This window comes from Paenibacillus sp. TCA20, from assembly GCF_000732325.1.
In the GTDB taxonomy this organism is placed as follows: Bacteria; Bacillota; Bacilli; order Paenibacillales; family Paenibacillaceae; genus Paenibacillus; species Paenibacillus urinalis.
This window is the reverse complement of sequence record NZ_BBIW01000004.1, coordinates 346,029-403,699: the sequence shown is the minus strand read 5'-3', so window position 1 is coordinate 403,699 and position 57,671 is coordinate 346,029. Positions and strand designations below refer to the sequence as shown.

The 57,671-nt window shown below is 47.9% G+C and carries 50 protein-coding genes (2 of these 50 cut by a window edge); 20 read left to right on the top strand and 30 right to left on the bottom strand.

The genetic code is table 11. The features are described 5' to 3' along the window. Window positions 1-240, bottom strand: partial view of an aldehyde dehydrogenase family protein gene (locus TCA2_RS10655; protein WP_047911569.1) — the 5' end (the start) only. The gene continues 1,191 nt to the left of window position 1, outside the view; the window shows 240 of its 1,431 coding nt (coding positions 1-240); it begins with the start codon at window positions 238-240; the stop codon falls past the left edge of the window. Window positions 241-390: 150 nt separating this feature from the next. On the opposite strand from TCA2_RS10655, the gene TCA2_RS10650 reads away from it, so the two are divergent. Then, a complete protein-coding gene (locus TCA2_RS10650; protein ID WP_047911568.1) occupies window positions 391-699 on the top strand; it encodes a hypothetical protein in 309 nt (102 codons plus the stop codon). 123 nt (window positions 700-822) lie between these two features. On the opposite strand, the gene TCA2_RS10645 is transcribed toward TCA2_RS10650, so the two are convergent. After that, window positions 823-3,030 (bottom strand): heavy metal translocating P-type ATPase, encoded by a 2,208-nt coding sequence (locus TCA2_RS10645; RefSeq protein WP_047911567.1) that lies wholly within the window; start codon window positions 3,028-3,030, stop codon window positions 823-825. A 177-nt stretch (window positions 3,031-3,207) separates the two neighbouring features. Between TCA2_RS10645 and TCA2_RS10640 the strand changes: the two genes are divergently transcribed. Beyond that, window positions 3,208-3,585, top strand: coding sequence for a metalloregulator ArsR/SmtB family transcription factor (locus tag TCA2_RS10640; protein WP_047911566.1), 378 nt, complete (start codon window positions 3,208-3,210; stop codon window positions 3,583-3,585). Between the two features lie 184 nt (window positions 3,586-3,769). Here TCA2_RS10640 and TCA2_RS10635 read toward each other — a convergent pair whose 3' ends face one another. Continuing rightward, a complete protein-coding gene (locus TCA2_RS10635; protein WP_047911565.1) occupies window positions 3,770-4,930 on the bottom strand; it encodes an AI-2E family transporter in 1,161 nt (386 codons plus the stop codon). A gap of 716 nt (window positions 4,931-5,646) precedes the next feature. Here TCA2_RS10635 and TCA2_RS10630 point away from each other — a divergent pair. Both TCA2_RS10630 and TCA2_RS10625 read left to right on the top strand, forming a co-directional pair. Continuing rightward, window positions 5,647-6,927, top strand: coding sequence for an ammonium transporter (locus TCA2_RS10630; RefSeq protein ID WP_081872379.1), 1,281 nt, complete (start codon window positions 5,647-5,649; stop codon window positions 6,925-6,927). A gap of 229 nt (window positions 6,928-7,156) precedes the next feature. Continuing rightward, entirely contained in the window at window positions 7,157-7,642 is a 486-nt protein-coding gene (locus TCA2_RS10625; RefSeq protein WP_047911564.1) for a CarD family transcriptional regulator, read from the top strand. 61 nt (window positions 7,643-7,703) lie between these two features. Here TCA2_RS10625 and TCA2_RS10620 read toward each other — a convergent pair whose 3' ends face one another. The 13 genes from TCA2_RS10620 to chrA form a co-directional block, all read right to left on the bottom strand. Beyond that, window positions 7,704-8,687 (bottom strand): Gfo/Idh/MocA family protein, encoded by a 984-nt coding sequence (locus tag TCA2_RS10620; RefSeq protein WP_047911563.1) that lies wholly within the window; start codon window positions 8,685-8,687, stop codon window positions 7,704-7,706. A gap of 142 nt (window positions 8,688-8,829) precedes the next feature. After that, window positions 8,830-9,141, bottom strand: a complete 312-nt coding sequence (locus TCA2_RS10615; protein WP_047911562.1) for a helix-turn-helix transcriptional regulator — start codon at window positions 9,139-9,141, stop codon at window positions 8,830-8,832. A 131-nt stretch (window positions 9,142-9,272) separates the two neighbouring features. Then, on the bottom strand, window positions 9,273-10,289 hold the full coding sequence (locus tag TCA2_RS10610) for a copper resistance D family protein (RefSeq protein WP_238546344.1): 1,017 nt from the start codon (window positions 10,287-10,289) through the stop codon (window positions 9,273-9,275). 65 nt (window positions 10,290-10,354) lie between these two features. Further along, complete coding sequence (locus tag TCA2_RS26145; RefSeq protein ID WP_052511887.1) at window positions 10,355-10,969, bottom strand: copper resistance protein CopC; 615 nt, start codon at window positions 10,967-10,969, stop codon at window positions 10,355-10,357. 284 nt (window positions 10,970-11,253) lie between these two features. Further along, entirely contained in the window at window positions 11,254-12,867 is a 1,614-nt protein-coding gene (locus TCA2_RS10600; RefSeq protein ID WP_047911560.1) for a gamma-glutamyltransferase family protein, read from the bottom strand. Between the two features lie 27 nt (window positions 12,868-12,894). Then, window positions 12,895-13,908, bottom strand: a complete 1,014-nt coding sequence (locus tag TCA2_RS10595; protein ID WP_047911559.1) for an ABC transporter ATP-binding protein — start codon at window positions 13,906-13,908, stop codon at window positions 12,895-12,897. Window position 13,909: 1 nt separating this feature from the next. Next, the gene (locus tag TCA2_RS10590; RefSeq protein WP_047911558.1) at window positions 13,910-14,878 is read right to left on the bottom strand and encodes an ABC transporter ATP-binding protein; all 969 of its coding nucleotides are present in this window, start codon (window positions 14,876-14,878) and stop codon (window positions 13,910-13,912) included. Window positions 14,879-14,897: 19 nt separating this feature from the next. Further along, window positions 14,898-15,728: an ABC transporter permease gene (locus tag TCA2_RS10585; RefSeq protein WP_047911557.1), complete on the bottom strand. Its 831-nt coding sequence runs from the start codon at window positions 15,726-15,728 to the stop codon at window positions 14,898-14,900. 4 nt (window positions 15,729-15,732) lie between these two features. Then, complete coding sequence (locus tag TCA2_RS10580) at window positions 15,733-16,683, bottom strand: ABC transporter permease (RefSeq protein WP_047911556.1); 951 nt, start codon at window positions 16,681-16,683, stop codon at window positions 15,733-15,735. 199 nt (window positions 16,684-16,882) lie between these two features. Continuing rightward, a complete protein-coding gene (locus tag TCA2_RS10575) occupies window positions 16,883-18,439 on the bottom strand; it encodes an ABC transporter substrate-binding protein (RefSeq protein WP_047911555.1) in 1,557 nt (518 codons plus the stop codon). Between the two features lie 111 nt (window positions 18,440-18,550). Beyond that, a complete protein-coding gene (locus TCA2_RS10570; protein WP_238546343.1) occupies window positions 18,551-19,030 on the bottom strand; it encodes an Lrp/AsnC family transcriptional regulator in 480 nt (159 codons plus the stop codon). Between the two features lie 430 nt (window positions 19,031-19,460). Beyond that, entirely contained in the window at window positions 19,461-20,594 is a 1,134-nt protein-coding gene (locus TCA2_RS10565) for a metallophosphoesterase (protein ID WP_081872409.1), read from the bottom strand. 77 nt (window positions 20,595-20,671) lie between these two features. Next, window positions 20,672-21,877, bottom strand: a complete 1,206-nt coding sequence (gene chrA, locus TCA2_RS10560; protein WP_047911553.1) for a chromate efflux transporter — start codon at window positions 21,875-21,877, stop codon at window positions 20,672-20,674. 231 nt (window positions 21,878-22,108) lie between these two features. On the opposite strand from chrA, the gene TCA2_RS10555 reads away from it, so the two are divergent. Further along, window positions 22,109-22,741 carry an NAD(P)-dependent oxidoreductase gene (locus TCA2_RS10555; protein WP_047911552.1) on the top strand — a complete coding sequence of 211 codons (633 nt, stop codon included), beginning with the start codon at window positions 22,109-22,111 and terminating at the stop codon, window positions 22,739-22,741. A 179-nt stretch (window positions 22,742-22,920) separates the two neighbouring features. Further along, the gene (locus TCA2_RS10550; RefSeq protein WP_047911551.1) at window positions 22,921-23,349 is read left to right on the top strand and encodes an Rrf2 family transcriptional regulator; all 429 of its coding nucleotides are present in this window, start codon (window positions 22,921-22,923) and stop codon (window positions 23,347-23,349) included. Window positions 23,350-23,402: 53 nt separating this feature from the next. Here TCA2_RS10550 and TCA2_RS10545 read toward each other — a convergent pair whose 3' ends face one another. Continuing rightward, the gene (locus tag TCA2_RS10545; RefSeq protein ID WP_047911550.1) at window positions 23,403-23,864 is read right to left on the bottom strand and encodes an Lrp/AsnC family transcriptional regulator; all 462 of its coding nucleotides are present in this window, start codon (window positions 23,862-23,864) and stop codon (window positions 23,403-23,405) included. 317 nt (window positions 23,865-24,181) lie between these two features. Next, a complete protein-coding gene (locus TCA2_RS10540; protein WP_047911549.1) occupies window positions 24,182-25,081 on the bottom strand; it encodes an SDR family oxidoreductase in 900 nt (299 codons plus the stop codon). A gap of 268 nt (window positions 25,082-25,349) precedes the next feature. Here TCA2_RS10540 and TCA2_RS10535 point away from each other — a divergent pair, with 268 nt between their 5' ends. The 3 genes from TCA2_RS10535 (at window position 25,350) to TCA2_RS26140 (ending at window position 28,995) form a co-directional block, all read left to right on the top strand. Then, window positions 25,350-25,700, top strand: a complete 351-nt coding sequence (locus TCA2_RS10535) for a DUF485 domain-containing protein (protein ID WP_047911548.1) — start codon at window positions 25,350-25,352, stop codon at window positions 25,698-25,700. Then, window positions 25,697-27,247, top strand: a complete 1,551-nt coding sequence (locus TCA2_RS10530; RefSeq protein WP_047911547.1) for a cation acetate symporter — start codon at window positions 25,697-25,699, stop codon at window positions 27,245-27,247. The genes TCA2_RS10535 and TCA2_RS10530 overlap by 4 nt, the downstream gene beginning before the upstream one ends. 251 nt (window positions 27,248-27,498) lie before the next feature. After that, window positions 27,499-28,995 carry a copper amine oxidase N-terminal domain-containing protein gene (locus tag TCA2_RS26140; protein WP_052511885.1) on the top strand — a complete coding sequence of 499 codons (1,497 nt, stop codon included), beginning with the start codon at window positions 27,499-27,501 and terminating at the stop codon, window positions 28,993-28,995. 103 nt (window positions 28,996-29,098) lie between these two features. On the opposite strand, the gene TCA2_RS10520 is transcribed toward TCA2_RS26140, so the two are convergent. The 4 genes from TCA2_RS10520 to TCA2_RS10505 all read right to left on the bottom strand — a co-directional run bounded on the left by TCA2_RS10520 (window position 29,099) and on the right by TCA2_RS10505 (window position 34,067). Then, a complete protein-coding gene (locus TCA2_RS10520) occupies window positions 29,099-30,403 on the bottom strand; it encodes an arsenical efflux pump membrane protein ArsB (RefSeq protein WP_047911546.1) in 1,305 nt (434 codons plus the stop codon). Window positions 30,404-30,584: 181 nt separating this feature from the next. Further along, the gene (locus TCA2_RS10515) at window positions 30,585-32,204 is read right to left on the bottom strand and encodes an extracellular solute-binding protein (protein WP_047911656.1); all 1,620 of its coding nucleotides are present in this window, start codon (window positions 32,202-32,204) and stop codon (window positions 30,585-30,587) included. Window positions 32,205-32,267: 63 nt separating this feature from the next. Continuing rightward, window positions 32,268-33,107 (bottom strand): carbohydrate ABC transporter permease, encoded by an 840-nt coding sequence (locus TCA2_RS10510; RefSeq protein ID WP_152557703.1) that lies wholly within the window; start codon window positions 33,105-33,107, stop codon window positions 32,268-32,270. A gap of 105 nt (window positions 33,108-33,212) precedes the next feature. Further along, window positions 33,213-34,067: an ABC transporter permease subunit gene (locus TCA2_RS10505; RefSeq protein ID WP_152557702.1), complete on the bottom strand. Its 855-nt coding sequence runs from the start codon at window positions 34,065-34,067 to the stop codon at window positions 33,213-33,215. A gap of 410 nt (window positions 34,068-34,477) precedes the next feature. Between TCA2_RS10505 and TCA2_RS10500 the strand changes: the two genes are divergently transcribed. The 5 genes from TCA2_RS10500 to TCA2_RS10480 all read left to right on the top strand — a co-directional run bounded on the left by TCA2_RS10500 (window position 34,478) and on the right by TCA2_RS10480 (window position 42,130). Continuing rightward, on the top strand, window positions 34,478-36,205 hold the full coding sequence (locus TCA2_RS10500; protein ID WP_047911543.1) for a sensor histidine kinase: 1,728 nt from the start codon (window positions 34,478-34,480) through the stop codon (window positions 36,203-36,205). Window positions 36,206-36,228: 23 nt separating this feature from the next. Continuing rightward, entirely contained in the window at window positions 36,229-37,857 is a 1,629-nt protein-coding gene (locus TCA2_RS10495) for a response regulator (protein WP_047911542.1), read from the top strand. A 303-nt stretch (window positions 37,858-38,160) separates the two neighbouring features. Continuing rightward, complete coding sequence (locus TCA2_RS10490; protein ID WP_047911541.1) at window positions 38,161-39,207, top strand: NAD(P)/FAD-dependent oxidoreductase; 1,047 nt, start codon at window positions 38,161-38,163, stop codon at window positions 39,205-39,207. 252 nt (window positions 39,208-39,459) lie between these two features. Then, window positions 39,460-39,786, top strand: coding sequence for a hypothetical protein (locus tag TCA2_RS10485; RefSeq protein ID WP_047911540.1), 327 nt, complete (start codon window positions 39,460-39,462; stop codon window positions 39,784-39,786). A 328-nt stretch (window positions 39,787-40,114) separates the two neighbouring features. Then, window positions 40,115-42,130: a beta-galactosidase gene (locus tag TCA2_RS10480; protein WP_047911539.1), complete on the top strand. Its 2,016-nt coding sequence runs from the start codon at window positions 40,115-40,117 to the stop codon at window positions 42,128-42,130. 136 nt (window positions 42,131-42,266) lie between these two features. Here the strand turns inward: TCA2_RS10480 and TCA2_RS10475 are convergent, their stop codons facing one another. Together TCA2_RS10475 and TCA2_RS10470 are read right to left on the bottom strand one after the other, a co-directional pair. After that, window positions 42,267-43,382, bottom strand: a complete 1,116-nt coding sequence (locus TCA2_RS10475) for an MFS transporter (RefSeq protein ID WP_047911538.1) — start codon at window positions 43,380-43,382, stop codon at window positions 42,267-42,269. A 182-nt stretch (window positions 43,383-43,564) separates the two neighbouring features. Then, window positions 43,565-45,538 (bottom strand): glycoside hydrolase family 127 protein, encoded by a 1,974-nt coding sequence (locus TCA2_RS10470; protein ID WP_047911537.1) that lies wholly within the window; start codon window positions 45,536-45,538, stop codon window positions 43,565-43,567. Window positions 45,539-45,682: 144 nt separating this feature from the next. Here TCA2_RS10470 and TCA2_RS10465 point away from each other — a divergent pair, with 144 nt between their 5' ends. From TCA2_RS10465 to TCA2_RS10455, 3 genes are all read left to right on the top strand, one after another. Beyond that, window positions 45,683-46,552 carry an AraC family transcriptional regulator gene (locus TCA2_RS10465; RefSeq protein ID WP_047911536.1) on the top strand — a complete coding sequence of 290 codons (870 nt, stop codon included), beginning with the start codon at window positions 45,683-45,685 and terminating at the stop codon, window positions 46,550-46,552. Between the two features lie 77 nt (window positions 46,553-46,629). Then, window positions 46,630-47,163, top strand: a complete 534-nt coding sequence (locus TCA2_RS10460; protein WP_047911535.1) for a sigma-70 family RNA polymerase sigma factor — start codon at window positions 46,630-46,632, stop codon at window positions 47,161-47,163. Then, a complete protein-coding gene (locus TCA2_RS10455) occupies window positions 47,150-48,274 on the top strand; it encodes a DUF4179 domain-containing protein (RefSeq protein ID WP_047911534.1) in 1,125 nt (374 codons plus the stop codon). The genes TCA2_RS10460 and TCA2_RS10455 overlap by 14 nt, the downstream gene beginning before the upstream one ends. A 149-nt stretch (window positions 48,275-48,423) precedes the next feature. On the opposite strand, the gene TCA2_RS10450 is transcribed toward TCA2_RS10455, so the two are convergent. Continuing rightward, on the bottom strand, window positions 48,424-48,660 hold the full coding sequence (locus tag TCA2_RS10450) for a hypothetical protein (RefSeq protein ID WP_047911533.1): 237 nt from the start codon (window positions 48,658-48,660) through the stop codon (window positions 48,424-48,426). A 306-nt stretch (window positions 48,661-48,966) separates the two neighbouring features. Here TCA2_RS10450 and TCA2_RS10445 point away from each other — a divergent pair, with 306 nt between their 5' ends. Continuing rightward, entirely contained in the window at window positions 48,967-49,827 is an 861-nt protein-coding gene (locus tag TCA2_RS10445; protein ID WP_047911532.1) for a YitT family protein, read from the top strand. Between the two features lie 57 nt (window positions 49,828-49,884). Here the strand turns inward: TCA2_RS10445 and TCA2_RS10440 are convergent, their stop codons facing one another. The 3 genes from TCA2_RS10440 to TCA2_RS10430 form a co-directional block, all read right to left on the bottom strand. Further along, entirely contained in the window at window positions 49,885-51,231 is a 1,347-nt protein-coding gene (locus TCA2_RS10440) for an amino acid permease (RefSeq protein ID WP_047911531.1), read from the bottom strand. Window positions 51,232-51,471: 240 nt separating this feature from the next. Beyond that, window positions 51,472-51,954, bottom strand: a complete 483-nt coding sequence (locus TCA2_RS10435; RefSeq protein ID WP_047911530.1) for a DUF456 domain-containing protein — start codon at window positions 51,952-51,954, stop codon at window positions 51,472-51,474. 122 nt (window positions 51,955-52,076) lie between these two features. Next, entirely contained in the window at window positions 52,077-52,544 is a 468-nt protein-coding gene (locus tag TCA2_RS10430; protein ID WP_047911529.1) for a macro domain-containing protein, read from the bottom strand. Window positions 52,545-52,730: 186 nt separating this feature from the next. On the opposite strand from TCA2_RS10430, the gene TCA2_RS10425 reads away from it, so the two are divergent. Then, window positions 52,731-53,495: an ATP-binding cassette domain-containing protein gene (locus tag TCA2_RS10425; protein ID WP_047911528.1), complete on the top strand. Its 765-nt coding sequence runs from the start codon at window positions 52,731-52,733 to the stop codon at window positions 53,493-53,495. Continuing rightward, the gene (gene fetB / locus TCA2_RS10420; protein ID WP_047911527.1) at window positions 53,477-54,226 is read left to right on the top strand and encodes an iron export ABC transporter permease subunit FetB; all 750 of its coding nucleotides are present in this window, start codon (window positions 53,477-53,479) and stop codon (window positions 54,224-54,226) included. The genes TCA2_RS10425 and fetB overlap by 19 nt, the downstream gene beginning before the upstream one ends. A gap of 148 nt (window positions 54,227-54,374) precedes the next feature. Here fetB and TCA2_RS10415 read toward each other — a convergent pair whose 3' ends face one another. Together TCA2_RS10415 and TCA2_RS10410 are read right to left on the bottom strand one after the other, a co-directional pair. Next, window positions 54,375-55,418 (bottom strand): LCP family protein, encoded by a 1,044-nt coding sequence (locus TCA2_RS10415; RefSeq protein ID WP_047911526.1) that lies wholly within the window; start codon window positions 55,416-55,418, stop codon window positions 54,375-54,377. Between the two features lie 283 nt (window positions 55,419-55,701). After that, window positions 55,702-57,671, bottom strand: partial view of a carbohydrate-binding domain-containing protein gene (locus TCA2_RS10410; RefSeq protein WP_052511883.1) — the 3' portion only. The gene runs 433 nt beyond the window's last position; only the last 1,970 of its 2,403 coding nucleotides appear in the window; the start codon falls outside the window, past its right edge; it ends in the stop codon at window positions 55,702-55,704.

Genomic DNA, 57,671 nt, shown 5'->3' with positions numbered 1-57,671 from the left:
TTCCTCCTGCCGATGGTGGAGCAGGTCCACCACCTTGCTCAATATAGCTGAACGCTCATGCGCCGGCATACGCCGGGTCAATGCGTAGGCTTTTTCGGCACTGGCGATGGCTGCTTCGACATGCTTCTCCTCAGCCACAGCGATCTCTGCAAGTGGTTCCCCGGAATAGGGAGAATACAGCGTCTTCCACGACGCTCCTTCTATCCATTCTCCTCCGATATATAACTGTTGTTTGCGCATGCTGCTTCCTCCTCTATATCAATCATTTATCGATATTCTTACAGTTCTTCACAATCTCTATTACCCAATACATAGGTCCAAGCCAGAGGGACATACAATATACAAACTAACGCGCGGACGATTCGTCCTAAGTACGAAAGGGGCAGCACCATGAAATACCGTGTTATCGGTGTATATGGCTCAGGTACGATCTCCCATGCTTCCCGGCCAAAATCCACCGTTATTGTTGTGAGCAGCTCAGATATCGTCTACTTTGTATTTACCGATATACTGCTCAATTCATGCTTGTATGCAGCACTCCGTTATATTCATGCCCCATCCCCGATGCTGACTAGCATCGCCGGTACGGAGGCCTTCAAACGCTGGGTTATGCGCTCTCCGAAGCACCGCCAGCTGACGATCAGCAGCAGCCGGAGAAAAGCAAACAAGCTGAAAGCCTTGCGAAATGCAGAAGCATAGCGCGTAAAATTGTATTCTTAGGATGTATAAACTGAACTGCCATCGGAATCCCGCGGCTAAACCAAAGAAGCTTATTCTCTCACAGTGAAGAGAATAAGCTTTTTGCGGCCTTCTTGCAAAGGGTCAGCCTTTATATTTCAGGATCCGCATGGAATTGAGTACAGCCAGCACCGTTACACCTACGTCCGAGAATACTGCCTCCCACATCTCTGCAATTCCAAAGGCTCCGAGGATGAGAAACAGCCCCTTCACCACAAGAGCAAAGATGATGTTCTGCCAGATGATCACTCTCGTCCGTTTCGCGATACGAATGGCCGTGGCGATCTTCGACGGTTCATCTGTCATAATGACGATATCAGCGGCCTCAATCGCAGCATCCGAGCCTAGACCTCCCATGGCTGCGCCAACATCAGCGCGTGCAAGCACAGGTGTATCATTAATACCGTCTCCGACAAACATGACCTTCTCCTTGGCCGGCTTGTTCTCCACCAGCCGCTCCAATTGCTCCACCTTGTCGGCAGGCAGCAGCTCTGCATGAATCTCATCGATCCCAAGCTCCTCTCCCACCGCTCGTGCGACGGATCGTGCATCCCCGGTCAGCATGACCGTCTTCGTTATATTGAGTGCCTTCAATTCCTCAATTGCTCTTGCCGCATCCTGCTTCACCTTATCCGAGATAACGATATGTCCTGCGTAGCTTCCGCCTACCGCGATATGAACCACGGTACCGTGCTGCATAGGCTCAGCGTAAGAGATTCCTTGCTGCTCCATCAGCTTCTTATTCCCTGCAAGTACCTCCGTGCCGTCAAGTAGAGCTCTGATCCCATATCCGCTTATTTCTTCATAGCTTCCGACCCGATCCTGATTCAGCTCCTGACCATATGTGCTTCGGATGGATTCAGCAATCGGATGATTGGAATGATATTCTGCATAGGCCGCATATTTGAGCAGCTCTTCTGCTTGCACGGTTTCTGCAGGATATATGCCCGTCACCTGGAATACACCTTCTGTCAGCGTTCCCGTCTTATCGAAAACGATCGTTGTGACATCACCCAGCGCCTCCAGGTAATTGCCGCCTTTGACAAGCACACCCGCCCTTGAGGCTGACCCGATCCCTCCGAAGAAGCCCAGCGGAATGGAGACGACAAGCGCACATGGACATGAGATCACCAGAAAGACCAGCGCACGGTAGAGCCAATCGGAAAATTCCGCACCACTGATTACGAATGGCGGGACAACAGCCAGCAAGGCTGCAACAATGACCACAATTGGCGTGTAGACACGCGCAAATTTATTAATGAACGTCTCTGTCGGTGCTTTTTTGCTCGTTGCATTTTGAACAAGCTCCAAAATTTTAGACACCGTTGATTCACTATAATCCTTAATTACTTCCATGGTAAGCACACCATTCAGATTCACGAAGCCACTCAGCACTTCGCTGTCTGGCTGTGCTTCTCTTGGAACAGATTCTCCTGTAAGTGCGGAAGTATCCATCATGGAGGAACCGCTGATGACCTTCCCGTCGAGTGGTACACGCTCGCCCGGCTTTACAACGATGCGGTCGCCAATGCTCACCTGCTCTGGTGAGACTCTGACCACACCCTCTGCTGTTTCGAGATTAGCATAATCGGGGCGTATATCCATCAGTGACTGGATTGACTTACGCGAACGGTTTACTGCAAGACTCTGGAACATTTCACCAACCTGGTAGAACAGCATGACAGCGACGGCTTCAGGATATTCCTGAATGGCAAAGGCACCAATCGTCGCAATGGTCATCAAGAAGTATTCATCAAACACCTGTCCCCTTGTCATATTGCGAACCGCCTGCCATACCACATCACCGCCGACCAAGAGATACGCAAGGATGAACAATCCAATCTCAGCATAGCCTGACATGGGCAGGAGAGCAGCTAATGCTGCAACCGCTGTGCCGACGGCAAGACGTGCGCCGCGTTTCCACAGCTGAGCTGCTCCAGCGTCATGCTGATGTCCTGCATGTGAGTGTCCGCCCGCATGCTCTTCAGCGTGTGAAGCTGCATGGTCATGGTGATCTTTATGACGATGAGCTGCAGCATCTGCCGGCTCGATTACGGATACACGAATATGCGGCTCAATTCTCTTCACTCTCTTGGCTGCTTCAGCGAGCACTTCCGCTGATCTGTCTGCATCGGCCGTTATGCTCATTCTGGTCGTTGCAAAATTGACAGCAACGGAGGACACCCCATCAAGCTTGCCTACCCCTTCTTCAATCTTGCGGGCACAATTCGCACAATGCAGTCCTTCCAGAAGCAGCTCTTTTTTGATTTGACTTGTATTTGTACTCACCATGTGTCATCTCCTCTTCCCACCGAACAACATCAATATATGAGCAATCATTCATATGTTATGAATCCATTATATGCACCGGGTCAAAAAGAAGTCAATCTTTTGTGTTCTTCAAATTTATCTTTATGCAGACCACCTTATTTTGGCTATAATAGAGCTATTAAAGAGGCGGTGATATACATGAAAGAACAAAAGACAATCCCTGTCGTTGAGGAATGTGAGCCTACCTGCTTCGGAACCGAAGCACAGCTTGACCAGACGAAGATGTCCCTAATGGATAAACCAACTTCGGTACAAATGGCGGATTGGTTCAAGGCATTCAGCGACCCAACACGTCTCCGGATTATAGATGCACTTCTGCAGCGCGAATTATGCGTTCACGACCTGACTGTACTGCTTGAAATGGGCCAGTCAGCTATCTCTCATCAGCTGCGATCCCTGCGTAACATGCGTATCGTCAAGCGTCGCAAGGAGGGTAAGACGGTCTATTATTCCCTGGATGACGGACATATTGAGCAAATTTTTATCCAGACGCTTCAGCATATTAAACATGAATAGGATTAATTTCATACCTTTAGCTGCTTAAATCAAGGGTCTAAATGGTTTCTAATTCACCCTGTTAATGAGTTATGAAATGGATTCTATAGAGCAAAAAAACGCGCTCAGTGGAATCAGGCTGCATAGCCCTGATTACCTGAGCGCTTTTTGTATAAGAAAAAGAAATTTCCGCTGCCTGATACACTTATCGTTTGTAGCTGCCTTCTCCGTTCTCCGGTCCATACAGGCCTGACTGGTTCTTAAACCAGTTAAAGAGATGGGTGAATACCACCTTCAGCACAGCATAACCTGGTACAGCAAGCAGAATTCCGACGACTCCAAACAGATTGCCTGCTGTCAGAATAACAAAGATAATCGTAATCGGATGCACCTTGAGCGATTTGCCCATAATCTGAGGTGAGATAAATTTACCTTCAACGAGCTGTACAATCGTCCATACCGCAATCATCTTGAGCAGCATGATCGGCGAAGTCACCGCTGCGACGATGAGAGCAGGCGTGATGGCAATAGCCGGACCGAGATAAGGTACAATCGCGGTACAAGCAGCAATGACCGCCAGGATCAATGCATAATCAAGTCCGATGATGATGTAGCCGATGTATAGCAGAACACCGATACAGAAGCTGACGATAATCTGGCCGCGAATATAAGAGCTGATCTGATGATTGGCCTCCGAGAGTACTCTCGAAGTGCCGCCGCGGATATTCGTAGGAAAGAACGACAGCAAATAACCAGGAAGCTTCTTCCCGTCCTTCAGCAGGTAGAACAGAATGAAAGGCACCGTAATGATAGCCAGAACAGTTTCAGTCAATACTCCCAGGAAGCCACCGATTCCCGTAACGGTCGAATTCACAATAGTACTCACCCGCTCGGACAGACTTCCCACAATATCATTGAAGTTAATGCGGAGCGTGTTCTCGATCTGCGTTAAGTAGCCTGTGCCAATGAATTGTTCAAATTGTTGAATTACATTCTCGTAATAGACAGGGAAGTTTTTAACCAGATCCGTAACTTGCTGACGAACAACCGGTATAACCGCCAGCACAACAATAGTAATAATTGCTGCGATCAGCAGATATAAAATAAGTATAGAGTATACGCGCTTCACTCTTCGTCTCTCGAGCATATCCACAATCGGATTAAGCAGATAATATACAACCCCCGTCAATATGATGGGCAGTATAATCGTCTTGAGCAATACTTCAATCGGGAGAAAAATAAAAGATATTTTGCTGAACACCATTACATTCAGCCCAACTAATAAAACGACCAGCAGGAACAACACAAATTTATTGTTAAGAAAAAATCTCTTGAACCTGTCTGGCCACACCTTCTCTTGTTCCATGCAGCCGCATCCCTCTCTAACCGAATAAAAGCTCTAACTATTCCTACATACATTCTACTGAAAATAGCGTAACAATAATACGTATAACTCCAATTTTCGTTTCAATAATTGTATAAATGTTGATTCATGTTAACTATTCTATCAAGGAAGCTTGCTAATTTCCATTCTGCAAATTCAAATATAGGGCTAACTGCCATTCTAAGAACTGAAACAAAAGTTGGAGTTTCCCGGTCTACTCGCGTGTCATTTTCACTAATTAGGTGTTAAAGTGCAAATGAATATGCAAATTTTATGAAAAAACAAGAAAATATAAAAGTTCTTATGTTAGATATATTGACAACAAGTGCTTTTGCACCTAAAATACGGTCAGAGCCTTTAAATAAGGAACCTTAAATCTTCTGAGATTCATTGGTAACTAACTCGCTGGGAATCCATCAGGATACATACTCTGCTTCAGCTTCTCGCAGAATACGTGAAACGTTCAGATCCAGGCGGGGAAGGTTGTCTATGTTTCAACGGCCAAGTCATTACCTTTGCAGCTGAATAGATTGATCTCTTGAAACAAGGCTAGTTCGACACCACCTTGTGTCATAATCATTCTATTTATAAGCGACTCGGCTATCTTGAAGGTTGTGATTTACAGATTAAGGTTGAAGTAGCGGATGTTAAGAAGTCAGAAGGGGCGCATCACACATCATACACAAGGAGTGGATCAGATGGAAATCGGAATTAACAGCGTATGGGTCATGCTCGGAGCTATTCTTGTACTGTTCATGCAAGCCGGATTTATCCTGCTCGAAGCAGGGTCAACTCGGATGAAGAATGCCGGGCACGTCGCAGGTAAAACGATCTTTACAGTAGGTATTGTCTCTGTAGTATTCTGGGCAGTAGGTTATGCACTTATTTTTGGTGGTCAAGGTAATTCTATCATCGGTTGGGGAGATTACTTCTTCTTTAATGAACCGGAGGTTCCGGCTGACAGCACCGTAGCACCAACCGTTATGTTCATCTTCCAGCTGGCATTTGCTGCAGTCTCGATGTCCATCGCATGGGGCGGCTTCGCAGAGAGAGCTAAGCTGTCCGCTTACTTGATCTTTGCAGCACTGTTCTCTATCCTTGTATATCCGGTTATCGCACACTGGATCTGGGGCGGCGGCTGGCTGGCAGATCACGGAGATCAAGACTTCGCCGGATCTACTGTTGTCCATTTGACAGGTGCTTGTGCAGCACTTGCAGCAACACTCCTGCTTAAACCACGTATCGGTAAATATAATAAAGACCGCAAGCCTCTTAATATGCCTGGTCATAACCAAGTCTTCACTACACTCGGTGTAATGATTCTCTGGGTAGGCTGGTTTGGATTTAACGCCGGCAGTACGATTACGGTTGAAGATGGTAACTTCTTTGGATATGTCGCTATCAATACGCAGCTCGGCGCAGCAGCCGGTGCCGTAGCCGCTCTTCTGATCGCTTGGGCTGTTATGGGTAAAGCAGATGTTTCCATGATGCTTAACGGTGCGCTTGCAGGTCTCGTTGCGATTACAGCATCTTGTGCTTATGTAGATTCCTGGGCAGCTATTGTGATCGGTCTTATCGCTGGTATTCTCGTATTCTTCAGTATCCGTATGTTTGAGAATCTCGGTATCGACGATCCGATTGCAGCACTTTCCGCTCACGGTACAGCAGGGATCTGGGGGACACTCTCCACTGGTTTCTTCGCAACTCCAGAGCTCGTTGAGAAACTGGGTGTAGGTAATGCAGGTCTCTTCTACGGCGGCGGCTTCGGTCAGCTGGGCGTTCAGGCTATGGGTGTCATCGCTTGTGGACTATACGCCTTCATCGTATCCTATGCGATTCTATGGGTAATGAAGAAGACGATCGGAATTCGCGTATCGGAAGAGGAAGAATTGATCGGTCTGGATATGAGTGAGCACGGAACTTACGGTTATCCAGAGCAGTTGTCCGTAGAGAACAACAAAACAAACGCCACTCTATAAATCAAATAAGATATGGCATTAGCCATCCGGGCCCAGGTCGATATGACCTGGGCCCGGATTTTTATTCGCTTAAGCATTCATCCCCTAATCTTCCGATATTTACCTCACCCATCATAAAAACAAGGGTATGATATAATAGAAGAAGAGATGCCTCGGTAATCTTTATATTAAGCTCCAAGTCTCAAGCAAAGTTGCATCTTTAGATCTTAGAGAAAAGGAGCCTTTATTCATGTATCAAGTAGGAGATTGTGTATTTTATCCCATGTACGGCGCAGGCTTTATTCATTCTTTAGAAGAGAAAGAAATTCTTGGGGAGAAACAATGGTACTTTGAGGTCCGCATTGATCATCCTCTTATTAATGTATCTATCCCTGTAGCGAAAGTAGACTCTCTCGGAATTCGCTGCATCAGTGATGAAGCAACATTGATGCTGGCCAAAGCCATGTTTCAAGAAGAATGCGGGGATATCCCCACAAATGCGAACACAAGACAACAAATGATGCTCGGCAAGCTGAAAACTGGAGACATTTGTATGGAAATTCAAGTTATCCGCGATCTGAGTAAGTTGATGACTCGTAAAACTTTAGGGTGGTCGGACAAAAACATGCTGAACAATGCCCGAAAGCTTGTGATCAGTGAGCTCATCTATGCTCGGAATGTTTCACCAGAGCAAGCAACGAAGCTGCTTAACGATTCTCTAGTTGCTCTTAATTAAGATTAACCCGGTAACGCTGGCTTTCTCGCGTTCCGGGTTGTTTTTAATTAACTGACCAGCATTAGCGATCAGCAGGATATACGAGTCCGATCTGCTTGCGAACGGTGTCCATAATTTCCATCGTTATGCTGGAATGCTGGTGTGAATTGTTAGCCGATTGAAGCTCACCGCTCTGAATGAGCCCGATAAACTCTGCCGCTTCATACTTCATGGCCGGAGCTTCGCTCCGTTCAGATATTTGCAAGGAATCACCGTTTCGATATCGCAAGGTTACCGCTCCGGGTGCGTTAATATGATCAATGATCATACTGCCCTCTTCACCTTGGATCTCTGAAGGCAGATAGGAATTGGTGATCTTGGAATAACTGATCACACCCTCCATATCTTTATATTGAAGCACGATGCTGCCCTCACCATCGACTCCCGATTCCAGCATGACACTTGTCGCTTTGACATTCTCCGGCTGGCCGAACAATACCACCATCGGATAGATGCAGTAGATTCCAATATCCATGAGTGAGCCATTTGAGAACTCAGGCTTGAATGCATTCTGAATGTCCCCTTGCTTGTAAGCATCATAACGGGATGAATACTGACAGTAGTTCACCATATATTTACGCACTTGTCCAAGCTTAAAGAGATGTTCCTGCATCGCCTTAAACCCCGGCATAAGCGTTGATTTCATCGCTTCCATAAGCACAACCTTATTGGCTTCTGCCGCAGCAACCATATCTGCAAGCTCTTTACTGTTGGATGCCATCGGCTTCTCGCACAGAATATGCTTGCCGTGCTGCATCAAGAGAACAGCCTGCTTACTGTGATACGAGTTCGGACTTGCTATGTAGACCGCATCCAGCACGTCGCTTTGGGCCATTTCCTCAAGATCAGTAAATACGTGCTCCGCGCCATGCTGTTCAGCAAATTCCCGACCTCTCTCCTCTGTACGCGAATAGACGGCTGTCAGCTTAAAATCAGGAAGAGTCGATGCCGCTTCAATAAATTGAACCGTAATCTTATTCGTTCCGATAATTCCAAAACGCACCATGTTACCTCACATCCTCTCTTTATCCGGCCCATTATAACATATTTTCGCACAAGCTCAGAATTCAACACTCGGCACTTACAGCTGTCTATTAAAATCTATATATCCAAAAAAATAGATAATAATAACAAAGGAGCTCCTTTCTTTATAAATTGTTTGTCAGCTCTTCACAAAACTGCTTAATGACGCCTTCATTACGTCTGTAATACGTCCACTGTCCCACTCGTTCCGATATGAGCAGCCCGGCCTTCTGCATTGCAAGGAGATAGCTTGAGATCACCGATTGAGCAAGTCCAGCCTTGACTTGAATATCTCCAACACATACACCCTTTGATACATCACCACCCGGCGGACGATGATACTTCTCACCGAAATGCTCTTCCGGATTCTTGAGCCATTCAAGAATATCCCGACGCGTCTCATTCGACAACACTTTATGAATCGTTATAGGTTCCATGAATATAATTATATCTGCTCTCCTTCATTTGTAAACAAAAGGACCTGCTGTCTTAAAAAAGCCCCTTTCGCTCAAAAGGGGGTTCATCTCAGGGATGTACACCTGCTCCTGACGAAAGGGGCTATTCATTATTATTGTACACAGAGCATCACTGCTGCGTAGGCACTCATGACAAACACAAGTCCTGCAATCAGGGAGCTGCCAGGTCTTGATTGATTCCGTCGGAACGAATACACGATGGTTCCAAGGCTGAGCAGCGCGATGATCGCGGGGATCAAGGCCCAGGCAGTTAGGCTGATGGATAGCGGAAGACTCGCTTCCGGATGCAGCATTGTAAACACAGCGGACGGCTCGCTGTATTTAAGCGTCTCCGCCACTTCATGCGGAGGTGTCTGCAGCTTCATAAATGCCGTGAAGCCGAAGACGAGAATCACGATAATGGCTTCTGCCCGAAGCCAAGGAATCGGATTAAAGCTAGGATTGGACTTTAATTTGTGCTTATAAATAAATCCGTTGCCAAAACCAAACACGATCAGCGGAATGAACAGCAGATGCTTCATTAGCAGTGCTTGGCCATAGGATAGCATCCAGGAATTCACATACTCTGGTGTCGTGTAAGACATGGTCATGAGACCGGAGACCAGAATCATGAGCACACCGGCAATCGCTACTGGTGTGTACCATTTCAGAAATGCGGGCCAGTTCCTCGCCTCTTGTGTAAACCAGGCAATCACAAGCAGAATGCCAATCCATACCGCTACACCAAGCATATGTAGAAACTGTATTGCCGCTCCTGCAAGCCCGGCGATTGCTCCGAGATGGCTGGACCACCCGAAGATCGCAATGATACAAACGGTAATCAATACCGATGGATACAGTACCTTCTTCTCTTGCAGCGAATTCTTGAATAGCAGGAATTGGAGCAGAAGCAGGATACATAAGCCAACGACAATTAAATAGGCCCTGCCTTCTTTGAAAGTAAATAATACACTCGAAATCGCTTGACCATAACCGATGCTCGGCCCAAATCTTATGATGATCTGCAGGAGAGGAGCAGACGCAAGCAGAATAATGCCGACGATGCTCAAATTAACGGTCCAGCGAGGAATCTCTACCAGCGGCTTAGAGCCTGCCGGTGCAAGCTGCACCAGTAGGCTCCCCATTAGATATGCATAGCAGATATATAATAGTCCATCGCTTAGGAAAGACATGTTTATTTTTTACCTCTCTTACGCATCGCTACATAAACACCCGCAATAACAATGGCCGCCACAATACCAATCCAGAGAGCAGTATTGTTAAAGCCGGATGCTGTCTCAGGCTGTGCAGTCTCTGCCGTATTCTCAGCTGCTTCTCCTGCTGGAGCTTCTGTACTTGAATCCGCGGCAGGCTCCTCTGTTCCTTGATCCTCATTAGAGACAGGCGTATCCTCGTTGTTCTCCTCTGCAGGCGGTGTGTCTGCTTCCGGAGCTGTCTCAGGTGCATTTACGGTAAACGCAACACTGCCTGTGACCTCATGGCCATCTTCCCCGATAATTGTCCAGTTTGCTGTATAATTGCCATTCGCAAACGGAGCGCTTGTAGTTCCCGTAAGCACATTTCCTTCAACTTCCGTTGAAGCCAGCTCTACCTTGTCACCATTCTCACTTACGACTTCTACCGTACTCAGCTGCTCAATCGGTCCTTCAAAGGTCAGCTGAACCTCTGTCAGCTCTGTAGTGACTTCTTCCCCATCAGCAGGCAGCGAGCTCTCGAGATGCGTATGTGCAAACGCCGCTCCGGGCATCAGCAGTAGAAATAGGACTAGCATTAAAACAACTTTTTTCATTATTTTCGTTCCTTTCTGTGCTCTTAAATTTAGATGGATTAAACCTTATGTACATCAGCATAACTTAAATGCCTTGCCATGTTGAATAGCCCACTCGGGCCATTCTGGACGACAATGCGGGAGCAATCATCTTAAAAATTGAACAAAAAGCAACAGTTTCCTCCCACTGCTATATATATTAGACAAGTTTATCCCATTCCCATCCTTTGCTCGCCAAAAAACCTTAACCAAATGAAATATTCATTCGGTTAAGGTTCAATGATATATAATAGTAGAAAAAATAATTACCAGGCTGCAATGGTGCCATCGGTACGGTAATCCGTACCGCCTACAAGCACTCCGTTCTCATTGTCCCGTACAATAATTTGTCCTCGGCCAAAGCCGCCAGTACTATTCGCCCGCCTTATGTCATGACCTTTTCTGGCCAGGCTGAGTGCAATATGATCCGGGAAGTTCGGTTCGACCTCCACCGTCTTACCTTCAACCCACTGCCAGCGAGGTGCATCCAGTGCAGACTGCGGGTTCAGTTGAAAGTCAATCATGTTCATTACAACCTGCATATGACCCTGCGGCTGCATGAATCCACCCATGACTCCAAACGGTCCGACCGGCTTGCCATCCTTGGTCAGGAAGCCTGGAATAATGGTATGGTAGGATTTCTTGCCGCCTTCGAGCCGGTTAGCATGCGTCTCATCCAGTGAGAAGGAATGTCCGCGGTTTTGCAGCCCGATTCCTGTACCTGGGATCACGACGCCAGAACCAAAGCCCATGTAATTGCTTTGAATAAACGAGATCATATTCCCTTCACCGTCGGCAGCTGCCAAATATACTGTGCCACTTCTGGCCGGATTCCCCGGTTCCGGCTGAATCGCCTCTTCGCCAATCAGCGCTCTTCTTTCTTCCGCGTACGCATCAGACAGAAGCTCTTCCACCGTCACCTTCATTTTGTCAGGCTGGGTAATGTAGTTCAGTCCGTCCGTAAAGGCCAGCTTCATTGCCTCCATCTGTAGATGATGGGTATCCACTGTATCACGTGCAGCAAACTCATCCTTCTTCAGCATGTTCAGCGCAAGCAAAGCGACTAGCCCCTGACCGTTCGGTGGAATCTCCCATACGTCATAGCCTTTATAGTTCACAGAGATCGGGTCTACCCATTCCGGATAATAAGCGGCCAGATCCTCTTTGCGAAGGAAGCCGCCGTGCTCACGGGAGAAGGCATCGATCTGGTCAGCAATTTCACCCCGGTAGAAGGATTCTGCTCCGGTCTCCGCAATAGCACGAAGGGTCTTCGCATGGCCCGGTGACTTCCAGATCTCTCCGATCTTCGGAGCTCTTCCTTCCGGTGCAAAGGTTTCAAACCATCCGGAAAATTCAGGACCTGTCAGCTTCTCCTTGAACTTGTTATAAGCCAGATTCCAGTAATACCCAAGCGTTGGTGTCAGTGGAAATCCATTCTCCGCATAGTCGATAGCAGGCTGGAGCACTTCCGCAAGCGGAAGCTTGCCGAAGCGGTCAGATAACGCCTTCCATGCCGATGGTGCACCGGGGACGGTAACAGGAAGCCAGCCGTAAGTTGGCATCTTGTCATGTCCTTGTTCCTTCACCGCCTCAATCGAAATACCTGCCGGTGAAGGTCCGCTTGCATTCAAACCGTGCAGCTCGCCTTTCGTCCAGACGATGGCAAATGCATCTCCGCCGATTCCATTCGAAGTCGGTTCAACGACGGTAAGGCAGGCTGCTGTTGCAATCGCTGCATCAATCGCATTGCCTCCGCGCTTCAGAATGTCGAGCCCAGCCTGTGCAGCGAGCGGCTGTGAGGTAGCCACCATTCCGTTCTTTGCGTAGGTCGCATTGCGCTGGGATGTATATGGGTAGGATAATGGGTCGAACGTCTTCATGGATGATTTCCCCCTTGATAGATTGAACTAGTGCACAGCACCTTGAGGCTCCTTGGCCCGCAGGCTCTCGAGTATTTGCTCTGCATAATGACAGGACACCTGATGCCCGTCACCAATATCTCTTAGCTGCGGAGCTGTCGTCTTGCATTCTTCTGTCGCAAAACGGCAGCGCGGATGGAACGTACAGCCGGACGGCGGATTTGCCGGACTCGGCAAGTCGCCTGTCAGCAGGATACGTTCTCTCTTCTGCCTTGGATTCGCCTGCGGTACCGCAGACAAGAGCGCCTGAGTATACGGATGGCTTGGACTCGCAAACAAGCTCCGCTTATCCGCAATCTCTACAATCCGGCCAAGATACATCACGGCAACCCGGTCGCACAAATGCTTGACGACAGACAGATCATGAGAGATAAACATCAATGTAAGGTCAAAATCCTGTTTCAAATTCTTGAGCAGGTTCAATACCTGGGATTGAATCGAAACGTCCAAAGCGGATACAGGCTCATCGGCAATGATCAGCTTCGGATTCAGCACAAGTGCACGTGCAATCCCGATCCGCTGGCGCTGTCCGCCGGAGAAGTCATGCGGATGGCGATCCAGATGCTCCTTTTTCAAGCCGACGATTTCAATGATCTTCTCCACCGTCTCGTTTCGTTCCTTCGCTGTACCGATCTTGTGAACCGCCAGGGATTCAAGCAAAATCTTACGGATCGTCTTCCGTGGATTAAGCGAGGCGAACGGGTCCTGGAATACCATCTGGATATCGCGTCTTGTCTTACGCATCTCTTCTTTGCCCAGCTTCGCAAGATCCTTGCCGCCGAAGATCACTTCCCCTTCTGTCGGCTCGTTCAATCTCATAATCGTTCTGCCAGTCGTTGATTTGCCGCACCCGGATTCGCCAACGATGCCAAGGGTTTCACCGGGATAGACTTCAAGATCAATGCCATCAACGGCGCGGACATGTCCGACGACTTTATTGAAGGCCCCGGCATGAATCGGAAAATGCTGCTTGAGACCTTTTACACGTAGTATTGGTTCCATCTTACTCATCCCCTTCCGCGTACAGCCAGCAGCGGCACTTCTGTCCGTCCAGCTTGAACAGTGAAGGCTCCTGCTCCTGACAGATCGGCATCACCTTGCTGCATCTTGGAGCAAACCGGCAGCCCTTCGGCATCTCATGTGCGAGCGGAACCGAACCCGGAATGGTCTCCAGGAACTCCACTTCTTCTGACAGCTCAGGAATCGAGTTCATCAGACCGACCGTATACGGATGCTTCGGATTCTCGAACAGCTCGAATTTCTCGGCTTCTTCGACGACCTGGCCCGCATACATTACGATGACCCGGTCACACATCTCTGCCACGACACCAAGATCATGTGTAATCAGCATGATGGATGTATTCGTCTCTTCCTTCACTTTCTGCATAAGCTCCAGAATCTGTGCCTGAATCGTTACATCCAGCGCCGTCGTAGGCTCATCGGCAATAATCAGCTTCGGCTCACAAGACATGGCCATGGCAATCATCACCCGCTGCCGCATACCGCCGGAGAGCTGGTGCGGATATTCTCCGTAAATTTCCCCCGCACGCGGCATGCCGACCGCCTTCAGCATTTCGATGGCCCGCTCCTTCGCTTCCTTCTTCGATACCTTCCGGTGCAGCAGGACGGCTTCCTCGATCTGATGACCGACGGTTTGAAGCGGATTAAGCGATGTCATCGGCTCCTGAAAAATCATCGCGATATCGTTACCCCGGATTTTCTGCATTTGTTTCTCCGAAATATCCAGCAGGTTGTTTCCTTTGAATAAGATTTGTCCCTCCGAGGCTCCATTTCCTGCCAGAAGCCGCATGATGGACAAGCTGGTCACGCTCTTGCCGCAGCCGGATTCGCCCACGACGCCCAGTGTTTCTCCTTCTTTTATGGAGAAGTCCACGCCATCAACGACCGCGACTTGTCCATAATCAGTCTTAAACCGCGTTCTTAGCTGTTGTACATCTAATATAGTTGTCATGGTTGACGGACCCCCCTTTCTATTTCCTTGCGCGCGGATTCAGGAACTGCTGCAATCCATCGCCAAGCAAGTTAAATCCAAGTACAACGACGAAGATCGCCAGACCCGGATACAATGTTGCATAAGGTGCTACACTCATCAGGCTTTGTGCCTGATTCAGCATACTCCCCCAAGATGGCGTCGGCGGCTGCACACCCAGTCCCAGATAAGACAGAGAAGCTTCAGCCAGAATTCCACTCGCCATCGTCAAGGTCGCCTGAATAATGATGGGTCCCAGTGCATTGGGCAAAATATGTCCAAAAATAATGCGTCCGTCCTTCGCCCCTACCGATTTGGCTGCATGCACATACTCCATGTTGCGGAGACTGAGCACCTGTCCTCTTGTAATCCGTACAAAGGTAGGTGCAAAGCCGATACCGATCGCAAGCATCGCATTACCGAAGCCGGCTCCAAGAACCGCCGAGAGTGCAAGGGCCAGAATGAGGAACGGAAAGGCTTGAAACGAATCGACAATCCGCATGACGACCCACTCGTCCCAGAACCCCCGGTAATAACCGGTGAGCAATCCAATCGGTACCCCGATGCAGACGGCAATGGCTACAGACATCAAGGCTGCTTTAATAGAAATCTGTGCTCCGTATACGACACGGGAGAAGATATCCCGGCCCAGATCATCCGTACCGAACAGATGCTCACTGCTTGGCTCCTGAAGAATTTTGTTATAGTCCTGCAAATTGGGATCATAAGGAGCAATGGAGCTCGCAAATACAGCTGTTACGATAAGAATAAGGATAATGACTGTACCTAGGACACCAAGTCCGGATTTAAAGAACTTTTTGAACTTTTTCATCCGTCTATGCCCCCTTACCTGATTTGATACGAGGATCAATGACCGCATAGAGCAGATCCACGATGATGTTGATCACGACGACGAGAAGCGCCGATACGAGAATCGCGCCCTGAACCGTTACATAGTCACGTTTAAACACAGATTCTACAATCAGACGGCCGAAGCCCGGGATTGAGAAGATGGACTCAGTGATGACAAGACCGCCGATGAGTCCAGCTATAAGAATACCGGAGCTTGTCACGACGGGAATCAAGGCATTTCGCAGCACGTGCTTGAATATCGTTGCCCATTCATTGAGTCCTTTGGCCTTGGCTGTACGGACAAAATCCATATTAACGACCTCAACGAGCGAGGAACGAAGCATCCGCATCAGTTCAGCCGATTCTCTAAGTCCGGTTGCAATACAAGGAAGAATAAGTGCTAATAGATTGGCCTTCCAGTCGACCGAAAAAGGAACGTATCCCGATGAAGGAAGCCAGTTATTTTCAACGGTAAAATAAATAATGAGCATCATGGCGAGCCAGAAACTCGGAATACTCATGCCGCCAAGCGCTCCAAAGGAACTGAGATAGTCGATCCACGTGTTACGTTTAACTGCGGCAAGAATCCCTGCGGGTACGGCGATCAGCAATGCAACGATAAAGCTTCCGATCGTCAGCTGTATCGTGGCAGGCAGCCGCTGTGCGATGAGTTCACTTACCGGTACATGATCTGTAATCGATGTCCCCAAATCTCCTTGAAGCACATTGCCAAGCCAAGTAAAGTACTGCTGTACAATGGGCTTGTCGAGGCCAAGCTCCGCTCTTAAACTGGCTAGCGCCTCCGGTGTAGCCTCTTGACCCAGAATGACCCGGGCAGGATCACCCGGTATGAGATGGATCAAAGAGAAGGTCATGATCGACACCAAGAACAGAATGGGGATCGCGAGTAAAATACGCTTTAATACAAACATCATGAGCTCTCTCTCCCATTTTGGTTTATTTCAGAATTGTGCATGATTGACTGTGCTAAAAATTCATTATGAATGACACAAGAAAGCGAAATTTGAATTCCGCTTTCTTGTTGTGTTAGAGTGTTATTTTGCAGGCTGAGAAAGGGATTATAGGTCTTTAGAGGTGAGATGCTAAACATCCTAAATTCCTTTTCTTCAGCTGTTATTGAATATCGAGGTTCGCTGTACGGATGATGCCGTCAGGAATGTAGGTAAAGCCCTGTACTTTGTTCGATACACCGAATTTATCGTAGTTATGATAGATGTAGACATAGCTTCCGTTCTCATGAACGATATCCATCGCCTGCTGGTACAGCTCTGTACGCTTCGCTGTGTCCTGCTCCGCACGTGCGGCAATCAGTGCTTCATCAAGCTCAGGCTCGGAAATACGGCCTTGGTTGTTCGGCATGCCCGTTACGAGGAAGTCATACACGTTCTGATCCGGATCGATCCGGCCAGACCATCCCATTTGCATCGCTTCGAAGTTCCCGCTGTCGCCGTTCTCCAGCATCGTACCGTACTCGACTTTCTCAAGCTCAACGTTAATCTTGTGTGCCTTCAGCATGTTCTGAACTACGGCACCAAACTGCTCGTTCTCAGTTGTGGTGGAAATTTGCATTTTGAAGCTGAATCCGTCTGGCTTGCCGCCTTTTTCTAGCAGCTCTTGAACTTTGGCTGCATCGACTGCCGGAGACTTGTCCTGCTCTTCGTTGTAAGCAAGGCTGCCTGGTGCAAATGGTGTATGTGCCGGTGCACCGTATCCGTCGAACAATACTTTGACGATCGCTTCACGATCAAGGGCCAGATCCACGGCCTGACGCAGGTATTTGTTCTGCAGATCGCCTACGGTGTTATTCAAATGGATTCCTTGGAAGCCCATGTTTGCTTGTGCAACGACCGTCAGATTCGGGTCACTTTCCACGGTTGGAATTTCTTTTACCGGAATCTCATCAATAATATCGACAACGCCGGAGCGAAGGTTCTGTACCGCCGCACTCGTGTTCGTGAACACTTTGTAGTTCACTTCGTCGATCTTCACTTCATTCTTCCAATAGTTCTCGTTCTTCTTCAAAGTCACGTGGTCACCGCTGACCTGCTCAACGAAGGCATATGGACCTGTTCCCACCGGATTCTTCACATAGTTATCGCCATGCTTCTCAACTGCTGCCGGAGATACCATCATACCGGAACGATCAGACAGAACGGACAGGAATGGAGCAAATGGCTCCTTAAGTGTAATCACGACCGTTAACTCATCGGTTGCTTCAACCGTATCAATCGGGCTCAGCTCACTGATCCGCTTTGAGCCTTCCTGCTTATAGCGCTCAAGGTTGAATTTAACCGCCTCTGCATTAAACTCACTTCCATCCTGGAAAGTGATACCGTCATGAAGCGTTAAAGTATACGTAAGACCATCTTCTGAAACGGTATATTCCGATACGAGCATCGGTACCACTTCGCCATCCGCATTTACATCAAACAGCTTGTCATAAATACTGTTCTGTACTTGACGATCATAGAGGGAAGAGGATGACATCGGATCAAGACTTGGTGGGTCCGCCTTCAGACCAATGTTCAGCACCTTTTGTCCTGTCGTAGAGCTTGCGGCACCACCTGCATCTGTTGCTGTCTCTCCGCCGCCACCGCCGCATGCGGTTAACACAAGCAAGCTGCTCAGCACTGCGGATGACAAGAGTTTGTTCATTTTTTTCGTAAACATCTTCATGACCTCACTTTTCTATAGAATAAATTTATAACCAATCCCCTAATTAGGGACAGATCGGAATGAATAATGTGCATAATTATGCATCGAGGATAAAAAGATGAAGCTCTAGCGGACAAACTTCAACTTTGATTTGAGAACCTTGAGCTCCATGATGACATTGGTACGAGTAATGCCTTTGACTTTATTCAGCTTTTTCATTAAAAATTCGGAGAATTCATCGGTGTCCTTCGTAAACACTTGAAGCATCAGCTGATATTCACCGGTTATCAGAAGCATCAGCCTGACTTCAGGCATATCGTGAAGTGCTTCGGTGACTTCCTCCATCATTTGATCCTCTACTGCGATAAAGATCAGCGTTTCGGTTCGAATACCGGCTTTTACCGGATTGACGATACCTACTAAGCTCAGGACACCTTCATCCTGCATCTGCTGGACCCGATGCCGAACCGTCTTCTCTGTAACGTTTAACTCTTTGGCGATTTGGGTAAAGGGTATACGGGCATTCTCTTGCAAAAATCCAACAATACCGCGATCCAGATCATCAAGACCGGAGTACATTACCCGCTGATGTTCTTCTTCAGTCACATTAGGTTCTCCTTTTTCGACTCATTTTCTCATTTCATTTCCTAATTACATAACAATAATCATTTCTTTGAGTCTATTTACGATACTTTTTCCGTGAAATGGTACGAATTTAGTTTTTCTGATAGTAAAGCAGGATGGATTTAAAATCAAGCTTTTTTCCATCAAAAATCGACATTTTTTTCATAGATGAAATTTATTAAATTGATTAATATAATTTATAACTTTTGTTTACTGCTAAATACACCACTTTTACTCTCTCAATCTCGTTTTATTAGTTTATTAAGTTAAAGTGTTATCGCATTGCACCTTTCACATAACAATGTGATGTAGATGTTAATTCTTTCTTATATTTGGAAAGCTGTACACGAAAAAAACAGGCATCATGATGATCATGACACCTGCGTCTTAATGAAGAGTATAATTGAATCCATTAACCTTCTAACTTCAGCTCAATCTGAATGACTTCGGAACGGCTGGCAATTCGAATGGGCGGTCCCCAAGAACCGAAGCCGGACGACACAATCACATGCATCTTATCCTTCAGCATATAACCCCAGTCCAGCTCGAACAATCGCTTCGTAATCCAGTGGTTGGGCGCAAATTGTCCTCGGTGGGTGTGTCCGCACAGCAGTAGATCAGCTCCCGCTTCAGCAGCCTTCTCGAAGGCATACGGCTGATGATCCAGCAGTATAATCGGCTGTTCATGATCCAGCGGCGCAAGCAGCTCGGCTACAGGAAGACGTCTCTTCGGATCTGTCTTCTCTGCAGTAAGATCCTTCCTCCCGGCAATCTGGAGGGCCCCTCCCGCCGTCGTCACCGTCTCAACCTGCAGCACCTGAATGCCGAGCAGCCCCATTTCCTCTACATACTGATCAATGTGTCCGCCATAATACTCATGATTGCCGAGAACAGCATACACTCCATGCTGCGCCTTCAGCTTCTTCATCCCTTCTGACATCTTGTTCCTGAGAAAAGGCTCAATTGAATCGTCGAGCACATCTCCGGCAAGCAGGATAAGATCCGGCTTCATTTCATTCATAATGGATACGAGTCTGCCGAGATGACGGTTTCCGACGATGTTGCCCAAATGGATATCCGAAGCGACAGCAATGCGGTATGTCTCAGACTGCCCTTCCGGACTCTTTTTGCGGACCGAAATCTCATGCTGCCTGACAATAGGACTCCAAGCGTTATAGGACCCTGCCACAAGGAACAGAACGAGCAGTCCTGCAACTAACCAGCCGATAACGGGGATATATACTGCCGATTCTACGCCTGCCATATGGCTGATCCAGCCGGCAAGGTCCGCGATCGGAAGCACGATGATGAAGAATTCCAGCAGCGCGAAATAAAATGAACCCAGCACTTTGATGAACCGCCCTGCATGTCCAAGCCATTTGATGCGCCCGATCCCGTAGCCAAGTGCAATAATCGTAATGACCAGACCCAGCCATATTAGTGAAACTTCCTCAAAATACTGCGTAAGGAACAGATAAATATTCCAGCCGATATACGTATTGATGCCTGCAAATACAACAATGAACAGCAAACTATTGATAACCATCCGTCCTGTAATCCTCATCCTGATCTCAAGGCCCCTTTATCCCATAATTCGATGTATAGCAATCTATTTTGATTGTATTATACCGATGGAAGCAAAGCCATTCCACTAAATAATCCGAGCAGCACGATGATCCATGGCGGCAGCTTCCACCAGACCAGCATAACAAACAGGACGAGCGCAAGCACGAAATCATAAGGACCACGGACGGCTGAGGTGAATACCGGATCATAAAAGGCGGCAAGCAATAGTCCGACAACGGCGGCATTCACGCCTTTTAGCGCACCTTGTATTCCACTTTTTCCTCTAAGCTGCTGCCAAAAAGGAATCGCTCCCATGATCAGCAGGGCACCCGGAAGAAATATGGCTAAGGTGAACACCACAGCTCCGAGCGCTCCTTCAATGACCGTTCCCAGATAGGATGCAAACGTGAACAGCGGACCCGGAACTGCCTGAGTTAGGCCATACCCTGCCAAGAAGGAATCAGCATCAATCAGTCCTTGCGGAACCAGCTCCCTCTCCAGCATCGGAAGGACGACATGCCCTCCGCCGAATACAAGAGCTCCTGCCCGGTAGAAGCTGTCGAAATAAGCGATCCAGGATGAGCCCGTCATTTCACTGAGCAGTGGCAATCCAATGAGGAGTAGAAAGAATAGTACAAGACAGGAGATACCGAAGCCTTTTCCAATCGGAGCGTTCTCCACTGATGAGATGCTCTTCTCCTGTGCCCCCCGATACAAGTAGATGCCTGCAAGTCCTGCAGCAATAATGAGTAGAACCTGTGTGATAGCGGAAGGCCATATTACCACCAGGACACAGGCAAGCACGGCAATAGTCATTCTACTCCGATCGGGTGCAAGGCTTTTCCCCATATTCCATACGGCATGTGCCACAATCGCGACAGCAACAATCTTGAGTCCATGCATCCAGCCGATCTCGACGATGCCAGCCTGCTGCAATAAGGAAGCCGCAATAAACAAGGCGATGACAGAAGGCAGCGTAAAACCGAGCCAGGCGATGATTCCTCCAAGTAAGCCCGCCCTCATCATACCTACACCCATTCCGACCTGACTGCTTGCCGGACCCGGCAGGAAGTGACTTAACGCAACCAGATCTGCATAAGTACGTTCATCAATCCATTTTCGTCTCGTTACATATTCATTGTGGAAGTAACCGAGATGAGCAACCGGCCCTCCAAATGAGGTAAGTCCAAGCTTCAGTGCTGTTGTAAAGACCTCCCACAGCACAGCCCCTTTGTTTCGTATCGTGATCTCCTCCTTGATCATTGAATCTATGCATAGAAGTGTTTAGCTTCGGCAATCTATGATTGAAACGCTAAGCAAACCGTAGAAATTATAGCAGTGAAGTGTTAGGACAGTGTTAAATTGCTGGTGTTGACAATAGCTAATACTTGTAACTATAATGATTACATGTTATTGTAACTAATGTAGTTACAGGACATAGTGCTACTCATTACTATTCATCAGAACGGAACCATTATAGGAGGAGAATGATATATGAACATTGGAGTTATTGGAGCAAGCGGCAAGGCAGGAAGACTCATTGCAAAGGAAGCAGCAAGCCGTGGTCACAACATCACCGCCATTGTCCGTGATGCAAGTAAAGTCTCTGAATTTCCAGTCATTGAGAAAGATGTGTTTCATATTACTGCAGAAGATGTGCAGGGCCTGGACGTTATCGTTAACGCATTTGGGGCAGCTCTTGGGCAAGAGCATCTATATGTTGAAGCAGGTCAGGCTCTTATTCGCCTGCTAAGCAATACTGACATTCGTCTTATAGTCGTTGGCGGCGCAGGAAGCCTGTATGTAGATGATCAGAGAACGACACAGCTGGTCGATACACCCGAATTCCCAGCAGAGATTAAGCCGACCGCAAGTAACGCAGCGAAGAATCTTGAAGATCTGAAGGCATCTGAAGGACTCAATTGGACCTATATGAGCCCTGCTGCATTCTTTGATCCGGAAGGTAAACGTACCGGTTCCTATCAGTTAGGACAAGACAACCTGATCCTAAACAGCCAGGGTAACAGCTATATCAGTTATGAGGATTATGCAGTAGCACTCGTGGATGAGATTGAAGCGGCACAGCATAAGCACAAGCGTTTTACAGTCGTAGCTGAACAAAGCTAATGACTCCTATATAATGAAGAATGGAGACGCCTGTCCTAAGGCTTCTCCTTTTTTCGTATATGTAACTGACTCCATTCTAACCTTTGAATAATAAGCTATGAAATGACTTGTATGGCTTGCGGTTATAATATACTCATGTATACTTCCTATATAAGATCGTACAAAGGAGTTATCCGTTTATGATTACCAGCCGATTTTCTGTAGGCATTCATATATTGACACTGCTGCACTACAATAAGGAAGGCGTAAATACATCCGATTTTATTGCCGCAAGCGTAGGAACGAATCCCGTCGTGATCCGCAGAATTATGGGGATGCTGAATAAAGCCGGACTTGTGGAGGTAAGACCCGGGGTAGCAGGTGCCAGGCTTAAAAAAGACATTTCCGATATTACGCTGCTTGATATCTATCATGCCGTTCACGCCGTTAACGAGAATGCGCTGTTCTCTCTTCATGACTCCCCTAATCTAGCGTGCGAGGTAGGGCGCAGCATTCAAGGGAGTATTGAGCCCATCTTTACTGCCGCACAAAAGGCTATGGAGGACCAGCTTGCACAGGTCAAGCTCAGTGATATCGTAAATGATGTAGCACAAAAAACAGTTCAATAAACGAAATTAAAGCGAAAGGACAACCCGAATGATAATCGGATTGTCCTTTTTTGTTATGCCTCCGGCAGCATAGGTGTATGCTGCTCAAGTGCCGTATTCACTTTAACTTCTGAAAAAATAACATGCGTCAGCGTATTGGCATATGTCGATATCGCATCGATGAACTCCTCAATCTCATCCAGCTGGCTGACGGTAAGCAGCACCATATAGCATGACTTGCCTGCAATCCGGTAACAGGATAGCACCGTCGGATAACTCTCAATAAATGGCTTGAAGCGCTTATGGTCTCCATGCTGCAGCGTCACTTCAATGAGGCAGTCCATCGTAAAGCCAAGCTTCTTGCGATTGACCTGTATGGTATAGCCCTCAATGAGTCCCTGCTCCTCCAGTCGTTTGACCCTTTCTGTTACTGAGGGTGCGGACAGATTAACCAGCCTTCCCAGCTCTCTCATAGAGAGACGCGCATCCTTCTGAAGCTCGGTCAGGATGGACATGTCCACGCGATCTATTTTCATTTGTAAATCAAACCTCTCTTAATTCGTTCCATTTATAAAGCATTACTCTACATATACCTTAATATTGATATGCCAATAATGCAATCCACCCGATAAAATAGATATCAAGAAAGGTTGTGATTCATAATGATAGACAACGTGAAAAACCACTGCAGTCAGGCCGACAGCACCCTTGGAACAGAAACCAATACAACAGCCCAAGCTCCGTCAAAGTCCGAAAAAAACTGGATGTACTACTTCCATGAAATCCTGAAGGGTATAGCTATATTCAAGTAACAACGATTAAACTATATCGATTCGTCGTTTACACTCGAAGGCTAGGAGCCCACCATCGTCCCTCCGTTTACATGCAGAACCTGGCCTGTAACATAGCTGGAGTCGTCTGAGGCCAAATACACGTAAGTGGGTGCCAGCTCAAAGGGCTGACCGGCACGCTTCATCGGCGTATCTGCACCCAGCGTCTTGATATACTCTGCCGGATAGCTTGCTGGCTGGAGCGGGGTCCATATCGGACCCGGGGCAACCGCATTGACGCGAATGCCACAGCCGACCAGCTGCTCGGACAAGGACCGTGTGAAGGATACCATCGCTCCCTTTGTAGAGGAATAATCAAGCAGGAGCGGATTGCCTGCATAGGCTGTAACCGAGGTTGTCGAGATGATGGAGCTCCCTGGCTTCAAATACTTCAGTGCTTCCTGTGTCAGAAAAAAGCTGGGGTAAATGTTCGTCCGGAACGTATCATCCAGCTGCTGTGCCGTAATCGATGTGATACATTCCTGCGGAAATTGTACGGCCTGATTAATGACGAGAATATCCAGCCTGCCGAAGCAGTTCGCGGTTTCGTTCACGACTGCCCGGCAGTGTCCCTCATTTCTAAGATCGCCGGGAAGCAGAAGGCAGCTCCCACCATAGGCCTCCACCATTCGTTTCGTATCTTCTGCATCTTGGTGTTCATCCAAATAAGGGATCGAGACGCTGGCGCCTTCCTTGGCAAAAGCAATCGCCACCGCTCTGCCGATTCCACTATCTCCTCCTGTAATGATCGCAATCTTCCCTTTGAGCTTGCCGCTTCCTACATACCCTGGATTGTCCGCAATCGGCAGCGGGTTCATCACATACTCAAATCCGGGCTGGCGGTCCTGATGCTGAGGCGGGAATGTAATGGGAACTTCTTCGCATTTCACTTCCTTGCCGTAGTATGGATACATGGGAATCATATATTAGCCTCCTGTTCAGCCGTTTCTACTCGGAGCATTATATGTGCCCATTCGCCCATTGGAAACTTGCTTTTTTTATGTAAAAAAGTTGTATTACCCTGCACAAGCATGTAGTATAATAACATTGTTTTACAGAAAACCCTTTATTATCTTTGTTAAAAAGGGGGTGAATAATTGGATTGAGTTATAAGTAGTTCCGGCCGGAATTTGAGCTTTAAGCTTCATTAATTTAAAAGCGCTTACACTAATAGAATGTGAGGGATTGCATATGGAAAGTAACTTGCAGCAACGCGAGCCTGCCAAGGCAAAACGTACTCCCGAGGAATATTCTAACATTGCTAAGTCTGCTCATTTTCAACAACTGCTTCGAGACAAGAAACGCTTTATTCTTCCCTTCACGATCTTTTTCTTCTGCTTCTATTTTGCTCTGCCAATCCTCACCTCCTACACCACGATTCTGAATACACCGCTCATCGGCAGCATCACCTGGGCTTGGGTACTGGCCTTTCTTCAATTTATCATGACATGGGCTTTCTGCATGATCTACTACAAAAAAGCGTCCAAATTCGATCAGCTGTCCAATCGGATCATTGATGAGGAAAAGAGAGGTGACCTATGAATACAGCTGCTTTTATCATGTTTCTCGTTATCGTCGCCGCCACACTGCTCATCACGTACTGGGCTTCCAAGAAAACGACCTCTGCAAGCGACTTCTACACGGCTGGCGGAGGCCTGACCGGCTGGCAGAATGGACTCGCTATCGCCGGAGATTATATGTCGGCTGCCTCTTTTCTTGGCATAGCGGGCATGATTGCCCTGTCCGGATTTGATGGATTCTTCTACAGCATCGGCTTCCTCGTCGCTTATCTCGTCGTCCTGTTCCTGGTCGCTGAGCCGCTGCGAAACCTGGGCAAATATACGTTTGCCGACATGATCGCCGTTCGCTTCCATATGAAGAAGATCCGGGGCTTCGCCGCCTTCAATACGATTGCCATATCCATCTTCTATATGATTGCACAGCTGGTCGGAGCGGGTGCGCTGATCAAACTGCTGCTCGGGATCGAATTTACGACCTCGGTCATTATCGTCGGCATTCTGATGACGGTTTACGTTATTTTTGGCGGGATGCATGCTACCAGCTGGGTACAGATTGTTAAGGCCTTTCTGCTCATGGGCGGAACCTTTGTTATCTCGATCCTGGTACTCTACAAATTCGATTTCAGCATTACCGGCATGTTCTCTCATATGACTACTGCCACGCCGCATAACGAGAATTTCCTGAATCCCGGAATCAAATACAAGGATGGGCTCGACACGCTGTCCCTGACAATGGGTCTTGTACTCGGAACGGCAGGACTCCCGCATATTTTGGTCCGCTTCTTCACCGTAAAGGACGCCAAAACAGCACGCAGCTCTGTCGTATATGCAACCTGGGTCATCGGTATCTTCTATGTCATGACGATCTTCCTTGGCTTCGGTGCTGCCGCATTCGTAGGCAATAGCGCCATCATCGCGCAGGATCAGGCAGGCAACATGGCCGCGCCTCTGCTGGCACAGGCGCTTGGCGGAGACATGATGTTTGCTTTCATTTCAGCTGTAGCCTTCGCCACGATTCTGGCGGTCGTTGCGGGTCTCGTGCTCACTGCGGCTACGGCGTTCTCGCATGATTTTTACAATCAGATCTTACGCAAGGGGCAGGCGACGGAGAAGGAGCAGATGAACATGGCTCGTTATGCTTCCATCGGAATCTCCATTCTGTCCATCCTGCTTGCGCTTGTCGCGCGAAATCTGAATGTCGCCTTTCTCGTCTCCCTTGCGTTTGCAGTGGCAGCCAGTGCTAATCTGCCGGTCATTCTCTACACGATCTACTGGAAAAGATTCAACACCAACGGCGCCATCTGGGCCATGGTGGTTGGCCTTGTCACGTCGGTGGGCCTTGTGCTAGTTAGTCCGAACGTCATTCACCCGGAGGCCGGTAAAGCAATCTTCATGGGCGAGCCCCTCTATCCTTTCTCGACCCCGGGGCTGATCTCGATTCCGCTCGGATTTCTGGCCGGCTATGTGGGAACACTGCTGTCCCGCAAGAAAACAATAGAGGAAGACGAGCAAGCAAGCTACGACGAGATTCTGGTGCGGTCCAATACTGGACTGGATAATACGGTTTAATTGATTCGTTTTACTTATCATCCGTTTTTGTTGCGATAACCTCCGGCTGTAATGTACAGCTGAAGGTTATCTTTAATTCAGGCAGATCGTTCTACCCTCACGCCCGTCCACTTCAACTAACTGTGACCTACGCTGTTTTTCTATGTAAAGCGAAACTTCCTACTAATTTCTGCGTTTTAAATGTGGCAAAGTGCGAGTTCACTTGTCCGCAAGCCTATCAATTCAGACATCCAAGAAGGAGACTTAAACAGATGAAACACAAATGGAAGCAAGCCGCTCTGATCGGTTGTGCCGTTCTTGGCATAACAGCAACGCTTAACTTATCGGGACAAGCTGCTGCAGCGGTGAATACGAGCCCGGATCTCAACACCCTCTTGAAGGACAGCGTAGCGTTGTCGATCGGGAGCCCGAACAGCCTGTCTTTTGGAGAGGCAAAATTCATTGATAAAGAAAATTCCGAAATAACTCCTTATATTAAAAATCAGCGCACATTGACGCCGCTTCGCTTCATCAGCGAGAATCTCGGAGCTACAGTAACCTGGAATCAGGCAGCTTCGACTGTAACGATCAAGGATGGCCCAAATACGATGAAAATTACGCTGGGCAGCAGCACCGTATGGGTTAACGGCAAGAAATTCTTACTTGATGCACCAGCCGAAATTAAGCAGGGCCGTGTCTTCGTGCCGCTCCGTTATATTAGCGAAACCTTGGGACTAACCGTATTTTATGAACGTGGTCTTATTGTCATTGGTGATAAATCGGTTCTTACACCGAAGCAGGATGCTCAAACAGTTGATTATATTCAGTATGTACTTGCCCCGGATCAGAAAATGCTGCTTACCGAGCATGTTACTGAGGCTGTAAGCCACCCCGACAAGCCGGTCATCTATACGATTGACGACAGCAAATCTCGAATCCGTGCATATGATCTTGTGAATCAAAAACAGGCGGCTGTCTCCCCTGCCTTTAAGGAAACACCAAGAAAGATGACCTACGCAAACGGTGAGTTATACGTCATCTTCACTTACACAGAATACAATAATACGGAGACCGAAGCTGGGGTGATACGGGTGCTTGACCCCGACACGCTGAGTGTTAAGGATTCGTGGGAAATTGATATTACTCCTTACAACATCGTTGCTGACGACAGCGGAAAAGTCTATGTAAATTCTGGTTCGGACAGACAGTACGTGTTCAAGAGCTATGATCGTTATACTCACCAGGAGCTTTCCTCTATACGAAATTATTACAATAAAACCAACATCGTCATGCACCCGGATCAAACTAGAATCTACGGTGTTAATCAAGGGGTAAGTCCAAGAGACATGGAAGTATTTCATGTAAATGAAGGGATATTCACCTCAAGATATGACTCACCTTACCACGGTGATCATGACATGGGTACTGTCATTGCAGTGACTGGCGATGGACGCTATATTATTAACAGCTCAGGCGCTGTATTTACTTCGACCAAAAGCAAGAGCAGTGATATGTATTATGTTGGGACTATTCCTGCTTTTGATGCCATTGCAACCAGTCCTGACCATGAGGATCAGTTCTTTGTCGTCAAAGGTAATCTGGTCTATCAAATCGACGCGGATACGATGCTGCCCCTGAACACCTTCCGTACAGAAGGCACCGCTGTCCAATTAATGATGTCCAAGGACAAGCTTATTGCCATTACCAAGATCAAAACATCAGGCAGCAACATTACCAAATCAGCGGTAGAAATGTTGAAGCCTCTATAACCAAGCTATAGTTGCTATATCACTGAAATGAACTTCTCAATTGTTTAAAACATCAAGAAGAGCCTTCCCTTGCGGGTTAGGCTCTTCTTCGGTATGTCCACCTCTACAAAATAAGAAGCCACAGGTACAAGCCTAGCAGCGTAATAAACAAGGTTGGAATCGTAATGATGATGCCTGTTTTAAAATAAGTCCCCCAAGAGATCTTGATTCCCTTGGCAGACAGCACATGCAGCCAGAGCAGGGTCGCAAGTGAGCCGATCGGCGTTATTTTCGGTCCAAGATCAGAACCGATCACGTTCGCATAGATCAACGCTTCCTTCACCGCTTGAGTCGTCTCTGCGGCATCAATCGCAAGGGCGCCAATCATTACGGTCGGCAGATTATTCATAATGGATGAGAGGATGGCCGCGATGAAGCCCATCCCGATCGTTGCAGCGAACAAACCTTGATCAGCTACAGCACCGATGGCATCCGCCAAAATGTCTGTAAGCCCTGCATTCCGCAGTCCATACACCACGACATACATCCCCACCGAGAAGAACACAATGCTCCACGGTGCACCTCGGACGACCTCCTTAGTCTGAATCGCCGGACTTCTTCTCGCGAGTACGAGGAACAGAATTGCAATGATTCCTGCTACCACCGATACCGGAACACCGACAAACTCACACACAAAATATCCGATGAGCAGCAGTCCCAGCACATACCACGAAATACGGAACAGCTTCGGATCCTTGATCGCTTCAGATGGTGCCATCAGCTCTGAATCGTCAAACCGCTTGGGAAAGCTCTTGCGGAAGAACAGATACAATACGAGGATGCTGGCGCCAAGAGAGAACAGACTCGGGACGATCATTCGACTCGCATATTCGCCAAAGCTGATGCCGAAGAAGTCGGCAGAGACGATATTAACCAGGTTGCTCACAATGAGCGGCAGTGAAGTCGTATCCGCGATAAACCCGCTTGCAATGATATAAGGGAACACCTTCTTCTCATCAAATCGGAGGGCACGGACCATCGCCAATACAATCGGAGTCAGAATCAAGGCTGCTCCATCGTTAGCGAAGAAAGCCGATACCAGTGCGCCGAGAACACTGATATACACGAACATCCGAATTCCATTTCCTCTGGCCGCCTTGGCCATATGGAGGGCTGCCCATTCAAAGAACCCGATTTGATCCAGAATCAGGGAGATCAGAATGATGCCAATGAAGGCCAGCGTCGCATTCCAGACAATCTGGGTGACATCATAGACATCTCCGAAGCTCACGACCCCGGCCAGCAGTGCAATAACCGCCCCGCCGCATGCGGACCAGCCGATCGACAGGTTACGGGGCTGCCATATGACAAGTACTAAAGTAATTACAAAGATAACGCAGGCTAATATTGCTGTAGCCACAAATGACATCCCCCATGCTCACGAACTATATTCTTTAAATGCTAATCCATTTCAATATAACGAACCTCATTATATAAGTATTGGCTGATGTTCACAATCATTTTTGAAATGCCATAATCAGACGCAGAAAAGCACCCCTTATCGGAGTGCTCTTTGGAGTGCTCTTCCCTAGTCTTAGGAAAAAATTCAATTACTGCACGCTCGTATACCTCGCATACGCTTCGGTCCGGATCTGAACCAATCGCTCCAGTCCCATATCATTCAGCTGCTTGAGGTATCCATCCCATTCCTCATCAATGGTACCTTCCGTAATCCATTTGGCACGATTGGTACGGACGTATCCATCAATATCCGTTGTCAGTGTCGGCAGCTCCTGGAACTCCTCACTGCTGTACATGACATTCGGGAATGGTGTTGTCACATAGTCAGCGCCCAGCTTATCAATGACCAGCTTCAGACCATCTCCGACCGTTTCATCCAGAATAATGTTCTGTTCAAAGCTCGGACTGACATATTTCGGTCCAAAATCTCGCAGTGACTGCTCCCAATACCATGCATCTGCGCTCGTACCCTCTGGTGGACTCATCAGTGCATACGTATCATTGTCCTTCTTCTCAATGACAGTACCGATCGCTCCCCAGAAATTTTGAATACTGGCTTCATTTGTATAGAACTGATCTGCCCAGCGGGCGACGACCTCAGGGTATTTGCTGGAAGTCGTGATCAGCAGCTCATTGCGTCTGAAGCTGAGCCCTACAGGGTCTCCTGCCTGATAACGCTGCCCGTCAGGTCCGGCAAGGGTTGGAATTGCCTCATATTCATCTTTCCATTTGCCGAACACCGCATCCGGTATCCACTGGTTCGTGAATCCGATGAGCGCGGCATCCGGGTTCTGATGCTTCGCTGTAGACATCGTATTATCCTGTGTGAACAATTCAGGATCAATCAAGCCTTCTGCATACAGCTGATGCGCCCATTTAATCGCTTCTTTATATTGCTCGGTTACTGGATAGAAGACCGGCTTGCCATCTTGAATCATCATGCTGCTGGCATTAATATCCGTAATACCAAACGGACTCAGCAGATCACTGCTGATATCACCCGAGCCGCTGATCGGGATTTCATCCTGCTTGCCGTTACCGTTCGGGTCCTGCTCCTTGAAGGCCTTGAGCACCTGATACAGCTCATCCGTCGTTTCTGGAACCTCGAGTCCCAGACGATCCAGCCATACCTTGTTAATAATCGGCTGATTCATGGACTTCGGTCTCGAAGGCAGTCTTGCCGGCAGAGAGTAGATTTGCCCATCCGGGAAGGTACTGATCTTCTTCAGCTCCGGGGTCTCCTCCATAGCAGCCTTCAAATTCGGCATATACTGATCAATATACTCATCCAGCGGACGGAAATAAGCCAGGTTGTTCACAATATCCGAATCCGAGAATACCGCATCACCCAGGATCACATCCGGGAGCGTGCCGCTCGCCAGCATGATCGATTTTTGCTCACCCCAGTCATTGGAGGACATGACCTGCCAGTTGATCTTGACATTGGTCTGCTGCTCCAAGTCCTTAAGCCACTGGTTTTGCGTAAATGTATCCCCCATATTGCCCCACCGCACCGTCAGCACATCCAGCGTGATCGGTTCATTAACGATAGGCAGCCCCTCTTGATTAAAGACAGCTTCATCTACGGCCTGCGGCTCCTCTGCTGTTTCATTGCTGCAGCCGATTAGCCCCAGGAGCAGTGTTGACGCCAGGACAACCGAAGTCAGCAGCTTCAATCGATAGGCTCTATTCCTATACTTCATCCCCATATTCATCGATCCCCTCTTATAAAATCCAGACCCTATATCAGCGCATTACAGACTACATGACGGCTATTGCTTCACGGCGCCAATCATCACCCCCTGATTGAAATACTTCTGTACGAATGGGTAAATACACATGATCGGCACCGTTGCGACAATAATGACCGCATAGCGCATCAGATTGGCAAGACGCAGTGCAACGGCCGCTGCCTCTCCAGTTCCCATACTGGACTGCATCTGATTGGTAATCAGAATATTGCGCAAAATGAGCTGCAGCGGATACAGATTCGGGTCCTTCAAATAGATAAGTGCATTAAAATACGAGTTCCAATGGCCCACCGCCGTCCATAAGGCAATCACAGAGATCACAGCTTTGGACAGGGGAATAACGATCTGCAGGTAGTATCTCAAATTGCCGCAGCCATCGAGCTGTGCCGCTTCCCACAAATCTTCAGGGATGCTGTGCTGAAAAAAAGTCCGGGCGACAATAATGTTATACACGGCAACCGAGAACGGAAGCACCATCACGAGAAAGGTATCATACATATGGAAGTCCCTGATCGTAAGGAAAGTAGGAATAAGCCCTCCATTAAAAAACATCGTGAAGATAAAAAAGAGCGAGATGGCTCTGCGGCCAAATAAATCCTTGCGGGATAACGCATAAGCTGCGGATATATTCACCACAAGGCTGATGACCGTACCAATGACCGTATACAAAATCGTGTTCCGATACCCAATCCATATATTCTCATGCTTTAGCAGCTCCTGATAGCCTGCCAGTGTGAACCCTTTGGGGAACAGCCACACCTGACCGTTCGCCACAGCTGCCGGATCACTGAACGAGGCGATGATAATAAAATATATCGGATACATGAGCACAATGAGCAGCATGATGGCAAACACATACATGGCAATCTCCAGCACTCTATCCGAGGAACGATTGTTAACAGGCCGGGCCGCTTGCCGGGGCACATCCACATGATCCACTCTTTATTCCTCCTCTCCTGTAAGCTCCTACCACAGGCTGTTCTTGCTGTATTTCTTGGATATCTCATTCACCATGATGAGCAGGATGAAATTAATGATCGTATTCGCGAGGTTAATGGCGGACGAGAAGCTGTACTGGCTGCTGAGCATCCCTATCTTATAAACATAAGTGGAGATAACCTCACTTGAGGAGATGTTCAAGTTGTTCTGCATCAGGTAGACCTTCTCGAAACCGACACCAAGCAGGCTCCCCACTCTCAGGATCAGCAGTGTGACGGCTGTCGGCATGAGCATCGGCAGGTCGATGTACCATATTTTTTGCCACCGGCTTGCTCCGTCCATCGTGGCCGCTTCGTACAGACTCGGGCTCACAGCAGACAACGCCGCAATGAAGATAATGCTGTCCCAGCCGGTATGCTGCCACACATCGGACCATACATATACACTGCTGAACAACCCCGGTGATCCCATCAGATTAGGGGCCTCCGCACCAAACAAACGGTAAATGTGGCCGATCAGACCTGTGCTTGGCGATAAGAGAATCAGTAGCAATCCCACCATAACGACGGTCGAGATGAAATGCGGCATATAGGTTACGGTCTGAAAAAAACGCTTGAACCGGTTCTCTCTCATCTGGTTGATCATCAGTGCGAGCATGATGGGAATCGGAAACGTGGCCAGACTGTACAAGCTGAGGATCAGCGTGTTCTTGATCGTCGTATCAAATTGATAGGAATTAAAAAATTTCTCGAAGTACTTGAGACCTGCCCAGGGACTGCCTTCGATGCCAAGGGCCGGACTGTAGTCTTTGAAGGCAATGACGATGCCATACATCGGAATGTAAGCAAATAGCAGCAGCAATATTACAGCAGGCAGCAGCAGTAAATATAGACCCCAATTCCGCTTGATCTGCTGCAGCGCAGGTGCTCTTTTCCGATGACTCTGTTTTACATTTAAATCCGCTGTTCTCACATCCGCTCCCCTTTCCTGTCAGGTGCTTATCGAAGCGCTTTCAAGCTTAACTTCTCTGTCCTGACTTGAGTATACTCCGCGTGAAGGTTACGTACTGGACTTGTAACCGAGAGGATTCGGACTTTTCATTCGTTCCGCTTCCCTACTCTGTCCTGACAAGGCATGTGCTTTATGGGGGATTACGGACTTCTTCATGCACAATCCAGACTTTGTGCAAAAATGACCTGGCAGCCATGTTCTTTTGACAACAGAGGAATTATAATATCAATACCATATAATAAAACGCTTACATTCTAAGCGTGAGGAAAGGAAGCTTGACGATGGATAGGGTTATCAAGCATACGCAGCGCAGGTCACATCCCATCCGGCATTATGTCAAAATTACGCTTCTAATCACCATCTCCACTCTTCTGCTTGATCTCGCCATCAGCATGGCCTCGATCTCGATCGTTAAACAGCAGTCCACACGTTACCTCCAGGATACGGCCGATCTCTACCTGACAAGAATCAATCATGACTTTGATTATATCAATCATTATATGGGCTGGACGCTGGCCAACGACGACAACATTGCTGCATTAGTACCCAAGCGACAGAGCAGTGACTACGACGAATTCCTCGAAGCCAATGATAATCTGCGTAAACGCTACACAGAGCTGCAGAAGAACTACGGACCCGAGTACAATTTCTTCTATTATTCCAGCGATGAGAAGCTCCTCCGCAATTATGCGCCCATGAGCATCACTTATCCCGAGTACCAGGAGCTTGGACAGCAATTGGTCAGCTATACGAGCGATCCCAATGTCTATGACAAGTTCTATTCCAACTGGACGCCCATTCTCATCCAGGATAAGTACTACATCATCAATATCGTGCCTTATCATGAGCAATATCTGATGTGCCTTATTTCTGCAGATGATCTCATCGCGCCTCTAAGACAGATTAATTTAGGAAAGAACGGCTTCTCTACTCTGGTTGATCAGGACGGCAGAATCTTGTCCAGTCCTGCAGCAGATATGGAACAGAGTCAAGAATCCGGGTTCAGCTTTCCATTCATCTCGGGTCCACGGACGACCGTAAGCAAGGCGTTCACCGATTCTACCATTAACGTGAAAATGTTCATTGAGTTCGGCGCATTCGAGAAAATGATGGTCGCCCAGCTCCTGATCCTGCTCCTGTTCGTTATTGTGGCGTCCTCCCTGATCGTTGTCGTTATGTATTTCAAGGGCAGAGTGCTGAAGCCAATCCAGCAATTCTCCAAAAACCTCTCGAAGATGGCAGAGTCCAGCGAGCCGCTGGACTTCACCAGCAGCCCCATCATTGAGCTGTCAGAAGCAGGATTACAGTACAGAAATCTCATCGAGCAAATGAAACAGATCAAGATCGATATGTATGAACAGGAGCTGTCCAAGCAGCAGGTGCAGCTTGAATATATGAAAATGCAGATCAGACCGCACTTTTTTCTCAACTGCCTCACCAACATCTACAGTATGGCCCAAATGCAAATGCACAAGGAGATCGAATATATGGCCCTCTCCACCTCCTCGTACTTCCGGTATATTTTCCAGAATAACAATCACTTTGTACGGCTTGGAGATGAGATTGAGCATGTCACAACTTATCTTGAAATCCAAAAGCACCGGTATCGGAATGCCTTCACCTACGACATTAAGGGAAGTGACGCCGTTCGGGAGATGCTGCTTCCTCCACTCGTGCTTCAGACCTTCATAGAGAATGCGGTGAAATATGCCGTATCGAGAGATAACAAGCTGCAGATTCAGCTGCAATTGAAACAGGAGATGGATAGCAGCGGCCGTGTCCTCAAGATCGTAATTGAAGATTCAGGACCCGGATTTCCCGCAGAAATCCTGGAGCAGCTTCAGGCTGGTCAGCCGCTTGAGATGATCCAAGGACACAGAATCGGAATTATGAACACGCTGAAGAGGCTGGAGTCGCTGTACGAGGGAGAAGCCCGGGTGGATTTTTCAAATCAGATCTATGGTGGTGCCTGTATTCAGCTGTTTCTGCCACAGCCCCTGCAAGCCTAACCTGAAGGAAGGAAGGTGCACACATGAATGTATTGCTAGTGGATGATGATTATTTTGTCGTTGCTGCACTAGAGCAAAAGATCGACTGGAGCGCTCTATCCATTGATCAGGTCTACACCGCCTACAATATAGCCCAAGCCAGAGAGATCTTGTTGCAGCAGGATATTGAGATTATGGTATGCGATATCGAGATGCCGCAAGGCAGCGGGCTTGAGCTTCTGGCCTGGATTCGGGAGGAGAACTATGCAGTCCAAACGATCTTCCTAACAAACTATGCCGACTTCAATTACGCGCAGAAGGCGATCGAGCTGCAAAGCTTTGACTATTTTCTGAAGCCGATTGCCTTTGACAAGCTCACGCTGATCCTGTCCAAAGCGATCTACAAGGTGCGGGAACAACGAAGGAATGAATCGGCTATTAGGGAGGGGCAGCTCTGGCAGAAAAATCAGCGCAAGATGGTGGAGCATTTCTGGAGACAGCTCAGCACCGAGAAGAAAAATGCCCCAAGCTCAGCAGCTCTGGCTGAGGCGATCAAAGAGCAGAGTCTGCCATATCAGTTGTCCGACCCGTTCCTGCCTCTGCTGATATCCATCTATGCTTACGACCAGAGCCTTGGCATAGAAGACAAGGACTTGTTCAACTATGCGCTTCATAACGTAATTACGGAGCTGTTTCATCATCCCTCCTTCACCGTAGAAGCTATGATTGAGGTCAAAGATAATCACTATTTTGTTATCCTGAGATGGTCTTCAGATGAAGAAGCTGCTCTTATCGAAACGGCGTGTGCCTCCTTTATTCAAAAAGCAAACCGTTTCCTGAAATCCGATGCCTCGTGCTGCATCGGCGTAACCGCCCCCTTGCCAGAGCTGTACCAAGGAATACAGAATTTACTTCGCATGAATGAGAACATCATCAAGCACCGCAATCAAATGCTATATCTGGAGCAGTACCCTCAGGCAGAGGGAGTAAAGGCAGCCGTCTACACAGCGCCGGATTTGACACGGCTTGAAGAATGGCTGCATAAGGATGATCCGGTGTCGTTCTTGAATGAGGCGAAGCGCTGCCTGTATGACCTGATTGCGAACGGGCAAGGTCAAGTCCTAACTGCTTCCGTACTTCGCCTGTTCCGATTAGACATGATTCAGCTCGTCTATTCCTATCTAAAGAGCAGAGAAATTCAGGCCCATAAGCTGTACACCGGAAAGACCCATGATCAGTTATACGCTGCGTCTCTCTATTCGGTAGAGGATATGGAGAAGTATATCGAGTACCTGGTTACAACGGCAGCAGAATACCGCCGTTATGCAGCACAGCAGGACTCCGTCGTCGAGGAGATCAAGCAGCATATTCATAAGCACTGCGGTGATGAGCTGACAAGGAACAGTTTGGGGGAAATGGTGTATCTGAACCCAGATTATTTGGCACGCATCTTCAAGAAGGAGACCGGCATATCGCTGGGGGCTTACATTATTCAGACCCGGATCAGAAGTGCACGTCAGCTGCTGGAGAGTACATCACTATCCGTCTATTCCATCGCCGGGAAAGTCGGCTACGCTAATTATCCCTATTTCTCTAAGCTGTTCAAGCAGGATGTCGGCTGCACTCCAAGCGAATATCGCAAGCTGAGGCAGGAAGTAGCCACCAGCATGTAGCCAGCATGATTCTCAGACTCAGTTTTCGTAGACTCACAGCTTTCACAGACTCGCAATTTTCGTAGACCGCAATTTTCGTAGACCGCAAAAGCCCGCAGTTCCCTATCGGATCGCGGGCTTGAGCTCTAGATATCAATGTCATATTCCATTCTCTTCATCCACATGGTCTCATAGATTACTATAAAATAGTTCTTCAATACCAGATATCAATTGACGATGATAATCGTTATCAAATATAATAAGCGAAGATAAACCCGATAGGCAATTGTACAACTGACTATGCGGAAAGAAGGAACGTAAATAATGAGCGAACAGCTTGAATTATATGATGTGACGATCATCGGCGGGGGCCCTGCCGGTATGTATACTGCTTTTTACAGCGGAATGAGAGATTTGAAGACGAAGCTGATTGAGGCTCGGGAAGAGCTGGGCGGCCGAATTCTGATCTACCCTGAGAAGATGATCTGGGATGTGGGTGGTTTAACCCCTACTCTCGGTAAAGACCTGATTAAGCAACTGTCTCAGCAGGCGATGACCTTTGATCCGACGATTGTACTCGGACAGCATATTACCGGGCTTGAGCGTCAATCGGACGGCACGATTATTCTGACATCAGCAACAGGCGAGCAGCACTGGACCAAGACCGTTGTCATGGCCATAGGCTATGGTATTCTCGAAATGGCGAAGCTCGAAATTGAAGGTGCAGACCGTTATGAAGTAAGCAATCTGCATTATACGGTACAGGAGCTGGAAGTATTCCGCGGCAAGCGTGTGCTTATCTCCGGCGGCGGTGATTCTGCCGTGGATTGGGCGAATGCGCTGGAGCCGATCGCAGAGAGTCTGATCGTCGTTCATCGGCGGGATCAGTTCGGCGGTCATGAGCGCAATGTGGTGAAGATGAAGGAATCCTCCTGTGTGGTGCGCACGCCTTATGCTATTGATTCACTGCACAGTGCGAACGGAACGGATATTAACGAAGTGAGCATCCGCCATGTGGAGACAGGTGAACAGGAACGGATCGAAGTCGATGCCGTCATCGTTAATCATGGGATGCGCTACAATTTTGGTCCGATTCGAGAATGGGGCATTGAAATGGGAGATTGGACATGTAAGGTTGGAAGTAGCATGAACACAAGCATTCCAGGTGTATTTGCTGCAGGCGATTTTGTTGATTTTGAAGGCAAGGTGCGTCTCATCGCAGGTACATTCACTGATGCCGTAAGTGCACTGAATGGAGCGAAGCTGTACATAGAGCCTGAAGCTGATAAATACGCCTACGTCTCCTCCCATAACGCGAAGTTCAAAGAGAAAAACAAGCAGCTTGGTGTTGTGGAGCAAAACGAACACTAAGATAAAGCCGATCCTTCTTGTGAAGTATAGTGTAACCTTTGTAAGGGACATTTTATAAAAATGGGCAACTCGTTAAAGCTGCTGTCTGTACTTTACAGGCGGCAGCTTTTTCGAATTTCAAGCCTATCTGTGAAGTCATGTTAAGTGTAAGGTTTGACTTGCAAGTACTATTTACATACCATATCCTTTTATGGAAACTAATGATGATGTTTTCCTATTAAACAAAATAAACTCGTTGTGAGGGGATATGGAATGAAGAGGTGTTTTTTAGCAATATCGTCCCTTTTTATACTGGTAGTCTTTATGATGGCCTGCGGAAATAATAGTAATTCTAGTGCATCGATTCTAATATATAGCGGGCAAGAATATATAGGACAAAATGTGATTTCATCAGATCAATATCCGGATAAAGATTTATTAGGAACAATCAGTACAAAGACTGATTCTAATCAAATACCTCAAGAGGATTTTTCATCAAATGAACTTACAGTTGGTACAAAAATCTATTCTCTTGAAGATGGTATTTTGGGGGCAGAAGTTGAAGAGAACAAATTAAAGCTGTTTAACTTAAAGAAGTGATTATCCGCAATAGTGGACTTGTACCCTCTAATTATCGCCCATACCGGGTGGACATAATAGAAAAGAAACATCGATATTAAAAGTATCCTTATGTAAAGGACATTTTGAAAAAACTACGTAACTCACTGAAGCTGCTGTCTGTACTTTACAGGCGGCAGCTTTTTCAAATTCCATTGCCCTCGATCCTAGAGAAGGTACCGGTTTTTTTATCAGCAGGATATAAGGACAAGATATTGATATTTCGTGCTAAAATGCTGCAAGAGTCTCAAGCGCTTGAACCTATAGTATATAAGCATACGAGATTTCAATCGAAACGAGGAATGGTTATATGACACAATCAACAACAGCTTTCTCAAACGTTCAAGTCGGTGTAGATTATTACCCTGAGCATTGGGATGAGACCATGTGGGAGCAGGATGCCGCGCTCATGCAGACGACAGGTGTGAAGCTCATTCGGGTTGCCGAGTTTGCTTGGAGTCGCCTTGAGCCTGAAGACGGTCGATTTGATTTTGCCTGGCTGGACCGTGCAGTCGATACCTTTCACCGCTACGGCATTCAAGTCGTTATTGGTACACCCACCAATACGCCGCCCCGCTGGCTTACTAGCAAGCATCCAGATATTCTGCCTATCCAGCACAACGGAGATATAGTTCAGCCTGGTGTCCGAGGGCATCGCTGCTTCAACAGCCCCTCCCTGCTCCAGTACAGTATCCGGATCGTCAGCGAGCTTGCCAAGCACTATTCTAACCACCCGGCGGTATGCGGCTGGCAGATTGATAATGAGTACTGGCTGCTGGAATGCCACTGCCCCTCCTGTAACACGAGGTTTCGAGAATGGGCAGAGGCAAGATATGCATCGCTCAAGGAACTGAATGATGCATGGGGAACGGTTGTGTGGAGCGGGGAGTACAGTGACTGGAGCGAGATCACTACTCCGCTCGGAGGGACAGCGAATCAGAACCCCTCCTTCCTGCTGGAGTATCACCGCTTTCAGTCCGATTCAGCACTTAGGTTCCAGCGTAAACAGATGGAGGTCATCCGTCAGTATGCTCCAGGACATTTCATTACTCACAACTTCCACAGCTATCCGCAGAAGATGGATATCCATCTCATCGGAGCAGAGCTGGACTTCGCTTCCTTCGACTATTATCCGAATACATCACCGGACAAGACAGCGACCGGACCTTACAGCGGAGCGTTATCCCTCGATCTGACCCGGGGCATTAAACGCCGCAACTTCTGGATTATGGAACAGCTCAGCGGACCTCCAGGTTGCTGGTTCCCGAATTGGCGTACGCCTTATCCCGGCTTTATTCGGGCCTTCTCCTGGCAGACGATTGCACGCGGAGCCGATACTGTCGTCCATTTTCGCTGGCGCAGCGCAATTCAGGGAGCTGAGCAATTCTGGCATGGACTCATTGATCACAGCAATGTACCCGGCAGAAGATTCAAGGAGTTTGCAGATCTATGCCGGGAAGTGAACTCCGTTGCTGCACAACTGGAAGGAACAACCCTGCGAAATGATGCAGCTATTCTATACTCAAGTGACCAGCTCGTTGCCCTTGGCAACCAGAAGCCCGTTGACGGATTCGACTATTATGAGAATATCAAAGCATGGCACAGAGCGTTAACGAAGCTTGGCATTGGCGTTGATGTTATCCATACGAAGGAAGCGCTGGAGGGATACAAAATTCTCCTTGTTCCTCATCTCTATCTTCTCGATGAACATCTAGCCGGACGAATTGAGCAATTTGCAGCAAGCGGCGGTACCGTCATATTGACACATCGCTCAGGGGTTAAAGACCATTTAAGCGTTTGTCACATGCAGCCCCTTCCGGCGCTGCTGTCTAATTGTGCGGGTGTTGTTGTCAGTGAGTACGATCCTATCGGAAATGATGTCCATCACATCCGGACAAGTGATCAGAAGCAGTTCACTTCTACACAGTGGAATGATCTGCTCGAACCGGTCACCGCAGAAGCCATCGCATGGTATGCGGATGATTTTTACGAAGGGGTACCTGCTGTGACAAGGAACCGCTACGGTAATGGGACAGTCTATTATGTAGGAACCCAGCCTGACGATGCTTACATGGAACGACTGATTCAAGAAGCTGCCGAGGGAGCCGATCTACCGTACTACGAGAATCTGCCAGAAGGCGTGCAATTGTCTGTACGCCAGAACGAGACGAAGGCCTATCTCTTCGTGCTTAATCTAAGCCGGCAGGAAGCTGTCATTGATCTCGGGTATTCCTATGTCAGCTTATTAACCGCTGGCAAGCAGCCTTCCACCTTAGTCCTGCCACCGTATGGGGTTGAGATACTAAATATCTCCACACCATCCTGAAGTAAGAAAGTACAGGGATGATCACAGAGATAAGAAAGAGCATTGTTGTGCATTAAGCGCCAAGCAAAGAAGCCTGATCAATGATCAGGCTTCTTTTTATATTTTTAAACTTGGGGTAATCCTTCCCTAGATGTTCTTACTTTTGCTGTACGGGAATGAATAGAGCAATAATACCGAGGCCGGCAAATAGTGTGAAGCTAAACGGGTAGCTTGTCATTTCTATCGTGCTCCCGGCAATAAGAGAACCCAGGGACTGACCGATTCCTAATGCTAAGAAAGATAAGCTGACACCTAATGCTGGTAAGATGCTGAAGATTCTCGTCGCCCAAACAATAAATAAACCTGTAAGAAAGATATATGTGCTCCCGAACAAGCCGGCTGAAATGTAAACCGTAACCTGATTAGGAATCGTAAGCAGCAGGATTGAAGTCAGCATGACAACAAGAAGTAGTCGGTACGACCTTGCCAAGCCCAGCCTTTGTATGAAGCCCCCTGCAAATCCGCCCAATATGCCTGCTATACCTAATATAATCCAGAAAACAACACTCTCATTGGTCGTAAATCCATATTCACTGGTAATAAAGCTTCTGGAAAATGTCCAATATATAGACGAGCTAATACCGATCACAAGAGACGCTGCAATCAAATATTTCGCCTTGTTTATAGCCGACAGCCATTTTGTTTGTGAACGAGTGGATGACTTCTTATCTTGATCAGACGGAATAACTAAATAGTTCCATATCCATACGATGACAGCGATGAATGAAAAGAAGTAGTACGATAGCCGCCAGTGCTCTGTAAATAGCAATACAACAGGTCCTGTTAGAATAACACCAACACTGGTTCCACTATTGATCCACGTATTTCCTTGATCAAGCTCTTTATTGGACAGCGTATGCTGCGCCATCTGACTTAAGGCAGGTGAAGCCAATCCACTTCCCAAGCCTGCTACTAACATACTAATCACTAAATGTAAAAAAGATTGTGATGCAGCAATGCCTAATAGTCCCAAGACCGCTGTCATGCCAGCAATCAGATTCACCTTATACTGTCCTGCTCTCTCAATTAAGAATGAAGAAATTAGCAGAGCCAACGAATAGGATACATAAGCTGTTGATCCCACAATCCCACCTTCGCTCTCACTTAAGCCTAACGAATCGGATATATTGGGAAGAAATAGCCCAAAGCTTAAACGAGCCAGTGCATAGGTCACTGCAATCATTCCCAGTGCAGGAAAAACAATTCTCCACATAATGAATGTTCACCTCATCTACAAAAGAATTGTATGAATCGTTTTTCTGTGGAATAAGAGTTCATTACCCTTTTATTTCAGAAATTAACTTTTTGATAGAACACACTGTTTCCAGAATAAGCATGAAAAAAGAGAAGCCAGATCATATCGATCTGACTTCTCATCCCTTCTAACACTTCTGACTATAGCTGTTCCTTTACCCAGACGGACATTTCGCCCATATCCCGATTCGCCCAGGCATAATACGGAATGAACTTGATTTGCGCCTGCTTCAGCGGTATCGGCTCATCATATTGATACAGTGCTTGACCCCATTGATCCATATTCATCCGCAGCGCTTCTCCTGAGATGGCTACAATTCCTCCGGCAATGGCAGGATCATCGCTCACATGAAGCTCGCTGTCCTGCGGCAGGATCAGCTGCTGAAGCTGCGCCCCATTATCCGCTTCCTCAATACAGTACACGAATGGACCGCGCTGGAGTGCAACCTTACCCGCGTTTCCTTTGATCAGCGGATGACTTCTGACGCGCTTAATCGGCATCTCCATCACCAGCTCCACCCGGTCACCTGATTCCCATACACGTTCAATGACCGCATAACCATTCACTATCTTGTTTGTCACATCGTAAGCCTCGCCATTAACCGTTACCTGTACATTCGCTGCCCACTGCGGCATACGGAGTGCGATACCGAATTCTGCAGATTGATCTACTTCCACCTCGAAGCTGACTTTGCCTTCCCAAGGAATACTGGAATCCTGCTTCAGCACCATCTTGGTTCCCGCCACTTCAATCGCAGCTTCACCGCCGATGTATAGATGGGTATATACGGTCTTGTCCTGCACCGAATAAATATATTCACCGAGCGAAGCCAGCAGTCTTGCGATATTCGGCGGGCAGCAGGCACAGCCGAACCACTCCTGACGAACCGGCTTGATATGGTTGTAATTGTGGTTTGCGCCGCTACACACCTTAGGGTTTACCTCCAGCGGGTTGACATAGAAGAAGCGCTTGCCATCTCTCGACATCCCGGCAATGACGGTGTTGTAGAGTGCACGCTCCATCACTTCCGCGTAAGCACTGTCAGGCTCCAGCTGCAGCATGCGCTGCGCGCTGAACACAAGACCAATGGATGCACAGGTCTCGGAATACACCGTATCATTCGGCAGATCATAATCGACCGAGAAAGCCTCACCCTGAGCCATAGAGCCAATGCCCCCCGTGACGTACATCTGCTTGGAAACAATATTCCCCCATAGCTTGCGGCAAGCTTCAAATAGTGAAGCATCTCCCGTTTCACGCGCAACGTCTGCCATACCGGCAAGCATGTATACAACACGTACCGCATGACCTCTTGCTACATCCTGCTCTCTTACCGGCTTGTGTGCCTGATAATAGCCCTCATCGAGCTGCAATTTGTTATTACTCCAGATGGTGGTCCAGCCCCTGCGCTCTGCTTCTGCCTCGAAGAAGCTTGGCTTCTGTCCTCTCTCATCAATGAAGTACTTGCTTAGCTCAAGATACTTCTTCTCTCCTGTCACTTCATACAGCTTAACCAGTGCCAGCTCAATCTCCTGATGACCGTCGTAACCTCGAATCTGATCCGGACCATACCCGAATACACGCTCTATGTCATCCGCCATATGGCAGCATATATCGAGCAGCTTGCGCTTGCCTGTCGCCTGATAATACGCCACACCTGCTTCGATCATATGACCCGCTGTGTACAGCTCATGGCATTCCGTCAGATTCGTCCACTTCTTATCCGGTTCTTTAATGGTAAAGTAGGTGTTCAGGTAGCCGCTGGATTGCTGAGCATCTCCGATAATATCAATCATGCCGTCTGCAATCTGCTCCAGATCCGCATTCCGCTCATTGATCAAGAGATAGGCGACGGCCTCCAGCCATTTGGCCACATCGGTATCCTGAAACACATAGCCGTAAAATTCCCCTTCCTGAAGACCAGCAGCAATCTTAAAATTGCTCACCGCCCCGCTTCGCTCTGCACCTTCGACCTGGTCGTTAATTGCTTCCCATTGATAGGGCACCACCACATCCCTGACTAAATCTATGTAATAGCTCCAGAAGTCATCCTTAATGCTTACTTGCTTCATGGATACCGGTTTGATTCTATTCATCCCTGCAGTTTGTCCCATAACGTAGTTGCTCCTTTTCATCAGAAGTTGATTTCATTTACTGTTCGACTTCATTTTATGCGTTACAATAGAACAGGAATATAGCTGATACCAACCTGATTTTTATAAAATATCACACAAGCATTGGATAAGGAGCTTATGTATATGCAAGGGAATGGACATATCTATTTCGCCGCGCCTCCCCTGCCCTACTATTTGGAAAGTGGTGTGACAGAATATGCAGCCGGCGACCAGCATCCGAACCGTAACAATCTCGGGATCTTTGATCTGATTCTTGTAGAATCAGGCTGTCTCTACATCGGGGAAGAAGGAGCAAGCTGGGCACTGACATCAGGGCAAACGCTGCTTCTGCTGCCGGACAAGCATCATTATCCTGTACAGCAGTCAACCGGGCATACCCGATTCTACTGGGTACACTTTCAAGCTGTAGGAGAGTGGATGCAGATGGAACAGGAAGGGTTCCATATGAATCAAAATGCACATTATGAGCGTTTCCTGACCTCACCCTACATGCTTCATCTGCACAAGTCCTGGACCCTGCCCTACCCTGAACAAGCCTATCGACTAATGAACAAGCTGAATGCAGCAGCAACAGAGCGCCAGTCCCGTGCATTTTGGACTCAGCAGCAGACCTTCGAGGAGCTTCTCCGATTGATGGATATACGTCAGAACGACGCCTTTGCAGGTCCGGTGATCGCGCTTGCGGAGCAAGTCGAGTCCTATATCAAGAACCATTACCGTTCCGAAATCACGAGCACTACGCTGACAGCCGCCTTCAATTTTCACTACAATTACATCACTCGCTGCATGAAGCAGGTATATGGAGTAACCCCTGGAGAGTACTTGATGAAATACCGCCTGGAGCAGGCGAAGCTGCTTCTACTGCAAACCGAATGGCCGGTTGCAGAGATTGCGGTTCAGGTCGGATTCGAGAATATCCCCTACTTCTCTGCCTGCTTCAGCCGGCATATCGGTGTGTCCCCTACGAGATTCCGTAAGCAATATACGATATGAAGTATTAAAGTACATAAGGCGTGCCGTGCTGCACGTCTTTTCTGGTTCCAGAAAACAGAAGGAAAGGAGCACACAAAGTGGATATAGCAGCATTAGCCGGGAAGGCTGCAGAAGGAGATTCCGATGCTTTTGTAAAGCTCGTGAAGCAGCTGGAAGGTTCACTTTATTATATGGCGAGATCCCTGCTGGGCAAGGAAGAAGATATTGCGGATGCCATGCAGGAAACGATACTAAAAGCTTTTAAATCCATTCATACGCTGCGGGAGCCGAAGTTCTTCAAGACTTGGATCTTTCGAATTCTGATTAATGAATGTAACAATATTGGATCCAAACGTTCCCGTACGATTGCCTACGCCGAAATTCCCACCACAGCTGCCTCCATGGGAGGCTATGAAATGGTAGATTTAAGAGAATCCGTAGAGCGACTTGAGGAGCCCCAGCGTATGGTGATCATTCTTCATTATTTTGAAGATCTTCCAATTCGTCAGGTAGCTAAGGTTCTCGATGTTTCCGAAAGCGCCGTAAAGATGCGGTTGTCCAGAGCACGTGACGCTCTGCAGCATAGTTTACCCAGTATACACGAAGGGAAGATGAGATATGGCAGCATTTAAGGTGGAGAATGAATTAAAGAAGGTTGACATAAGCAGTACTGAGGTGTCTCCTCTGGTTCGAACAAGATTGGATGAGACCTATGCCTCCCTCTCCGGGCAGAAACAGCATACAGTTCGGAGAAGAACCTCCAGATTACGCAAGGCAGGCTTAACAGCAGCCGCAGCGGGCATTTTAGGAATCGGCGTATTTGCTTCCGGCTTCGTATCTCCGGTCATGGCCGCTTCGATTAAGAGCATTCCTATCATTGGGAGCCTCTTCAGTATCCTTGAGACAGACAGCGGCCTTCGTGCCGGCGGTGATCTAGGACTTGCAACCAACGTTAACAATGCCGTGTCTTATAAGGATGTGAAGCTCGAAGTCACAGAGACGCTGTATGACGGCACACGGGCGGCTTTTATTGTGAATGTGACTGCACCGAATTTGGATAACGGAACCTATGATAATGGCAATAACACTATGAAGCTCAGCAATGCTATCGAGAATGTTGCTCTATCCATTACAGGCAAGACAGAGGATGAAGCCAATTCTGTATTACAAGGAGGCATCTTCTACGGAGGTGCTGGTGAAGCTCATCCAAACACGCTGGTGTTCGAGCAAGTGCTGAATGGGGCGGAATCAAACACCCTATCTGACAGCTTTACCTCAGAGGTAATTATTAAACTTGATGGAATAGATCATGAGTTTAGGATCGATGTCCCTTTTGAGAAGAACCATACCCAAACCATCTCGCTAAACCCGAATACTGCCGTGACGAAAGAGGATCTTACCTTTGGCGTTGCAAGTGTTTCCGTATCCCCTATTACCACAAGGGTGACCACTTCCATAGCACTTAATAGTGCCAGCTCACTGACACAGAAGGATGAAGAGCGGTTACGTAAGATTGGAATTGTGGTCTATGATGATCAAGGCAGACAGCTGACCGCATTGTCCGGGGATGGAGTATATGAGGGTAACCGTCTTATTTATGACCGGCGATATGCAACTACCACAGGTGAGAGCAAGTACCTCATCATTAAACCTTTTATGATTAAGGATGACTTTGCAGAGGATGTGCAGGAAGATCAGTTCATTGCAGGACTGGAAACCAAGATTGACCTGTCGGGGAACTGATGACACGGCTCATAATGTGACGGATTTCTTCACAGCAGAGGATATAGCCAAACAGACTGCGATATGCAGTCTGTTTTCTTGTGTTTTGTGTTTTGTGTTTTGTGTTTTGTGTTTTGTGTTTTGTGTTTTGTGTTTTGTGTTCTGAATTCTTAAGTCCAGGCCCATAGAAATCCATCGCGATCCCAAGCAATTCTTCCTTTATGCAGCTTACGGAACGCCTTCTTCACTTCCTTTTCCAAGGACGCATTCCCATTCTCATTCACAAATACAAACTCTTCTCCAAAATGCTCACGTACATATTCAATCGCCTCTGTCTGATAGAGATTCCCTTTGAACCGGATCGTCTCTACCATCCATTCGGCAACCTGCTGTGGTGTATACTCCATATAATTTGTTTTTCTCCTTGAGCTATCGCTTATTTTATCCCATACTACTTCACGACATTAATCCTACATATCATGTACATTTCTTATGATGAACTTTCCTTTGCTTACACATTCGTGATAATATTAAATGATGTGCCATTTGATACATATACAATTGAGAATGATACAGGATGCTCCTATTTTAATCCATCATCTCCTGTAAATAAAGATTTTGCGTCAATCTACCGAGCAGCTTAGATCTTCTACAGATGAAATGGCAGGATGCAAAATCCTTAAATATATTAAAAACAAAAAAAGGAGAGTTAAATGAAGAAACACGGATTGCTGGAACACATTCGCAAGATCATTATGATTATTATCGGTGCGGTCATCACTGCTTACGGGCTGGAAGCCGTACTCATTCCTAACGATGTTATCGACGGTGGTGTGACAGGTCTCAGTATCATGGGATCCTCTCTGTTTGGACTTCCGCTTGGCGTATTCCTCTTCGTCTTGAATATTCCTTTTGTCTATCTCGGTTATAAGCAGGTCGGCAAGACCTTTGCCTTAATGAGTGTTGTCGGGATTGTCGCTCTGTCTATATCTACGGTGGTTCTGCATCATGTGGATACGATTCTGGGACCGGAGGACCCGCTCCTCGTTGTCCTGTCTGGCGGAATGCTGCTCGGGATCGGGATCGGGATTGTACTGCGTAACGGGGGTGCGCTGGATGGCTCTGAGGTACTGGCTGTTCTCGTCTCACGCAAGATCCCTTTCTCTGTCGGAGATATTATTCTATTCCTTAATGCCTTCGTCTTCATTGCGGCAAGCTTCGTGTACAGTCTGGAAAGTGCATTGTACTCTGCTCTGACCTACTACATTGCGAAGAATGTGATCGATATCATCCAGGTCGGTCTGGAAAAATCCAAATCGGTACGTATTGTCAGTCAAAAATCGGTGGAGATCGGGGATACGATTCAATCCCGCCTGGGGCGGAACGTAACCTATACCCCTGGCCGGGGCGGCTTCTCTAATGAACAATCAGAAATCCTTAACTGTGTTATCAACCGTATGGAAGAGAACAAGCTGCTGACCATCGTCAAAGACATTGACGAAAGTGCCTTTGTTGTCATCTCGGATGTATCCGAGGTTCGCGGCGGCAACTTCAAGAAACGAGATATTCACTAGTATGCAAAATACAAAAGCCTGTCCATCAGCTCTTCAGCTGTTAGACAGGCTTTGTTGTTATTTCGTAGCCGGTTTACGGAACTTCACGATCGATGTGACGATCAGCACCACCAGTACAGCTAAACAGATACTGATGCTGAACCGGTTCTGATCATCAATCAGGAAGCCGCACGCAATCACCGACAGACAGATAATCGTAAAGGTCGTAATGTACGGGTAGCCCCATACCTTAAAGGACGGCTGTATAGGATATTGCTTCCGCAGCTTAAGCTGGGATGAAACAATGCAGATCCACACGAGCAGCACAGTGAAGCCTGGCACAGCCATGAGGATCCGGAACAGCTGATCCTGTGCAATCAGCCCCAGCATCGAGCCCCCGATCAAAATAACGGCACACAACAGCAGCGTATTATACGGGCTGCCCTTGCGGCTTGTTTTGGTCAATGCTCTGGGCGCTTCTCCTGCGGCTGCCATGGAGTAGAGCATCCGGGATGCTCCGTATATTCCTGAATTCGCTGCCGAGAGCACTGCTGTGATCAGCACAAAGTTCATAATGTGAGCCGCACCCGTCAGTCCTGTCGAGCTAAGCACCTGTACGAAGGGACTGCTCTCCGGACCAAGCTCATTCCAGGGAATGAGACCGCAGATAATAAGAATTGGCAGTGTAAAGAACAGGATGATCCGTAAAATAAAGTTGCGGACCACCTTCGGCAGCACCCGTTCTGCATTCTCTGTCTCCGTGAGCGTCAGACCGATCATTTCCGATCCGCCATAGGAGAACATGACAACTAATAGTGCTGAGAATATTGCGGTCCAGCCGTTCGGCAGAAATCCGCCATGGTCCGTGTAATTGCTGAGTAAGGGTGCTTCGCCGCTAGGAATGATGCCAAAGATCAGGGCCACACCCAGGACGATAAAGATAATGATCATCGTGACCTTAATGCCAGCAAACCAAAATTCAAACTCACCAAAGGTGCCGACACTAAGTAAATTGATAAAGATCACGATCGCAGCGCATCCCAAGCTGAGCATCCATAGCGGCACATCTGTAAACCAATATTGCAGGAAGCTTCCTGCCGCGATAATCTCGATTACACATACAGCCAGCCACATGAAGCAATACATCCAGCCCATAATAAACGAGACTCTCTCGCCAAAAGCTTCTCTTACAAAATCCCTCATGTTGCGATTCGGATATACCGTAGCCATTTCAGCCATGGCCGTCATCACGACGAGAAGCAGCAAGCCCGCAATGATGTATGTGAAGATAACACCCGGTCCTGCTAGACCAATCGTTTCCGAGCTTCCCTTGAAGATGCCGGTTCCAATGACACCGCCCATCGCCATCAGGCTGATATGTCTAGGCTTCAGCTTCTTCTGTAATGATCCTTCTGTGTTTCCCATTCGTATCCTCCCTGATGCATTTCATGCTAGTCTTTTATTTACGTTACACACACGTACACATATGTATTCTGACAAATGTATTTCTCAGTATATCCTATTCTTCAGCCGGAAGCACTCAAAAATCCGCTGCTTACCATAATCTACACTCCTCGTGTCTGTCCGTTTGTAGCCAGCCACAAAAAACAAGGGACGCCTTGAGCGTCCCTTGCTTGAAGTCCCTATATCATGCTGATATCCACCCTAAATGATCGCATCGAGAATGAACCATACGATCATGAGCAGCTGAATAAGGATTTTGGCAATGCTTCCTCCGAGGAATCCAATGATGGTTGCAAAGCCGACTTTGACCGATTTCGAGGCATCCTTGTGAATGATAAATTCGGTTACCAGCACGGCTAGGAACGGCACGAGCAGGATTCCGAATGGCGGAAGGATGAACGAGCCTACAATGGTCGCAATGGCTGCGATCGTCTCTGAGGTCTTCGACCCTCCGTACTTCTTAACAAAATAGCTGTTCGCTATGATATCCGCGGCAATAATAACGACTGTTAGTATCGCCATGCTGACCCAGAACCACCAGGACAGCTCCTCTGAATTGATGAGGAATTGATAGATGGCGAAGCCACCCCAAATGGCGAGAACAGACGGAATGATGGGATACACAATGCCAACGAAGCTGAGTAAGAATAACACAATAATTAACGTCCACCACAAAAAATCCATCTATGTACCTCCCTTAGAACCTACGTTCATCTTAGTTTATGCCATTTAAGTCTATTTTAAAAATAGTCTAAAGACGGTTTCTGGGCTAGACCTCCGTCCAGGATGAAGACCGAGTTCTCACGTTAGCTCTTCTCCTCCATATCCACGATCGAGTACAAGGTTACGGGATAGCTCGTAAATACCCTCTCAAGCATTCGGTATACCTCATTCCAATCCGTCCCATTACGGTCCGCCCCTATTCTGTAAGGCAGTGCAATAGAGAGATTCCTGGCTTCTGCATAGGTACGAAGCTCAATTAATGCTCGCTCCAGAGCCTTGATGCTTGTCAGGTGTTTACGAAAGAAGCTCTTCTTGTAATGCTTCTGTCCAAACAGGTTCGCGATGTACTTATCCTTCGTCTTCACCATCTGCATCTGCCCAAGGGGAGAAATTTCACTGTTCGTCAGCGAAATATAGGCGGCGTAAACTTCAGGGTATTCATCTCTGATCTGTTTGGATATCCCGCTGCGCATGACCCCCATACAATTCACCTGGTGACCAATAATGTCCTCTGCCGCCTCAAGGAGCTCGCCCTTCTCGAAAGTAATCATCCTTCTTCTCTCCTATTTATGATAATAAACATGGTTTAATCTATATGAAACCAAGCGAATCCATTTCTAAAGCCATTTCTATGATATTGATTCAAGTGCTATATATATCGGAAAAAGCATCCTATCGTCTTAATGTATCTGCTAAAATTAATAGGTCAACGAACATCGGAGAGGAGTCTATGGGACATGTCTCATTTATTAAATTTACAGCGGTTAACCAAATATATGGGCACAACAACCAGAACGATGCTGTTCTCGGGCGTCGAAGCCCAGGTGGATCAAGGCGAACGCATCGCGGTCATCGGCGCTTCAGGACAAGGGAAGAGCACGCTGCTCCGAATACTGTCTTTACTGGATCGTCCAGACGAAGGGGAAATGGAATGGAAGGGTGTTTCTTATCGAAGCTGCGATCCACGATGGTGGAGAATGAAGATCACTTATGTCGCACAGCATCCCGTGATGCTGCCCGGCAGTGTTGAGGATAACCTGAGGATGGTTCATTCCCTTCATAAAGTCCCCTACGACCAAGCTCTTGCACAGCGCTTACTGGAGCGAAGCGGCCTGTCTGCACTGGATGTACAAAAGCGGGCATCTGATCTGTCTGGCGGCGAGAAGCAGCGGATCGCACTCATCCGCTCGATGATGCTGCGTCCGGAGGCGTTGCTGCTGGATGAAGTCACGGCATCCCTGGACCCTTCAAATGCAGCTCTTGTGGAACAACTGCTGACGGAATGGAGTGATCAAGAAGGAACGACTTTGATCTGGGTGACACATGATTTGGAGCAGGCCCGCTCATTCAGCACGACAACCTGGTATATGGGCAGTCATACCCTGCTTGAACGTCAGCCGACAGAACTGTTCTTCTCTCGGCCAGACACAGAAGCCGCCCGCCGTTTCATCACCAAATCTGTGGATTCAGATAAGGAGGAGCCATGTCCTTCCTTGCTCTAAGCTTCACGATTGTATTTGTCATGGTGACGATGCTGATCTCCGTCTGGCAAAAGCTCGATTTGGAGAAGGATATAGCCATCGGAACCATACGATCAGCCATACAGCTGCTTGCTGTCGGCTACATCCTGCAGTTTATTTTCCATACCGAGCATCCCGCGCTGATTGTGCTCATCGTTACTTTTATGATCACGGTCGCTTCGTTGAATGCAGGCAAGCGGGGACAAGGCATTAGGGGCGTCCGCTGGAAGATCGCCCTGTCCATTCTAACAACAGAGCTGCTCATGATGGGACTGCTGCTCGGACTGAACATCATTGAGCCGACGCCAAGATACATTATTCCCATCAGCGGAATGACGATTGGCAATGCCATGGTCGTTTCCGGCCTGTTCCTTAATCATATGAAACGTGAAATGGAGACCTCCAAAGGCGAGATTGAAACCCTGCTTGCGCTTGGCGCTGCGCCCAAACGGGCGATTCAGGATGCACTTAAGCGTTCCGTTAAATCCAGCATGATTCCAACCATTGATGGCATGAAGACGGTGGGGATCGTCCAGCTCCCGGGAATGATGACAGGAATGATTATCGCAGGTGCAGATCCGATCGAGGCTGTCCGGTATCAGATCCTGATCGTATTTGCCTTCACAAGCTCAGCTGCAATCACCAGCATCTTGCTCAGCCAGCTCACTTATCGTGAATGGTTCACTTCATACATGCGTCTTCGCGAGCTGTAAGATCTGTGGTCTGCCCTGTGATTCGTTTATCATTCAATACCAAGCACCTCATTGTATTCATACAAAATAGCCCGCGGTGAGCCGCCGGCTTAGGACGGTCCAAGACTTTCCTGGACCGTTTTTCCATTTACACTAAATCCGTATCATTCTAATAAGTGACCTTCTCGCTCGATTCCTCTAGACTCATGTCGTTATCGTCTATCCTACTCTCAGGCACTTCCTCCATCTGAGCATCCGCTGGCTTCAGTACATCCTGTACGTAGCTCTGGAGCTCCTCCTCGTCTCTTACCGTAAGAACCGCTGCTCCGCCAATTCTCTCTTCCTTCAGCAGGCTCATCGGCGGAATCTGCTCGCTGCCATGGAGCGTGCTCTGGTATCCGAGCGAGGCCAGCTTCCAAATATCATTAAGAGACAAATTGGTATCTATATAAGGGTTGATCTCATTCAATATGGACGGAAGCTTGGCGATGGAGGAGGAAGTCAGCATTTTGTCTGCTATCGCCTTCAACAGCTCCCGTTGACGCTCCGTTCTGGCAAAATCGGACATGGCATCATGCCGGAATCTTACATACATGAGCGCCTTCTCTCCATCTAGATGCTGCATTCCTTGCTTCAGGTCGATATCATATTGATGATTATCCGCCTTGCTGACGTAATACAGATCCTTCTCTACTTCAAAATCCACTCCACCTAGAGCGTCCACGAGCTTGATGAAGCCCTGAAAATCAGTGTACACATAATATTGCACCGGAATGCCGAGCAGATCGCTCGCTGCCTGCATCGCAACATTCGGACCATGGGTGATAGCCGTATTAATTCGATTGTTGTTATAGCCTGGAATTTCAACATAAGTATCCCGCATGAGCGAGAACAGGGAGATCTTCTTCGCTTCGGGGTCAAGAGAGGCTACCAGCATGGCATCTGAGCGAGGAATCTCTCCCTCCTTCATGCCTCTGGCATCCACACCCATAATAAGAATATTGACGATCTCATCACCTTCCCATACGGGCGGCTCGATCGTCTGCTCCTGATCTATATGTTCTATATTATGAAATGGGGAGCTTTCTCCTTCCTTTTGCAAGCCTTGAAGCTCCTTCACGATAGAAGAGACATAGACTCCTCCGAGAGCAATGGCACCAACAACGATACAGAGGATAATCGTCAGCGTAAATCGCTTTGTTCTTCTGGTCATAGATTTGCTGTTCCTTTCACAACGGGGATAAGCTATTTTTGTTCAACTTACAAGATGAACAATTTCATCTTACCAAAGGATCAAATTGATTCTTACTTACTATATTGTAAGATCACGATCAAACCTTTCATTTAGCACTGCCTCTTCTCGAAGAAAAACAGCTTAACACCGCTGCATGACATAAGCCCAGGCAGCTCCATCATATCTGGAGCTGCCTGGGCTGTATATACTACCCGTATGCTATTAATAATCGTTCTTTTGGCTATCGCCTGTTTAAGATAATCTATCTTCTGCCGCCGCCAAATCCGCCGTTCACATTCCCTGTTGTTACGCCTGACTCATTCAGCCATGTGGTAGCTGTTTCCCCAAGCTCGAACGACACGACCTCGCTTCCGCCTTCGTAATTACCTGTCTTATACCATCCGCCTGTAACGTCTTCACTGGAGCTTCCTCCGGAATAGAGGGTGTAGGTCTTTCCTTTCTCCAGATCCGGTGAGCTAATGACGACGAACTGATAATCCTTGGACGGTTCAAAAGTCACGATGGTGTTGCCTTCACTGTCTTCTAAATGAACCAACGTTCCTGCAGCCTGTGTTTCAGGATAAGTCATCGCAATCGAGAGCTGAGTGGATTCATCAGATAATGCCTGTGCCATACCTGATGTGCCGGCTCCGATTAAGTAACCCCCACTCATGTCAAATGTGCTGCCATAATCCAGTGTGCCATTTCCGTTATTGGTTGGACCATTTACGATCACGGTACCATCCGTCATTGTAATGGAACCATTGGCGTCAATCCCATCACCGCCGGCATCGACGGTGAGAAGTCCGCCAGAGATGGTCAGCTTCGCATTCTGATTGCCTTCCATTCCACCGCCGAATCCACCGCCGCCAAAGCCGCCTTGCGGCGGAGTTCCGCTTGGCATCTCGCCATCAGCTGGAGGCTCCGGCATCTCACCATCCGCTGGCCGCTGCGGCATTTCGCCATTCGCAGGAGCATCCGGTCTTTCGCCCGCTGCAGGCGCTTGTTCACTTGTTGTACCCTGTTCTTCATCCGCTGCAGAGGAAGCTTCTGAAGTTCCGGATGCAGAAGCATCCGCTTCACCTGCGGTTGTTCCTGCTGCTTCGGATGTTTCTGTTGTTTCCGCAGCGGAGTCTGTGGTCTCGGTCGTCGTATCTGTACCGGACGCATTCACTCCATCATCGGAGGAGACTACATAAGTCTTACCGCCGGAGATCGAAATATCTGCTCCTTCCAGTCCTTCGTAGCTTGCGGTAATGTCCATTGTTCCGCCAGAGATGGATAGCAGAAGCTCCGCATGAACCGCATCATCACCCGAGGCAATACTGAACTCTCCACCTGTGATCGAAATATTCTGATTGCTGTGAACCGCATCATCGGCTGAATCCATCGTAAATGTTCCGCCATTGATGACCATATCCCCGCCTGCTTTGACCCCTTTTGCACTCGTTGATTCTTCCTCAGCGGCTGTTGTATCCTCTGCATTGTCAGCATCTGCAGTGGAGGCAGCTGTGTCCGTTGTTGTACTTGCCGGCGTGCTTGTTGCTGCTGCCGTGACCACCGTACTGGCCGTATTCGTGCTGGTTGTATTCGCTGTGCCTGCTGCTTCATCTGTATTGTTGCTTGCTTCATCTGATGGAGTCGCTGTATCCGAAGGCGCTGCAGGTGCAGACTCACGGTTCCATTCCCCTCGCATCATGCCGCCATTGCCATTCATTCTCCCTTGTCCCATCTCATTGCTCTCGGTCTTCACCTCAGCGTTCGCACTGCCGCCGCCAGTTACAAGGTTATACGTACCGCCATTAATCAGCAGTGATTTCTCCGATTGAATTCCGTCATTCTCCGCTTCTATCTTAAAAGTACCGCCAGCGATCGCGATGATCCCTTTGTCCTCATCTTCATCATTGGTCGATTTCATGCCGTCTCCACCGGCCTTGATCGTCACCGTACCGTTCTCGGCAGCCAGCCGGTCACGACCTACGATCCCGTCATCCTCGGCATCGATATCGATGGTGCCTTCTACTATTTTCAAGTCGTCCTTGCTCGTGATTCCATCTTTATAATTAGCGGTGATGGATAAGCTGCCTGTACCGTTGATGCTCAGATCATTTTTGGCAAATACAGCCGCACTCGGCTCATCACTTGCTTCGTCTTCATAAACATATGTTTTGCCATCCGTCACTTTATTTTCGGTTCCATCCTCCAGTGTAATGACGGTCTTTCCCGCACCTT

What these genes read in the sequence shown, in the direction of transcription:
- TCA2_RS10490 (WP_047911541.1), top strand. Translation starts at nt 38,161, where the DNA reads ATGAGCGAACAGCTTGAATTATATGATGTGACGATCATCGGCGGGGGC.
- TCA2_RS10550 (WP_047911551.1), top strand. Translation starts at nt 22,921, where the DNA reads ATGATTACCAGCCGATTTTCTGTAGGCATTCATATATTGACACTGCTG.
- TCA2_RS10615 (WP_047911562.1), bottom strand. Translation starts at nt 9,141, where the DNA reads ATGGAACCTATAACGATTCATAAAGTGTTGTCGAATGAGACGCGTCGG.
- TCA2_RS26145 (WP_052511887.1), bottom strand. Translation starts at nt 10,969, where the DNA reads ATGAAAAAAGTTGTTTTAATGCTAGTCCTATTTCTACTGCTGATGCCC.
- TCA2_RS10630 (WP_081872379.1), top strand. Translation starts at nt 5,647, where the DNA reads ATGGAAATCGGAATTAACAGCGTATGGGTCATGCTCGGAGCTATTCTT.
- TCA2_RS10465 (WP_047911536.1), top strand. Translation starts at nt 45,683, where the DNA reads ATGCAAGGGAATGGACATATCTATTTCGCCGCGCCTCCCCTGCCCTAC.
- TCA2_RS10625 (WP_047911564.1), top strand. Translation starts at nt 7,157, where the DNA reads ATGTATCAAGTAGGAGATTGTGTATTTTATCCCATGTACGGCGCAGGC.
- TCA2_RS10415 (WP_047911526.1), bottom strand. Translation starts at nt 55,418, where the DNA reads ATGACCAGAAGAACAAAGCGATTTACGCTGACGATTATCCTCTGTATC.
- TCA2_RS10495 (WP_047911542.1), top strand. Translation starts at nt 36,229, where the DNA reads ATGAATGTATTGCTAGTGGATGATGATTATTTTGTCGTTGCTGCACTA.
- TCA2_RS10590 (WP_047911558.1), bottom strand. Translation starts at nt 14,878, where the DNA reads ATGACAACTATATTAGATGTACAACAGCTAAGAACGCGGTTTAAGACT.
- TCA2_RS10535 (WP_047911548.1), top strand. Translation starts at nt 25,350, where the DNA reads ATGGAAAGTAACTTGCAGCAACGCGAGCCTGCCAAGGCAAAACGTACT.
- TCA2_RS10635 (WP_047911565.1), bottom strand. Translation starts at nt 4,930, where the DNA reads ATGGAACAAGAGAAGGTGTGGCCAGACAGGTTCAAGAGATTTTTTCTT.
- TCA2_RS10475 (WP_047911538.1), bottom strand. Translation starts at nt 43,382, where the DNA reads ATGTGGAGAATTGTTTTTCCTGCACTGGGAATGATTGCAGTGACCTAT.
- TCA2_RS10540 (WP_047911549.1), bottom strand. Translation starts at nt 25,081, where the DNA reads ATGATTCCCATGTATCCATACTACGGCAAGGAAGTGAAATGCGAAGAA.
- TCA2_RS10640 (WP_047911566.1), top strand. Translation starts at nt 3,208, where the DNA reads ATGAAAGAACAAAAGACAATCCCTGTCGTTGAGGAATGTGAGCCTACC.
- TCA2_RS10600 (WP_047911560.1), bottom strand. Translation starts at nt 12,867, where the DNA reads ATGAAGACGTTCGACCCATTATCCTACCCATATACATCCCAGCGCAAT.
- TCA2_RS10500 (WP_047911543.1), top strand. Translation starts at nt 34,478, where the DNA reads ATGGATAGGGTTATCAAGCATACGCAGCGCAGGTCACATCCCATCCGG.
- TCA2_RS10595 (WP_047911559.1), bottom strand. Translation starts at nt 13,908, where the DNA reads ATGGAACCAATACTACGTGTAAAAGGTCTCAAGCAGCATTTTCCGATT.
- TCA2_RS10565 (WP_081872409.1), bottom strand. Translation starts at nt 20,594, where the DNA reads ATGGTTATCAATAGTTTGCTGTTCATTGTTGTATTTGCAGGCATCAAT.
- TCA2_RS10425 (WP_047911528.1), top strand. Translation starts at nt 52,731, where the DNA reads ATGTCTCATTTATTAAATTTACAGCGGTTAACCAAATATATGGGCACA.
- TCA2_RS10575 (WP_047911555.1), bottom strand. Translation starts at nt 18,439, where the DNA reads ATGTTTACGAAAAAAATGAACAAACTCTTGTCATCCGCAGTGCTGAGC.
- fetB (WP_047911527.1), top strand. Translation starts at nt 53,477, where the DNA reads ATGTCCTTCCTTGCTCTAAGCTTCACGATTGTATTTGTCATGGTGACG.
- TCA2_RS26140 (WP_052511885.1), top strand. Translation starts at nt 27,499, where the DNA reads ATGAAACACAAATGGAAGCAAGCCGCTCTGATCGGTTGTGCCGTTCTT.
- TCA2_RS10435 (WP_047911530.1), bottom strand. Translation starts at nt 51,954, where the DNA reads ATGGATTTTTTGTGGTGGACGTTAATTATTGTGTTATTCTTACTCAGC.
- TCA2_RS10480 (WP_047911539.1), top strand. Translation starts at nt 40,115, where the DNA reads ATGACACAATCAACAACAGCTTTCTCAAACGTTCAAGTCGGTGTAGAT.
- TCA2_RS10440 (WP_047911531.1), bottom strand. Translation starts at nt 51,231, where the DNA reads ATGGGAAACACAGAAGGATCATTACAGAAGAAGCTGAAGCCTAGACAT.
- TCA2_RS10510 (WP_152557703.1), bottom strand. Translation starts at nt 33,107, where the DNA reads ATGTATGTGTTTGCCATCATGCTGCTCATTGTGCTCATGTATCCGATA.
- TCA2_RS10430 (WP_047911529.1), bottom strand. Translation starts at nt 52,544, where the DNA reads ATGATTACTTTCGAGAAGGGCGAGCTCCTTGAGGCGGCAGAGGACATT.
- TCA2_RS10545 (WP_047911550.1), bottom strand. Translation starts at nt 23,864, where the DNA reads ATGAAAATAGATCGCGTGGACATGTCCATCCTGACCGAGCTTCAGAAG.
- TCA2_RS10650 (WP_047911568.1), top strand. Translation starts at nt 391, where the DNA reads ATGAAATACCGTGTTATCGGTGTATATGGCTCAGGTACGATCTCCCAT.
- TCA2_RS10555 (WP_047911552.1), top strand. Translation starts at nt 22,109, where the DNA reads ATGAACATTGGAGTTATTGGAGCAAGCGGCAAGGCAGGAAGACTCATT.
- TCA2_RS10520 (WP_047911546.1), bottom strand. Translation starts at nt 30,403, where the DNA reads ATGTCATTTGTGGCTACAGCAATATTAGCCTGCGTTATCTTTGTAATT.
- TCA2_RS10470 (WP_047911537.1), bottom strand. Translation starts at nt 45,538, where the DNA reads ATGGGACAAACTGCAGGGATGAATAGAATCAAACCGGTATCCATGAAG.
- TCA2_RS10445 (WP_047911532.1), top strand. Translation starts at nt 48,967, where the DNA reads ATGAAGAAACACGGATTGCTGGAACACATTCGCAAGATCATTATGATT.
- TCA2_RS10450 (WP_047911533.1), bottom strand. Translation starts at nt 48,660, where the DNA reads ATGGAGTATACACCACAGCAGGTTGCCGAATGGATGGTAGAGACGATC.
- TCA2_RS10580 (WP_047911556.1), bottom strand. Translation starts at nt 16,683, where the DNA reads ATGATGTTTGTATTAAAGCGTATTTTACTCGCGATCCCCATTCTGTTC.
- TCA2_RS10620 (WP_047911563.1), bottom strand. Translation starts at nt 8,687, where the DNA reads ATGGTGCGTTTTGGAATTATCGGAACGAATAAGATTACGGTTCAATTT.
- TCA2_RS10530 (WP_047911547.1), top strand. Translation starts at nt 25,697, where the DNA reads ATGAATACAGCTGCTTTTATCATGTTTCTCGTTATCGTCGCCGCCACA.
- TCA2_RS10645 (WP_047911567.1), bottom strand. Translation starts at nt 3,030, where the DNA reads ATGGTGAGTACAAATACAAGTCAAATCAAAAAAGAGCTGCTTCTGGAA.
- TCA2_RS10515 (WP_047911656.1), bottom strand. Translation starts at nt 32,204, where the DNA reads ATGGGGATGAAGTATAGGAATAGAGCCTATCGATTGAAGCTGCTGACT.
- TCA2_RS10455 (WP_047911534.1), top strand. Translation starts at nt 47,150, where the DNA reads ATGGCAGCATTTAAGGTGGAGAATGAATTAAAGAAGGTTGACATAAGC.
- TCA2_RS10585 (WP_047911557.1), bottom strand. Translation starts at nt 15,728, where the DNA reads ATGAAAAAGTTCAAAAAGTTCTTTAAATCCGGACTTGGTGTCCTAGGT.
- chrA (WP_047911553.1), bottom strand. Translation starts at nt 21,877, where the DNA reads ATGATCAAGGAGGAGATCACGATACGAAACAAAGGGGCTGTGCTGTGG.
- TCA2_RS10485 (WP_047911540.1), top strand. Translation starts at nt 39,460, where the DNA reads ATGAAGAGGTGTTTTTTAGCAATATCGTCCCTTTTTATACTGGTAGTC.